This is a genomic window from Alcaligenes sp. DN25 (genome assembly GCF_023674485.1).
GTDB classification, from domain to species: Bacteria; Pseudomonadota; Gammaproteobacteria; order Burkholderiales; family Burkholderiaceae_B; genus Alcaligenes; species Alcaligenes phenolicus.
On record NZ_CP098408.1, the window covers coordinates 2615369 to 2673039 of the forward strand.

Consider the following 57671-nt stretch of genomic DNA (forward strand, 5'->3'; position numbering starts at 1 on the left):
ATTCCTGCTGGAACATTTCTGGTGGGGATCAGTCTTTCTGATCAACGTGCCCATCGTGCTGATCGCGTTGCCTATGGGCTGGATTCTGGTGCCCCGCTCCACGCCAGATGCATCGCGCCCCTGGGATATCAAAGGCTCCTTGCTGATCATGGTGGGCCTGGTAGCCAGCACCCTGGCTATCAAGGAAATGGGCAAGCTGCATACGGATTGGGGTTTGACCGCTGCCGCCCTGCTGATCGGCATCTTGTTTCTGAGCTGGTTTGTCCGTCAACAGAACCGCAGCCCTTTCCCTTTGCTGGACTTTGCCCTGTTCAAGGACGCCACGCTAAGCACCGCCGTACTCTCTGCCTTGACGGCCTCAGCGGCCTTGATCGGTATGGAGCTGGTGTTCAGCCAACGCCTGCAATTGGTACTGGGTTTCTCACCATTGGAAGCGGGCCTGGCCATTATTCCCTTGCCGCTGGCAGCCTTTATAGCCGGCCCCTTGGCCGGGCGCCTGCTGGTCGTCATCGGCAGCAAGCGACTGCTGATTGGCGCCCTGAGCTTGGCAGGAGCAGGCATGGCCGCTTATCTGCTGTGGCATAACAGTGCACAGCCTCTACAAGTGATCAGCCTGGTCATGCTGGGCCTGGGCATCGGTGCGGCCATGACGGCGGCTTCCAGCACTATCATGCAAAGCGTGCCGCCTTCGCGCGCTGGTATGGTGGCCTCGGTCGAGGAAATGTCTTATGAACTGGGTGGTGCGCTAGGCGTGACCATTATGGGTAGCCTGCTGTCCTTCGTATATAGCGCCAGCCTGATCTTGCCACAGGAATTAAGTGACCGCGCCCTGGCCTACGACAGCCTGGATCAGGCCTTATTGATGGCAGAAACCATGCCACAGAATCTGGCTCTGACCTTAAGTGAACTGGCCCGTGACTCTTTTGATAAAGGCTATGTCGCCGTACTGGCCAGTTGTACGGCTTTGCTGGTGATGGCGGCCTTGGCGGTCTGGTACTTCCAACGCAACAACAGCCATCAGAAAGCCCATTAATCTTTCTTCAACAGCGCCAGCTTGTCGGTCTGAGTCGCCCAGTATTCATGATCCGGCAAGGGCGCTTTTTGCTGGCTGATACGCTTCCAGGCCGGGTCCTCGCTCAAGGTCCGGTTCAGCTCCACATAGACCTGCTGCTCGGGCGTCACATCCTGATCACTGACAATCGCCCCCACCGGACACTCGGCCACGCAGATGGAGCAGTCAATGCATTCGTCAGGATGAATGACCAGGAAATTCGGGCCTTCAAAAAAACAATCCATGGGACACACCGTCACACAATCGGTGTACTTGCACTGGATACAGGCTTCCGTCACTACATAGGTCATGAAACAGCTACTTCAACAAATAAAGACGGGGCATAGCATAACAGCTGAGCATGAACATCATGTGATCGCTGTCGGCTATGCCCCGGGTATTCAGCCTAGAGTGGCATATACCACTGCCCCATTAAACAGCGGGCGGTTCGGCGGGTTCGAACTTGAATGGCTGGGCTGGTTTGAAGTGGTCCAGCACTTCACCCATGTAGACCTTGCTTTGCTCCGGCCCCAGATCCAGCTTCATCACTTTGCCGGTTTCTGCCGAAAAATCCGCTTTTTTCATATCCACCCAGAATGCACCGGGTGACAGAACCGAATCAAAATAATACAAACTACGTTGATGGTCGAACACCGTGCGCCAGCGTGTCGAGGAGTTGTTGGGCTGACCGGGCACTGTCATGCCATATGGAGTAGAAGCGTTACGTATCACGCTCAACACACTGGCTACGGCCTTGTCATCACTCAGGTTGCGTGGCACTGCATCAATGTAAAAAGAGGCGCGAGCAAAACGATCTGCAGCACGGCTAGTGCCGGGTAACATGTTCATGCCCCCCACCTGTTGCCAGTAATCCTTGATGGCCAATTGCTGATCAAATGTGGGCGAATTGGTCAGAACCTGATATTTACGACTATGGTGGATGTGTTGCTTACCGTCGATATACTCGATAATCGCACTATCCCCTGTGGCATCCGACATGGACAGGTGCAAAGTTGCCAAGCGATCTTCACCTTTGACCTTGGCAGTAACGACTACAAAGGGATTTTTTTCTAATGCAGCAACCGCTTCGGCCACGGTTGCAAAATTATCCAAGACGTACTGTCCCCACAAAGACATGCTTAAGGTCTTATCGCCTTTTTGAGGCGTGGGATATTGGGACTCCACCAGCCACAGCAAGTTGACGTTCAAACCTTTTTCATTGGCCCCGTCGGTAGAAGCAATGTCATAACCCGACGCAATCACGCTGCCGTATTTCGAGGTCCACTCAATGGACGAGGGGCCAGCTTCGCCAGTACGTTTTTCACCGCGAGGAAAAATCCAGAGGTTGGTGCCGACATCCAGCTTCCAGTCCATGGAACGACCGGTAATCACCTGTCCGTTATCACCCAGAAAAACAGCTCGGGTACACGCCTGAGAGGCCGCAGGCACCAAAGCCAGCCCAACTGCGCATGCCAGCAAAGTACGACGACATTTTTTTAGCAACATCTTTCTCTCCAGAGACGGCTAGCCGCCCAATCAATAAAACAAAAAAACCGACTGCTTACACAGCCGATACATTGGACACGGGTGTAACAAAAACAAGATTAGGACATTGCGTCAAGCCAAGTTAAGTCTTGTGGTGCAAGACCGACAAAAACGGAGCATGAAATCCCTTGTTTTGAGAATAAAAACATTTGCTAACTCATGATCGACCGCAATATTATTTTTTCTTCCTGATCGCCTTGAAACTGCGTTTTTCACTCTGAAAACGTGGGTAGCTGCCTTATCAGCCCGCGTATAAATGAACCAAATACGATCTCCAAACTAAACAGGCCTTTTTCTTGTTTTAAAAAACTTAAAAATAGTCATTCAGATCTGAAAACACAGGCGATGTGTGCTCGAAATCTTTTACCCAGAACTGGAAGATCATTAATTACCAGGAATGGCCAAATCCTACCCGTAGGCACAAGGAACGGCATAATGCCTCGACACGGACTTCAATAACATGCAATAAAAAACAGCCCGTAACGGGCTGTTTTGCAAATTCATCTAAAACTCCAGGCAATCAAAAAACCCCGGCAATCCTGCATAGCTATCCATGAGCTGGTCAATGACATAAGCACTATCACGGGTTTCCAGAGCCAGCAGGTTTTCCCGGTAATCTTCTTCAGCTAAGCCAACGGCTATGCGACCCGGTTCGACACGGGCACCGGCCAGCAGCTCGGACAGCTTGGGGTCCTGCATCGCCTCCAGGGCAGCGCGCAAGGCCAGTTCTTCGTCCGTGAAACCAACTTGTCCGGTGCGATCAGCGTGTAACGCCGCTTGCACTAAGGGCAACAAATTATCAATATCTTGCTTGCTAAGGTAAAACACATGCATGACACGTTCTCCACGGGTTGGTGATCGGCTAGTCCAGCATACCGAAAGACACAAGACTGGCGCTAGTGCACCGTCATTTACAGAATTAAAAAGAGGGGCCATGACAATGATGCGTAAACTCACTTATTCCCGCTGGCTATTATTGGGAATCTTGCCACTGGCCAGTCTGGCTCATGCCCAAGTGAGTGCTCAAGGTCCAGACGCCATGTCCGACAGCACGACTTCGCCACACTATGCCGTGCAGATTACACCCTATGCCTGGATTACCGGCTTGTCGGGTGAGTCCTCCCCCTTCAAACGCGCGCCCTCCCTGGATATAGAAAAGTCCTTTTCAGATGTCCTGCACGATCTGCGTGCCGCGGCCTTTCTGAACGCCTGGGTACGTCGAGACCGCTATGTATTCAACAGTGACCTGCTCTACGTGAACACACGCGAAAGTGAAGTAATAGGTGGTTTGCCTTTGGTCGGTGCTGCAGAAGGGACCGTGGACACACGTCTGTTCATGGCCACATTGCAAGGTGGTTACCGCATCTACGACACTGAACAAGCCAGCCTGGACGCACTGGCCGGTTTTTCGTTTTGGGATATACGCACCCGTGCCCATCTGAGTACGGCTGGCCGAACCCGACATCATCAGGAGAGCTTCAATTGGGTGGACCCCATGATAGGACTGCGTGCGTTCTATCGTTTCACCCCGGAGTTTTCCACTCAAGCCCAGATCCACTTGGGCGGCTTTGGCGTGGGCTCGCGCCTGAGCTATCAAGCTACCTTGACCTTGAACTACGACCTGTCAGAGAACTTCTCCATCGCTGCCGGATACAAGATGCTGGATGTGGACTATCGTCGCTCCGGCCATGTCTTTGACACTCGCATGTCGGGCCCCGTGCTAGGGCTGAGCTGGCGCTACTGACGGCACGTGAAAGGGGGCAGCACCGCCCCCTTTTCACAAGACATCAGGCCATACCATCTACCTGATGCCGTCGCTCCCAGAACCGTGAAGACACTTTTTCAAGCAGATCATCACCGGTTTTAATGACGAACACACCCTTGTCTACTGATACGCCCGCCCTGTCCAGCAAGGGCTGGGCTGCGCCGTTATGACCAATTGCTTTCAAGTGTCCATAGGCGTCGGCTACAAAATCCACTGCCGCCTTGTTAGTGCACAGTTTTGAAGCCTCTTCCTGGGTAAGCAGCAAGGCCACCGCATCAAACAGAACCGAGGGCGCACCCGCAATCTTTTCGTCGGCAGCCAAGTGTGTGCCGTCTGACAGCGTCACCCCCCCTACTTGCGGAGCGATAAGCTTGACGGCCACCCCGGCTTCCTGAGCCCCTGTCAGCAGCATTTCCAGCAAGCCCTTGTCAGCTCCGTCCGTTACCAGAATACCCAGCATCCGACCGGCAATCGGCGACTTCTGGGCCAGTATGGACAAGGCTTTGGAAGGTGCCATGTCGATCGGCTCGCGGGCGGGCTTGGCAGGAGGCGGCAAATCCAGCCCCAATCCCTGAGCCGCTCGTTTGGCCAGATCCTCATCAATGACACGCATGTGCGAGAGCACACGCACACGAACATGATTGAGCTGGACCTTGGACAGTTCAAATACCAGCCCGGCAATCAGATGCTCCTGCTCAACTTCAGTCTGAGAGCGATAAAACAATCGGGCCTGGCTGTAATGATCCGAGAACGACTCAGCCCGTACACGCAGTTTTGCGCCATCGTCTACGGTACTGGGGAAGGTGCGAAAGCCATGCGGCTGCGCGCGCGGTCCGCCCGATTCACCCGCCTCCTCCAGGCTATTGGGCTCGTAGGTCGCACGGCCCTTGGGAACCTGCGTCTGCATCATGCCGTCGCGCTGCATATTACTGAATGGGCAGCGGGGTGCATTGATAGGAATCTGATGAAAGTTGACCGTTCCCAGTCGAGACTTTTGCGTATCCAGGTAGGAGAACAAGCGGCCTTGCAGCAAGGGATCATCCGTAAAGTCGATTCCCGGAATGATGTTGGACGGCAAGAAAGCAACTTGCTCGGTCTCTGCAAAGAAGTTGTCGGGATAACGATCCAGAACCATACGACCCACAATTTTGACGGGCAGACTTTCCTCGGGAATGAGTTTGGTCGCATCCAGCACATCGTAGTCCTGCTTGTCAGCCCACTCCTGATCGAAAACCTGCACACCCAGTTCCCACTCCGGGAAGGCTTCGTTTTGAATCGCCTCGTACAAATCGCGTCGTAGATAATCCGAGTCCGCCCCGGAAATCTTGACCGCCTCATCCCACAGGGTGGACTGCAAGCCCTGCTTGGGTTTCCAATGAAACTTCACAAAGTGCGACTTGCCCTTGGCATTCACAAAACGGAAAGTGTGCACACCAAAGCCCTGCATCATGCGAAAGGACCGTGGCAAGGCTCGATCAGACATCAGCCACATCACGGTATGCAAAGACTCGGGCATCAGGGAGACAAAATCCCAGAATGTGTCATGGGCTGACGCTGCCTGGGGAAAGCCCCGGTCCGCCTCGGGTTTGACGGCATGGATCAGATCCGGGAACTTGATGGCGTCCTGGATAAAAAAAACGGGCATATTGTTGCCCACCAGATCCCAGTTGCCTTGCTCGGTATAGAACTTGACCGCGAAACCACGCACGTCGCGTGGTGTGTCTTTGGAGCCTTTAGAGCCGGCTACCGTTGAGAAACGACAGAACACCGGCACCCGATGTCCTTCCTTTTGAAATACACAGGCCTGGGTCAACTCCGGGATTGCTTGCGTGCATTCAAAATAACCATGTGCTCCTGTGCCGCGAGCATGAACAATGCGCTCCGGTATACGTTCATGGTCGAAATGGAATATTTTCTCGCGCAGGACAAAATCTTCCAACAAGGTCGGGCCACGCGCCCCGAAACGCAAGGAATTCTGATTGTCCGATATCGGTACGCCATGATTGGTCGTCAACTCAGCATGGCCAAACTGATGTAACTCCCCGCCTTGCCCCACGGCATCCTGATTGGTTTTGGCTGCGGATTTTTTAGTCACCATATGTCCTCCAATCAAATCAAACGAAAACCCCGTTCCACTGGGGTGCCCTTGGGAAAAAGCCTAGAAGTTTTAATGACTTGATGTGCGAAGCAATCTCTCAAAACGTAATCAAGCATGTCCACCTTTTTTCGTGACGGAGCTGTAACTGTCTGATGAGCGCTGACATCATGCCCACTTCCTCGCTCTATACTGGGCACGCTTTATCGCCTGCTCAAGCGCGGGCTCCCCGTTTCTTTTTGGAATGATTTCGTGTTTCAAGTCGCTGCCCTCGTTTTTGCCCTTTATGTCGCCTGGCGACTGATCAAACCGCTGAAGATCAAACCCTGGATCAAATGGCTGCTCAGCATCTTGGCCGTCGCCGCCACCTTCCACCACTACACCGTAGCGCTGTTCTGGGGCTCACGGGCCTCACCGGAAATTCCCGCACCAGTCATCATGGTCCTGGGCTGGGCTTTTGGGGCCGTCCTGCTGGCCGCCTGCTTTACCTTGATCACCGATCTGGCAGGTTTACTGATGCGCGTTCTGTACAAGCCAGCCGGGCTGCTTCTGTTGCGCTCCTCTACCTTGCGGGGCATGCTGGGCATCGCAGCGGTCAGCCTGTCCGCACTGGGTGTCTGGCAGGCAGTGCAAGTCCCCGAGCTCAAGTCCATCGAAGTAAAGGTCAAGGGCCTGTCCCCCAAGCTGGATGGTTTCAAGCTGGTGCAACTGACTGATCTGCACGCCAGTCGTCTGCTGCAAGGCCCCTGGATACAAGCCATTGTTGATAAAACACAGGCTTTGAAACCGGACCTGATCGTCATTACTGGTGATCTGGTCGATGGCACGGTGAAAGCGCGCCGCGATGACGTCGCCCCCTTGCAAGCCCTGTCTGCCCCGCAAGGGGTGTGGGTGATTGCAGGCAACCACGAGTACTACACCCAGTACCAGCCCTGGATAGAGCACTTCAACAGCCTTGGGCTACGTATGCTTCTGAACGAGCACAGCATTATTGAACAAGACGATGCTGCTTTTGCTTTGGCTGGCATTACTGACAAGTCGGCAGCCGTGCATGGGCAACCCATGCCCGATGTAGCTGCAGCAGTCGCCGGGATCCCTGCTGGCATGCCCATCATCATGTTGGCCCACCGCCCTGACACCGCCAAGGAAAGCGCAGCGGCCGGCACGGCCTTGCAGTTGTCGGGCCATACCCATGGCGGCCATATTGTGGGCATGCACAAGATCGTGCAGATGGCCAATCATGGCTATGTGGGTGGACTGTATCAAGTAGGGGATATGCAGTTGTACGTCAGCTACGGTGCCGGACTGTGGGCGGGCTTCCCGCTGCGACTGGGGCGCGCCTCAGAAATCACCTTGATTACCTTGCGCGCCTCCTGATTCCCGGACTGGAACCGGAGCATCAAGACACGCTGCGCAGCGCCCGTCGACACAGGCGCTGCACAGCAGCATTATCCGGCGCTTGCATCTGCCATTGGGCACATAGATCACGCACCCACTGCGGCTGATCCTTGGCCGCATCATTCAAGAAATTGGCTACCGAGTCCTGCACATACACACTGCCATCCCGATACAAGAGCTCAAGAATCGGCAACATGCGTTCCGGTTCTTTTTTCAGGATGGCAATATGTGCGCACCACACTCCCCGAGGGCGCAAAGCCTCACACGCAAAGCGACGCAGATATTCCGAGTCTGAGCGCGCCCACTGCTGCAAGCTCTGAATCGACGCATCCAGCTCGGCCACCAAATGAGGACGTACCGCCATCCAGGACCATTCACGCACACCAAAATGCGCATCATCAGCCAAAGGGCGCAGTGCCTCCAGGCGCTGAGGCACACTTAAAGATGCACGGGCTCCCACCATAAAGCAGGCCCAGCCCCGCACCACATCAGCCGGGTGATCCGAACAGCGCGTCCAGGCCATCTCGCCATACGTGTCCAGCAAATATTCCCCAATGGCTTTCATGCGCTTGAGAATGCCCAATTGGGCCAGGGTGTCGATGTGCTGTGCACCCTGCTCATCCAAATCCGGAAATACGGTCGCCACCAGCACGCGCTGATCGATGGCCAAGGACTCGGTCAGAGTAAGACCCTGGATTTCCCCCTTGGACAGAGCCAGCAAAATATCAGCCGGTATATCCGCGACCTTGGCATAAGCCTTGCGGTTCTCGATACTCATGACGCGTCTTCTCCACCAGCGGCTTTGTTCAACAAGGCGCTAAGCTGGGTGCACTCCGCCTCGGACAAATGCCGGAACAATTCGCCTATCCACTGGGCGTGAGTTCCTACCAGCGTCCTGGCCAACTCCGCCCCCTGAGGGCTGAGTTTCACCATGACAGAACGCCGATCGGTCTGAGCCGCAAAGCGCTGCACCAAGCCCGCTTTCAGCAGCCCATCCACCAGAGTTGTGACAGTCGCCCGCGTCACGCCTGCCCGTTCAGCCAGGATGTGGGAAGGCATCCCGTCGGGTGCTTCCTCCAGCAGGAACAAAAGTACAAAACGGGCTTCACTCAAGCCATGGGGCGCCAACAAGGCGGCGCAGTCCCGATCAATACGGGCAGACAAGGACAGGAGCTGAAAACACAGGGACATGCCCTGAACGTTGACGCCCTTTTGCTGCTCTGCGTGCGAGAGCAAGGCCCGATATTTCGCTTCCAGTTTCATAGTTCGACATCAAATGATTTGATGTCGAATCTTAATATCAGAGCGCTTCAAAAACAAGAAAAATAAAGGAGGGCTGATTTCACATCATGCCAATCCAATCCATAAAGCGGAATATGTCCAGGTAGTAAGGAGCCTATCGACAAAGACAGCCGTTTTTTCGACAAAAGAGTGTCGCCAAAATTCGACAATGCCACATTTTAAGCTTGATGCTTACAAGACAGGCCCACGCATGCGGTAAGGTATAAGGCTGGTCAGGCATCAGCCCTGCCACCGTTCATCAGCAGCACACATGGAATCCGATTACCAGCATCATGAATAGCATCAAGAAATCGAGCAAATTGGCGAATGTTTTGTACGATATTCGCGGCCCCATCATGGACCGGGCCAAACAAATGGAAGACGAGGGCCAGCAACTGATCAAGCTCAATATCGGCAACTTGGCGGTATTCGGTTTTGACGCCCCGGAAGAAATCCAGCTCGACATGATCCGCAACCTGCCCAACTCTTCGGGCTACTCGGATAGCAAAGGTATTTTTGCCGCGCGCAAAGCCGTCATGCACTACACCCAGGAACAAGGGATCAAGGGCGTGACGCTGGAAGATATTTACCTGGGCAATGGCGCCTCTGAGCTGATTGCAATGGCCACCAACGCCCTGCTGGACGACGGTGACGAACTGCTCCTGCCCATGCCCGACTATCCGCTGTGGACGGCTGTCACCAGCCTGTCCGGCGGTACACCCGTGCACTACTTGTGTGACGAATCCAAAGGCTGGATTCCGGACCTGGACGATATCCGCTCCAAGATCACCCCACGCACCAAGGGCCTGGTTGTCATCAACCCGAACAACCCCACCGGCGTGCTCTACCCCGACTCGGTGCTACAAGCTCTGGTCGATATTGCTCGCGAATTCAATCTGGTGCTGCTAGCCGACGAGGTCTACGACAAGGTCCTGTTCGACGACATGAAGCACACCGCCATGGCCAGCCTGTCCAACGACGTACTGACCCTGACCTTCAACTCCCTGTCCAAGAGCTACCGCGCATGTGGTTACCGCGCAGGCTGGCTGGTGATTTCGGGCGACAAGAAAGCCGGTGCCGACTACATCGAAGGCCTGAGCATGCTGGCCAATATGAAGCTGTGCGCGAACGTGCCCGGCCAATGGGCCATTCAGACCGCCTTGGGTGGCTATCAAAGCATTAACGATCTGGTATGCGAAGGCGGACGCCTGCGCCGTCAGCGCGATCTGGCTTACGAGCTGATCACCGCGATTCCAGGGGTCAGCTGCGTCATGCCCCACGCTGCCCTGTACATGTTCCCGCGTCTGGATCCCGAGGTTTATCCCATCAAGGACGACCGCCAATTCTTCCTGCAACTGCTGGAAGCCACCCGCGTGATGCTGGTGCAAGGCACGGGCTTTAACTGGCCTCATCCGGATCACTTCCGCATGGTGTTCCTGCCCCACGAGCCGGACCTGCGCGAGGCCATCAACCGCATCGCCAAGTTCCTGAAAGACTACCGTATCAAGCACGGTACAGAACGGCCTGAGTTTGCCCAGGCGACCATTCCAGTCGTAGACAGCGCCGAAGCCGAATAAAAATCGGACTCAATGAAAAAAGCCAAGGACTCATTCTCCTTGGCTTTTTTTGGCACTCAAGATACTTGAGACAATTGCTCCGCAACCCAATCAATAAAGACACGCAGCCGAACATTCGTATGTTTGCTGCGATGAAAAGCCACATACAAGGGCATAGGGTCCATCGTCCAATCCGGGAATAACGCGATCAGGCGCCCTGCTTGCACCGCTTCCTTGGCCACATACGCCGGCAGGCAAACCAGCCCCAAACCCGCTTCACCCGCTGCCAGATAGGTATTGCCATCATTCACGGCCAAGCCATAACGGCCTGGCAAAGAAACCCGTTCTTTATCGCGACGCAAGGCATAAGGAAACGGTTTGTTCTGATGCTCCCACAGGTACCCCACCATTCGATGCGCAGACCCGTCCAGCTCTTCAGGATGCACAACGGTACCAAACCGCTCCAGATACAAGGGTGCAGCATAGATGGACAGATGCAGCGCCCCCACCCGCTTGGCGATCAAGGACTGGTCCTGAATCTGACCACCTCGAACCACACAGTCCATGCTTTCATCGAGCAGATCTACCGTCTTGTCGCCTACGCCCATATCCAGCTGAATATCCGGGTAGCGTGCGTAGAACGACGGCAAGGCAGGCACCAGCACACGGCTGGCTAAAGGGCTGGGCACATCTACCCGCAAGCGGCCACTGGGCGAAGCCAAGGCTTGGGCCAGATCCCGCTCACTGTCTTCCAGATCGGCCAGCAATTGCACCACACGCTCAAAATAAAGTGCCCCAGCGCTGGTCACACTGACCTTGCGCGTCGTGCGATGCAGCAAGCTCACCTGCAAGCGTGCCTCCAATTGCTGCACCAGATGCGTGGCCCGGGTTCGGCTCAGATGCAAAGCTTGGGCCGCCTTGGTAAAGCTGCCCGTTTCCACCACCTTGGCAAAGGTATGCATCGCTTCGAAACGGTCCACGTATTGTCTCCAATCGGTTGCAGTGATTGTTTTGATTATAGAAATAGTGTTGTCTGCCATCTAGCGTTTATCTGTCCACGCACAAGACCTACAGTGCATAACTCAATGAACTTCACCTGCCCAGCAGGCACTGGAAAGCATGATGACTACCTTACGCCAAGCCGTCTTCCCCACCGAACGCCAAGCCTTGTATGAGCGCGGTCACTACTCACCGGCGATTCGTTCCAATGGCTTTTTGTTTATTTCTGGCCAAGTCGGCAGCCGCGAAGACGGCTCACCCGAGCCGGACCTGGAACAGCAAATACGCCTGGCCTTTGAGAACCTCAATACCGTGCTGGCCGCAGCAGGTTGCAGCTTTGCTCATGTGCTGGATGTGACGCTGTTTTTGGTGAACCCGGAAGCCAATCTGGAAACCCTGTGGAAGGTTCTGCCGGACTACTGGGGGGATGCGCCTTACCCGGCACTGACAGGCGTAGGGGTGCCTTGGCTGTCGGGTTTTCAGTTTGAAATCAAGGTGGTGGCACAACTGCCCGAACAAGCCTGATACGCAAGCTCTTGTCGCCATTATCGATAGGCTAATCGTGCTAATCGGACTCACTGCCAGGCAATGCGGCCAATACCGCAGCCTGCATACTTTGCGTAAACGCGGTATCGCCCATGGCCCGACTGATCATCCCTGTCCCCAACATGGCGGCAAACAAGAGCATGACTTGCTCTTCGGTCTGCTCGGCACACGCTTGCAGGGCAACGCCGCGAAACTGCTCAAACAAGCTCTCTACGCCTTCGCTGTAAATTGCTGTGGTCTGCGCATCCGCAGGCAGGCCGCTGGCCAGGGAAGAAAAGGCCAGGATCGGGCAGCTTTGGGTTTGAGGACGGTGCTTGAAATATCGCCGCATCAGGGCTTGAAACCCCTGCACGGCGTCCTGTTCATAGCGCTGGTTGATACGCTCCCAGGATTCGGAAGACTGGGTAAAAGCAAATCGGGAGGCCTCGTCAATCAAAGCCTCCTTGGAGACAAACTGCTTGTAGAAAGCGCCTGCCGTCAAGCCCGCCTCTTTCATGATGTCCCCGATCGAGACCCCTTCCACTCCATGTTTGCGAAACAGTCGGCAAGCCGTCTCCAGCACACGCTCGCGGTTGCGTTCGGCCTGCTCACGCGAGACACGCCCCATTCAAACCTCCGGACGACGAAAGGCAATCAGCTTGGCAATCAGGCGCTGGCACACCTCATTGTTCTGATTCAGGGTGTGAGACTCCACCACTACCATGCCCCTGTCCGCTTTGGAGCGGGAGAGCTGAATGTCGATGATTTTACTGAGCACATGCAAGACATCGCCAGGGCGCGTAGGCCGTGGCCAATCGATTTGCCCGCCTGCACCAATAATCCCCTGACTGAATACCAGGCTGTCCACCAAAAGCTTCATGGTAATGGCGGCGGTATGCCATCCACTGGCGGCCAGCCCCTGAAAGAACGTGCCCTTGGCCGCCTCTGCATCCAGATGGAAAGGTTGTGGATCAAACTGGCGGGCAAAGCTGATAATTTGCGCTTCATCCAGAGCATGTTCTGCGCTGCGAAACTCCATTCCCAGGGCCAGATCCTCAAGATAGACAGGTGCTGTAAGGCTCATCCGAATACTCTCCAGAAAGTGTGTGAGTGCGCGTCGCTGCCCGCGTAAATAGATTATGGATGGCAGCTATCCTTGCACAGCTTTCCCGGGAAAGCAAGGATAGATTATGGCCATACTCTATTTTTAAAATGGTAATAGTTCTACTTTTTTTACTGCGGAACAAACCATCCAGAAGCTTGCAAGCAGGTGCCTGAATAACGAAAAACAGTCTAAAAATCAGTTCCTTGCGGCCAGTTGAAGGCACAGTATCCAGTGGCACACCCGTCAGGCCACACCCCTGCTACTACAGGGACAATGCATCTTGAATGCTACACATCCCTCCAAAAACCAACGCCTGAGTTTTCTACCGTTCTACATCCTGATTACAATCACACTCTTGCGGTTTTGTCGGAACGAACGGTGTTTCATGCCCGTCTTTCTTTCCCAGGCACAACCAGTCCTTACCCTGCCCTGAGGCCACAAGCTTGTTGATTCAACAAGTCTTTTGTACCCGCTTCAAGCATGGCTAACCCATTGATTAAGAGGAGATCCTACACCTATGTGCACATTCATTTATGCACTCTTCTTTGGTATAGAGAACGGCTCAAGTTTTCGATTTCGCAGCGCGATAATCTAGACTTGAGCGAAGCAATAACTTACTGAAGGACTTCACTCAGGCCTCAAGAATTATCGTCAGCTTCTATTGACGAGGATGCGCTGTACCCGCGCACCCAAGAAACTTGAGCATGTCATGAGTACTTTACTGTCAGTCCACTCACTCTCTTACGAAACCCTTTCCGGTCCTTTATTCAAAGAAATTGCCTTCACTATCAAGGCCGGAGATCGAGTTGGACTTATAGGCCACAACGGTTGTGGCAAAAGCACCTTAATCAGCCTGCTGTGCGGCGAACTGACGCCCAGGCAAGGCAGTATTTCACTAGCAAACCACTGCATTCTGGCGCGTGTTGAGCAATACCTGCCAGCGGATCTGCACGTCTTGAGTTTGCTGAACGCCGTACTGGCTGCCCTGCCCGCAGAGCAGCACGATACGGATGCCTGGCGCGCAGAAAGCTTGCTTGGCGAGATGGGCTTTCAGGAACAGGACTGGCATACCCGGGTCAGTGCCTTAAGTGGTGGGCAGTACACTCGCCTGCTGCTGGCACGGGCCTTGATTACCCAGCCTGATCTGCTCTTGCTGGACGAACCCAGCAACCACCTGGACCTGCCTTCCCTGCTTTGGCTGGAAAGCTTTCTAAGCAATTGGCGCGGCACATTTGTGCTGGTCTCTCACGACCAGCGCTTGCTGGATCGCGTGTGCAACAGCACCATTATTTTGCGCGATCGTACGCTGTCTTTTTTCTCTCTACCCTGCTCGGCTGCGCGTGAAGCGTTGCGCAATCGAGACGAGGCGGATTTGCGTCGTTATCAAGGCGAGCAAAAGGAAATTGATCGCATCGAACAAAGCGCAAAACGCTTGGCTATCTGGGGACAGGTCTACGACAACGAGACCTTTTCCCGCAAAGCCCAAAGCATGGAAAAGCGCCTGTCCAAACTGCGCGAAAACCAGACCGATCTGACGGATGGCACACCCTGGACCTTGCAGTTGCATGGCCTGGACATGAAGGCAGATCGCCTACTGGATATTGCAGATATGGTCGTCAGCCCGGCACAGAACCTGCCTGCTCTCTTTCAAGCCCATGGCCTGCAGGTGCGCAGCGGGGATCACATCGGATTGGTCGGTCGCAATGGTTGCGGTAAATCCTCTTTATTGCGTCAGCTATGGCAATACTGGCAGGACGAGGCGGACATGGACGGGCTGAAGTTTCACCCGCAATGCCGCATTGGTTATTACGACCAGGACCAACAGCAACTGGATGGTTCCAAGACCTTGCTGCATGCCTTGCAGGACTTTTCGCCCTTGCCGGACGATGTCAGGAAAATGGCGCTGATCAGTGCCGGTTTTCCTTATCTGCGGCATGCACAGAAAGTGAATAGCTTGAGTGGTGGCGAGCGTGCTCGGCTGATGTTTATTGCCCTGTCGCTGGCCAACTATCATCTGCTCTTTCTGGACGAGCCAACCAACCACCTGGACCTGGACGGCAAGGAAGAACTGGCAGAGGAACTGTGCGAATTCAAAGGCGGTTTTATCCTGGTCACCCATGACCGGGAGCTGCTGGAGAAAAGCTGCAATCGCTTCTGGCTGGTGGACGAGGGTTCCTTGACGGAAATGCAGGACTTGACGCAGTTGTATGCTGCTCTGGTCCAGACAGGTCAGCCAGAGGAATCCTCACCCATCCTCAGCCCGGGCACAGGAAGCACAACAAGGGCTCAATCAGCCCCCTCCAGCGACGACACATTGCTGGAACAACTGATTGAACTGGAAAGCAAACTGGAGGCTGATCTGGCACGCAAGCCCAAGCATCAAAAGCCTGGCTTGCAAGAGGTCTGGCAAGCGGAAATCCACAAGCTGCGCCAAGCCTTGAACCTGGAGTAATCCAGACCTTATGCCTTGTCTGCTCAACAGATCCGGCAAGGCATAAAAACAGCCCCTTGTTATCAGATTCAACAAGGGGCTGTCTGTATCTGCTGGGCTTCAGTCTGCTAAATCCAGCACCAAGGTCTGCGACATCAAGGACGAACCCTCACGCAAAGGCTCGGGCTCTCCGCTGGGCACAAAGCCGTAACTCTCATACAGCCGGACGGCTGCTTCATTCGTCAGGGTCACGCCTAAGCGAACACAGGCTGCTTGCCTGCTTTTTGCCCATTGCACTGCGGTATCCAGCAGAGCAAAACCCGCTCGCAAACCTCGCGCCGACGGCGCCACCCACATCTGATAAATATCGGCCAGAACGGGCTCTGAGGCAGACAACTTGCACCAGACCAGGCCGCAAGCCTGCCCCTCTTTTTCAGCGAACAAGACGCGGTCCGTCTCGGACGCACAAGCAGCTTGAATCCGCTCCTGCCAGAAATGCTCAGGATGTGTGGACTCCACGGCATAGGTACTCCCAAATGCATCGGGACAATCACGCAAGGCGCCAAGACGCAATGCTTGATACAGACGCCATTCCTGCGCCTGAACCGGACGAATAGAGATCACAACACATCCTTTTCAAGAAAAATCTGGCGGCGATCAAGGTCGCACGGCCGTCACCTCCAGCTCGACCAGCCAGCCTGGGTTCACCAGAGCCTGGACCGCCATGGCTGATCGCACAGGCAGATTTGGCTGCTCCTTGGTTCCAAAGTACTTGGAATAGCCTGCCATGAAGCCGTCAAAATCCAACTTGCCACCCTCCGGAGCAACCAGGAAGGCCTGCATCTTGATAATGTCCCCTACCGACATGCCCATCCCTTCCAACTGAGCCTTGATCTGCTCCATGATGGATTCGGTTTGCTGCTGCATATTGCCGTAGGCTGCCGTGCTGGCCGCATCAGCCGACTTGTCGCGCACAGCGGGAACGGTACCGCTCAAGTACACCGTGGTTTTACCGGCAGGCACTTCCACTGCCGTCAGAATCGGGAAATCCGAATTGGGAATAGGATGGCGCTTCACATCCTGCGCCAACGCCGGCGCAGCCAGGCTACTGATCAAGGCAGCAGAGGCAAGCATCTTCACGACATTCATAGTTTTCTCCTGATTGAAGGTTCAAAAACCAAGACTTCATTAGGTACGAGCTCTTCCCTAAAGCCTATTTAATTTCAGAAAACCGCTCTAAAGTTCAGACAGTTATCTTTTGATTCAAAAAAACTGTCTTTCTGTAGTCTGTGCAGCGGGCTGTTATCCAGGCAGCAATCGCATCCACAGAAAATCTCTAAGGAGTCCAAGGCTTAATGCAAAGGCCTCAACAGCAATAAAGCACACAAAGCCAGCATGAAAACAGCGATGCTGCCATCCAGTACACGCCAGGCCAACGGCTGACGAAACACAGGTTGCAGCAACCGCGCCCCATAGCCCAAGGCCAGAAACCAGCTGGCACTGGCCGCACAGGCCCCCAAAGCAAATGCCCACTGCAAGTTACCGGGATAAGGCGTGGACAGACTGCCCAACAGCACCATCGTATCCAGATAGACGTGGGGGTTCAAAAAGGTGAACGCCAGACAGGTCAGCAAGATACGGCGTCGATTGCGCTCGCTCCCCTGCCCGGCCATCAGGCTTCCTTTACCCGTCCAGGCCCGCTGCGCGGCCAGCAGCCCATACCAGGCCAGAAAAGCCGCGCCACCAAAGCGCAGAACTTGCAGCAAACCAGGCCATTCCTGTACCAACGTACCAATGCCAGCCACGCCCCCCAGAATCAGGACAATGTCGGCCAACGCGCAGATTGCCACCACCAGCCCCACATGACTGCGCTCCAAGCCCTGTCGCAACACAAAGGCATTTTGAGTGCCGATAGCCATGATCAGGCCCGCCCCCGTCAGAAAGCCAGTTGCAACAACAGAGAAGAACATGCCAGCCATCCACAGAATTGAAAAACTGCGTTATGGTGCTGTCATTTACGGTTTAAGAAAAGCTAATTATTCTTCACTTAATTAAGAATAATTAATCAAACAAGCCAATTATGGATCTGCTGCACCCACAACTACGAGCATTTACGGCCGTCCTGGAAGAAGGCAGTTTTGAAGCAGCCGGGCGCAAGCTGTACATCACCACCTCAGCCATCTCGCAGCGTATCAAAGCGCTGGAGGACAGACTGGGGCAAGTGCTGGTCCTGCGCCAGCCGCCTTGTCGTCCAACACCGGCGGGAGAGTTGCTGCTGCGTCGTGTACGGCCCATGCAGGTTCTGGAAGCCGAGGCCGTCGCAGACTTCCTGCCAGAGCAAAATGGCCCACGACGGCCTATCGCCATTGCGGTCAATAGTGACTCGCTGGACACCTGGTTTCTGGAAGCCTTGTCCCGGCTAAGTCAGGAATATGGCTATCTGTTTGATGTGCGCGTGGATGATCAGGACCACACACTGGAATTGATACGCAATGGCTCCGTGCTGGGCGCGGTCACTGCCGAACCTGCCCCCCTTCAAGGCTGCGAGGTGCAGGCCTTGGGCATCATGCGCTATCAGGCCATTGCTTCTCCCGAGTTTGTGGCCCGCCATTTTGGATTGGGAATAGACGCAGCATCCCTGGCTCAAGCCCCCATGATCGTCTTTAACCGCAAGGACGAATTACAGTGGCGCTTTATACGCCAAATCACGAATGACTCCGTAGCCCCTCCCATCCACTACCTGCCCACCTCCACCGGCTTTGTGAAAGCAGCGGCTTTGGGCCTGGGGTGGTGTCTGGCACCCGACTCCATGGTCAGCGATGCCCTGGCCGCCGAAGAGCTGGCTTTAGTCGCCCCCGGCCTGTGGCTGGATGTGCCTTTGTATTGGCAACATGCGGCTATCCGCTCCGACACCTTGCGCAATATGGGTAGGGCCCTTCAAGAAGCGACCCGCAGCTCATTGCTGCCGGCGCCTTCTTGAACAGCTCTTTGAGGCCCGTACGGGGAAACAATGGGTGAAGTTTTCCACTTCAGGAAGATGGCAGAAGTCTGATTCACGCCGACTCTTGCCACAGACTTGTCGAGAACAACACTCAGGACTTTCGTTTGGTTCTGGAAGGTCGGGCAAGCTCAGAAATAATGCGCGCCAGCTTCTGCGCCGCTTCCCTCATTTGCTCGGGACTGAATGCGCTCAAACCCAGAATCAGTCCCGAAGGTCCCTGCCCAGCGTGATACATGGGTGAGACGGGACGCACTGCCACGCCTTCCTTCATGGCTCGCTGCGCCACCACCACATCATCAACCGGCGAGGTCAGCCACAAGACGGAATGCATGCCTTGATCGCTTGGCTGCAAGCTGGCCAAATCACTGGGCAAAACCTCGCGCACAATCTCAAAAAGGTGGTTACGACATTGGGTGTAGATCCCGCGCATACGCCGAATATGGCGCTCCAGATGCCCCTCTGAAATAAAGCTGGCCAAGACATGCTGGTCTGCACTGGGCGGGTGCCGATCCAGCAGAACGCGCGCTCCGCAAAAAGCCTGGACCAACTGCGGCGGCACAATCGCATAACCCAGACGCAGCGAGGGAAACAACACCTTGCTGAAGGTTCCCAGATAGATCACCCGCTCCGGGTCCAGACCCTGCAGGGAAGGAAAGGGATGGCCACTGTAGCGGAACTCGCTATCGTAATCATCTTCGACAATCCAGGCGGACCTATCGCGTGCCCAGGCCAACAAGGCATTGCGCCGCGCCATGCTCATGGGCATGCCCAAAGGATATTGATGCGAGGGAGTGACAAAGGCAAGCCGCGCATCTGCTTGCAAACGTATGCCCGCAGCCACATCCAGCCCCTCTTCATCCACAGGTACACGAACCATTCGTTCCGGCGAACCTATCGTATTCAAGATCGCGGTAATGCCGGGATAGGCGGGGTTCTCTATCCAGGCAAAATCCTGCCTGCCCATCAACACCAGACAAGCCAGAAACAAGCCTTGCTGAGTACCCGTCGTCACAATGACCTGCTCCGCCTCACAACGCACCGAGCGTGACCGACGCACGTACTCTGCAATAGCCTCTCGTAAAGGCAAGGCGCCTTGAGGGTCCCCATAACCACCCGGCGCGCCCTGACCATGGGCTCGCAAGCGATTCCCCAAACGTCGCCAGATGGGGCCTGGCGCAGCGGCACCCAAGGGGATCGACACGGCAAACGGGGCAGAGGGTAAAGGCTGAAATTGAGCCGCAACCGTATTGAATGGCTGGGCGGCAAGTGGTGCAGGCTGGGCAGGCAGCGATGCCGTCCTGCGCTTCTTCGGCCTTGTTTTGGGATTGGCCAGCGAGTGAGCGATGTAAGTGCCCACGCCCGGCGAGGACTCCAGAAAGCCTTCGGCAATCAGTTGCTCGAAAGCCTCTACGACCGTGCCACGGGCGACACCCAAAGACGCTGCCAAGGCTCGTGTGGAGGGCAAGGACTCACCCGGCTTGAGCGCACCGTTTTTTACTGCTTCGCGCAACTTCTGCGCCAACTGACGGCCCAGGCCCCCTGCACTTCGGTCCAGTTCGCCAAGGGAAGGAATCTTTGGATTATGAGCAGTACGAGACATGAATTGTGGTCCATAAAAATAGCGCCAAACTGGTACAGATCAATGATCCAGAATAGACCAATAATAGACACATCGTCCCTGAACCCCAAGCCAAGAAAGACAACGATGTATATCCCCGCTCACTTCAATGAATCCCGGCCTGAACCACTGCACGAGCTGATCGCCCAGCATCCCCTGGGCATTCTGGTCGCCCATGGCAAAAGCGGACTAAGCGCGAATCACCTGCCCTTCATGCTGCATCCCCAGGAAGGTGCACAAGGAGTACTGCACTGCCACGTCGCCAGAAACAATCCCGTCTGGCAAGACCTGGAAAACGGTGACGAAGTGATGGTGATATTCCGTGCAGGAGACGCCTACATCTCCCCACAGTGGTTCCCAAGCAAATTGGAAACACACAAGCAAGTTCCGTCCTGGAACTACATCGTGGCACACGCCTATGGGCGAGCAAGAATACGCGATGAAGAACGCTATGTGCGCGGGGCCGTGGCACGTTTGACCCGCATCCACGAAGCCAGCCAGCCCGTACCCTGGAAGATGACAGATGGCCCTAAGGACTATATCGACGCCATGCTGAAAGCCATTGTCGGAATTGAAATTGAGATCACTCGGCTGATCGGCAAAGCCAAGCTGAGCCAGAATAAGGAGGCTCGGGATGTGGAGGCGGCATCAGCAGCATTAATCAGCCAGGGAGATCATTTCATTGGCTGTGCGATGCAGGCGGTGGCAGTAGACAAACGGGAGCAGGAGAACAAAGCGTAGATCACCTGTTCCCCAGCAATAAATATCTTTGCGTCTATTTTTTATGTGCTGAGTGAAGCCAATGCCCGCAAGGGTGACGGCTTCACTCAAGCAGCCGCCTCGGCAGCAGCCTTGCGCACAGCTTCACGCGCCCCTACCCGCTCCAGATAAGCACTTAGTTTGGGAAATTGGCTCATATCGACTGCATCCCCGTCCAGCCAACCACCTACTGTGTACAGATAAGCATCAGCTACGCTGAACTGCTCGCCCAACACCCAGGGACCCACAATCAAGGATTCCAGATAAGCCGCACAAACCGTCATGTTTTGCGGCACCTTGGCGCGCATGGCTTCTTCGGCCGCTGGATCATCTGCCCAACGGGAACCACGGCGCTTATGTGCGTGGGCCACATGCACCGTGGACGCCAGATAGCTATGCAGCTCCTGCATACGGGCGAATGCAAAAGGATCATTCACAGGCGCCAGCTTGGCATCCGGAAAGCTCTGTGCCACAAAAGCCAGCAAGGCCGGGGTTTCCGTCAAAGCCCCCTGCTCTGTCACCAGTGCCGGCACACGCCCTTTGGGATTGACGCGCAGAAACTCCGGGCTTTGCTGTTGATTCGCACCAAAATCAAGCTTGACCACATCAAAGTCAGCCCCTGCTTCATGCAGCGCAATATGAGTTGCAAGCGCGCAGGTACCTGGCGCGGAATAGAACACCCAACGAGACATGTCGATCTCCTTTTGTCCATAAAACGAAGGGATCATTATGACGCTGAAGCCTTGTTGAGCAAGCAGAAAACAAAAAACCCAACAGCCGTTAAGCTGTTGGGTTCCTTGGGATATCTTGGTGGAGTCGGGGGGAATTGAACCCCCGTCCGCAAGCCGTCCACAGACAGTTCTACATGTGTAGTCAATTAATTTTAAGTTTTAACCTTGGACTGTGCCAATTGACAGGCCTTTCCTTGGCGATCCACTAAGTTTTAGAACCGGACTTCGTGGCGCAGGCCGATTCGATTCTTTGTAAATAACACTGCTGTAGGTTGCCCTACCTAACCCAAAGACAAATTAGTGCAGTGGCCCAGCCTTAAGCGGCTAGAGCGAAACGCTCGTCGTTGGCGTTTGTAGTTTTCCAGTGGATTTACGAGCGTACTGGTGCTCGACACGCCCTGATCTGCTTCTTGACCCACGTCGAAGCCATGTCGACCCCATGTGGATTAGCAACCATATCACATCGGCTACAAAATGTATAGCTCCTGGTGCTAGAATAACCCTCTTCCGCGCTCTGGCCGAGTCCTCGCCAGAGCGTTTTTCACGTACTTCACGCCTACCCATTTGTTTGGAGTCGCTTTTCATGGCCCATCCCGCCAACCAAGCCAGAGGCCCATTAGGCTTTATCCTGCACGGCAGTCTTGTTACTCAAATTGTGATCGGTTTGATCGCCGGTATTTTGCTGGGACGCTTTGCTCCCGATGCCGCGCACTCGATCGCCCTGCTGGGCCAATTATTTGTCTCTGCCTTGAAGTCGGTTGCGCCGATTCTGGTGTTTGTTCTGGTGATGTCTTCCATTGCCAACCAAAAAGCCCAGTCCTCCACCCGCATGGGTCCTATTTTGCTCTTGTACGTGCTGGGCACCTTCCTGGCTGCACTGATTGCCGTGATCGCCAGCTTCGCCTTCCCCGTCAAGCTCAAGCTGGATCTGGCCGATGCCACCTTGAACCCTCCTGGCAATATCGTTGAGGTATTGCTGGATCTGCTGACCAGCATTGTGGTGAACCCGGTTGATGCCTTGCTCAATGCCAACTACATGGGCATTTTGGCCTGGGCTATTGCTCTGGGTCTGGCGCTGAAACACGGCTCGCAAGGTTCTCGCGACCTGCTGACCGATATGGCCAATGCCGTGTCGTCCTTGGTGCGCCTGGTCATTCGCTTTGCGCCGCTGGGTATTTTTGGTCTGGTGGCAGTCACTATTGCTGAATCGGGCTTTGATGCGCTGCGCCAATACGGGCTGCTGCTGATTGTGCTGGTAGGCTGCATGCTGGTGGTGGCTCTGGTCGTCAACCCCTTGATCGTGTTTGCCAAGCTTCGTCGCAACCCCTACCCGCTGGTATTCACCTGCCTGCGTGAAAGCGGTATCACAGCCTTTTTCACCCGCAGTTCTGCGGCCAACATCCCTGTGAACATGGCTTTGTGCGAGCGCCTGGGCCTGCATAAGGACACCTACTCGGTTTCAATTCCACTGGGTGCCACCATCAATATGGCCGGTGCTGCCGTTACGATTACCGTCCTGACGCTGGCTGCGGTGCACACACTGGAAATCCCGGCTGACCTGCCTACCGCCCTGCTGCTGAGCCTGGTGGCTACCATTGCCGCTTGCGGTGCATCGGGCGTTGCTGGTGGCTCTTTGCTGCTGATTCCACTAGCATGCAATATGTTCGGTATTTCCAACGATGTCGCCATGCAAGTGGTTGGCGTTGGCTTTGTGATTGGAGTGGTACAAGACTCGGTAGAAACGGCCTTGAACTCCTCGACCGACGTGCTGTTTACCGCTGCGGCAACACTCGAACCAGGCCGTGCCTGATTTGATATCTTGACGCACAAGGGGCCAGCCATTCAGGCTGGCCTTTTTTGTAGGCCGATCAAGCAACGCCTGATTGCCTCAGCCCAAGTACCCGCCGCCATGCTTGAGTGTGCAGGCACTCAATGCTTCTGCAATCAGACTCTTACCAAGGAATCTTCGTGGATTTAGCCAGCCTTTCTCTGTATATCGTTGCAGTATCGGCCGTCACTATCATGCCGGGCCCCACCATGCTGCTTGCCTTGAACAATGGTGCACATGGCGGCAAACGGATCGCAGCATGCGGTATTGCGGGTGCGGCGCTCTCGGACCTGATTCTGATTGCTGCCGTCGGCTGTGGACTGGGCGCGCTGCTGCTTGCCTCCGAGCAGCTTTTCACAGTGGTGAAATGGATAGGTGCGGCGTATCTGCTCTATCTGGCCTATGGTCTCTGGCACGCTCCGGTCAGCTCTATCCAGACAGGCACCCCCACAGAAAAAGTTCGGACGGGTCGCGCGGCTTTTCTGCGATCTTTGCTGGTTGCCCTGTCCAACCCTAAAGCGCTGCTGTTCTTCTCTGCATTTTTGCCGCAATTCATTCGTCCGGAAGAAGCGATTGCCGTTCAGTACATCACGCTGGCCTTGGTCACAGCCCTGATTGATATGGCTTTAATGACTGTCTACGCCGTGGGTGGCCATCACGCCATGCGGCTGCTTTCCGGCAAGGCTATGCGTTGGTTGAACCGGGCTTGTGCTGGCATGCTGGCAGGTCTGGGTATTGCGCTAAGTCTGTATCGACGCGGTAATTCCAACTGAAGATCGCAACCGCCAAGGAAAACAAGGGACCTGAATCGGTCCCTTTTTCTTATGTGCTGCAAGCCAGTCTTGTCTACGACAAGACTGCACCTCACCATCCGTGACGCTAGAGCAACACGCCAAACGACAAACCGCAAACCCGTGCCAGGTCCTTTCACCCAGCGCCATGTTCAGGCTGATGGGATCGTATATCATCATTCAGATGGCCACCACGAATAGCCTGCTACGGGTTCAGAACAGCCATGTCTCACAAACTCCGGTTTGCCCCAGCGGCCAGCAGCCCAGCCTGAACCGGCACGATTTCCCTTCACCCCGAATCAACAAGGAGCCAAGATGAAGCGTATCTATTTAGCGGGTCCTGATGTGTTTTTCAGCGATGCCACCGAGCGTGCCAAGCTGCACAAGCAATTGGTACGAGACTTTGGCTTCAAGCCCTTGCATCCCGTTGATCAGGAAGAGATCGAGGCCTCGGCTATCTACCACCACAATATTCGTCTGCTTGACCAAGCCGATGCGGTTCTGGCCAATATCACGCCCTTTCGAGGCGCAGAGATTGATACCGGCACTGCTTTTGAAATCGGTTACGCCGTAGCCCAGGGCCTGCCTGTTTTTACCTACCGCTCTACCGCCGATACCGTTCTGGACACCGTCCGCGAGCACTACAGCCCAGTTGTGCTGGACCCGGCCAGCCAGATCTGGCGTGATCGCAATGGTGCGCTGATCGAAGACTTTGGCCTGCCCTCGAACTTGATGGTGGCGATCAGCACGGAGTTTGTACACGGTTCCTTTACAGATGCCCTGATCGCCGCACAGGATTATTTCAAAGCTATTGGCTAATTCATTTTCGGAAAAAATACTGCTGATTAATCAATCACAAGCAGTCAAACAGAGTCAAAATTAAACGGTTTTCAGGGAAATTAAACGCATCTTGTACTCAGGTATGATGTGGACTAGAAATTCCCTGCCCGAACACAGGAACCACAATTGGTTCCCCGCCGCACCCGCTTTTCCTGAATCAAAAAAACAGGGCTATGCCCCGCACCATGCCAGACACCAGCAACATCTCTTTTCTTGATCGTGTACGCGCCATTCTTAGTGATCTCCCCGCTTCCGAACGACGTCTGGCCCAATTCACACTGGATTTCTCGGGTGATTTATCCAGCTACAACGCCTCGGAACTCGCCAGTCTGGCCCAAGTTTCCAATGCCACTGTCACACGTCTGATCCGTCGTCTGGAATACGCCAACTACGAAGCGGCACGCAAGCAGATTCGCACGGAAAGAACGGATGACTCCTTCACCTCGGTCCACCAGCCGCTATCTCCGGGCGAGGCCGCCTTGCACTCACACTTGCAGGAAAGCTATAGCAAACTGGGCAATACCTATCGGCATCTGTCCCATTCTGTTCTGCAGGAAGCCAGTCAAGCCATCAGCCGTGCGCGGCAGGTTTGGCTGGTGGGTTTGCGGGCAAACTACTTTCTGGCCGGGCATTTTTACTGGCATTTGTCCAAACTCATGCCGGGCGTACGGCTTATCCCCGGAGCGGGGCAAACCGTCTCAGACTACTTGGCCGACCTCCAGCACCAGGATGTCGTGATTGTTTTTGATTTGCATCCACGCCCCAGCCAAATGCCGGAGCTGATCGGACGCCTGGAAACACGCTGTGCGGACATCGTGCTGATCACCGACCAGGATTACAAAGAGCGGCCCAAGACCCGCTGGTCCCTTCCCTGCCAGCCTGGGCCTGAAGCGCTGCCTGATAATTCGGTGGCCGTTGCCAGCCTGTCTCATCTGCTGCTGTCCGAAATACTGAAAGTACGTGGCGCTGATCGCCGTGATGAATCAGAACAAGAACTGGCCACCGCTGACGCGCTGTTTTGAACTAACAAAAAACTCCCTTCTCAAGCTCTGCAAGCTACTCAGAGCAGAAGAGACCAGCTCTTGTGCCTGTGCGTCTCCTGCATCATTTGCCCCGCCCAGCTAAACCAAGGCTCCAAAATCAGAGCCTTCTCCTCCCTCATCTACGACCAAAGTCGCCTGTTGGGAAAAGTTGATTCGTTCTATACATGCTGTACACAGAGCGCCCTCAAGCGCCAACTCTCTGTACACGCCGTGTTTAGAGAGCCTCGATGCCAAGAATCATCAAACCCCATAAGGAGACATAAGAATGAGCTCAGCCAATACTGTCGTGACGGCAGTAACTCAGCACCCTGCCTATCAAGAACTGCTTAGAAGACGCAACCGCATGAGCCTGATTTTTTTCGGCTTGACCGTGATTGTGTACGCCGGTTTTATCTTGACCCTGGCCTTTGACCCCGAACTTTTCAGCCGTTCTGTCGGCTCCATGACCATGACCATTGGCGTACTTAGCGCCGCCATTGTGCTCATTAGTGCCGTCGTCCTGGTGTCCACCTTCGTCTACATTTCCAACAAGGTGTATGACCCCTTGCTGGCTCAAATCATGAAGGACGTGACATGAAGAAACTACTTCTGAGCCTGGGCCTGTTTGGCATGGCCAGTGGCAATGCCATGGCAGCCTCTTCCGGCCAGGCCAATACCTCTGCCATTGTGATGTTCCTGATCTTTATTGCCGGGACCATGGTCATTACCTGGTGGGCGGCCCGCCGTACACGCACCACGTCCGACTTTTACACCGCCGGTGGCGGTTTGACCGGCTTTCAAAACGGCCTGGCAATTGCCGGGGACTATCTGTCCGCCGCTTCTTTCCTGGGGATTGCGGGCATGGTCTACGTCAGCGGTTTCGACGGCATGATTTACGCCATCGGCTTCATGTTCGGCTGGCCGGTTGTGATGTTCCTGATTGCAGAGCGCCTGCGCAATCTGGGCCGCTACAACTTTGCCGACGTCACCTCGTTTCGCCTGTCGCAAAACCCCATGCGGATTCTGGCGGCCAGTGCCTCCCTATTGATCATCGCCCTGTACCTGATCGCGCAAATGGTCGGTGCTGGCAAGCTGATCGTGCTGTTGTTTGGTCTGGACTACAACGTGGCCGTGGTGATTGTGGGTTCGCTGATGATGATTTACGTCACCTTTGGCGGCATGACGGCCACCACTTGGGTACAAATCATCAAAGCCGTGCTGATGCTGGTCGGTGCTACCTTGATGACTGTTCTGGTTTTGGCCGCGTTCTATTGGGATGTCGATGCCATGCTGGCCGCCGCCGTGGAAACACACCCCACCGGACACGCCATTCTTGAGCCCGGCGCTGCCGTCAGCAGCAACCCGCTGAACGTGCTGTCCCTGGGTATTGCGCTGGCCTTCGGTACCGCAGGTCTGCCCCATATCCTGATGCGTTTCTTCACTGTGGCGGACGCCAAGGAAGCCCGCAAATCCGTGATCTACGCCAGCAGCTTTATTGGCTACTTCTACCTGCTGACCTTCATCATCGGTTTCGGTGCGATTGCCTTGCTGGTCCAGCATCCCGAGTACTTCCAGACGGGTCCGGACGGCTCTTTCAATATGCTGACCAACCTGATTGGCGGCACCAATATGGTGGCGGTGCACCTGGCCAATGCGGTAGGCGGCAACCTGTTGCTGGGCTTCCTGGCAGCAGTTACCTTCGCCACGATTGTGGCCGTGGTTGCAGGCTTGGCCTTGGCCGGTGCCGCCGCCATTTCTCATGACCTGTACGCCAACGTCATTGCCAAAGGCCGCGCCACCGAGAAAGACCAGATGCGCATTTCGCGTATCTCCACAGTGGTGTTGGGCGTGCTGGCGATTTTGCTGGGCATTATCTTTGAAAACCAGAACGTCGCCTTCATGGTGGGCCTTGCCTTTGCCATTGCAGCCAGTGCCAACTTCCCGGTCCTGGTGCTGTCGATTGCCTGGCGTGGCTGCACCACGCGTGGTGCCACCATTGGCGGTTTTCTGGGCCTGGTCACCGCCACGGTGTGGGTGGTCTTGAGTAGCACCGTGTGGGTGGATGTCTTCGGTTTTGCCGAGCCCATCACCCCCTTCCCTAACCCTGGCATCCTGTCCATTCCGCTGGCTTTCTTCTCGATCTGGCTGTTCTCAACCCTGGACAACAGTGCCCGCGCTGCCAAGGAACGCGAAGCCTTCGAGGCTCTGACCGTACGCAGTCAAACCGGCATTGGTGCTGCCAGCGCCAGCGCTCACTAAACACACTTTTCATGCTGATGTAATCAGCACGCAGGAACAAGAACAGGGCATTTCGGTGCCCTGTTTTTACTGATAGGCAGCTCATCCTGGCAGGCACCATTACAGATACTTGAACATGGCATAATCCCCACATGAATGAACTGCTCATTGCTGACGATCACCCCCTGTTTCGTGAGGCGTTACGAGGCGTCGTCGCCAGCCTGTTTCCCGGCACGGCCATCTACGAAGCGGATCGTATCTCCAATTTGTATCCCCTGGTCGACGACCATCCTGACGCCGATCTGCTCTTGCTGGATCTGGATATTCCAGGGGCAATCGGTTTCAGCGCTTTAGTCCATTTACGCGCGACCTACCCATCCCTGCCCATCATTCTGGTCACCGCCCATGAAGAGGCCCGCTTCATGCGCCGCGCCATGGATCACGGAGCCATGGGCTTCATCCCAAAATCCATTGATGCACAGACGCTGGGCGTAGCCCTGCAGGTGGTTCTGGATGGTGGCACCTGGTTGCCGGAAATCGGCTCTTCCTCTCCGGGCATCAGCCTGGACGAACGGGAGGTCGCGGCGAAATTGCGCGAGCTGACACCGCAGCAATTTCGCGTGCTGCAAATGCTCAGCACCGGGCAACTGAACAAACAGATTGCCTACGAACTGAATGTCTCGGAAGCCACCATCAAGGCACACATGACGGCCATCCTGCGCAAGCTGGGTGCTTCCAATCGTACTCAGGCCGTCTTGATGGCCAGTCATCTTGGCCTGAACCAGGACGAATCCCAGGACGCTAATACGTTTTAATTTGCGCGGTCAGAAAAGCTCGCAGCGAAGCGGGCTTTACCGGCTTGGTCAGCACCAGATAACCATATTGTCGAGCCGCTGCTTTCAGCTCGTCGCTACCATCCGCCGTCAACAAAGCGCCTTGCGCATGAGGCAGATGCAAACGCAATAGTTGCAGTGCCTGCAAGCCGTCCAGCCTATCATGCAAGTGATAATCCACCAGCAAGACATCGGGACTCAAGGCAATTTTCTCCAAAGCGCTATCTACCGTATTGGCGGTGATAATTTGTGCTCCCCAACGCCCCAGCAGCACTTCCATACCCGCAATAATATCCAGATCGTTATCCAGACACAGCACACGCAAGCCTGTTAAAGGCAAGCCATCGGCAGGCTTGCTGGACTCGTTATTTTGCTGACTGCTGGCCTGCGTAGCATGACTCAAAGGAACGCGAATGGAGAACATGCTGCCACGCCCCACTTCGGATCGCACATCCAGCGTATGCCCCAACAAGACCGCAATACGTTGGCAAATGGACAGGCCCAAGCCCAGGCCACGGCCATCCCAATCGAAGGCTTGTTCATAGCGATGAAACTCCGCATAAATCTGCTGAATATGATGTGGCGGGATACCCTGGCCTGAGTCCCAGACCTGAAACTCCAGCTCCTCGTCCCGGACCCGCACGCCAAACACCACTCGTCCTTCCTGGGTGTAGCGCAAGGCATTGGCCAGGAAATTCTGCAACACGCGCCGCAACAGACGATGGTCGCTATACACCTGCAAAGGTCGAGCATGAATCCGCAACTGGATACCACGTCGTGCAGCCATAGGAGCGTATTGGTCTGCCAAATGCTGCAGCAAATGCTGCACATTGATCACGCCCAGATCCGGCTTCAAGGCTCCGGCATCCAGACGGGAAATATCCAGCAGGCCTTCCAGCAATTCCTCCGCCGTACGCAAAGAGGTATCGACTCGTTCGGCCAGATTGGGCATCTCCGCCAGGTCATGCGTATCGCGCAAGGCCGACGCAAACAGACGTGCCGCGTTAATCGGTTGCAGCACATCGTGGCTGACAGCCGTCAGGAATCGGGTACGAGACTCCTGGGCTTTTTCCGCCTCCTGCGTACGCACCGCGACACGCTGCTCCAGGCTGTCGTTCATCTCCCGCAGCTCGCGCTCCACGCGCTTGTAGTGCGTGATATCGCTATAGCTGGTGACATAACCGCCGCCCGGCAAAGGCCGCCCCCGCAGCTCGATCACCTGCTTGTCATTCAACATACGCTGAGTCACATAGGAAGAGCCTTCGCGCATGAACTGAATACGACGTTCTATGGCTTGTTCCACCCCTATGCTTTCCACGCCATCGACCTTGCCCCGCTCGGCATTAAAGCGAATCAGGTCCGCCACGGATCTTCCCACGTACAACATGCTGGGCGGGTAATCGAATAACTGCTGATAGCGCTGGTTCCAGGCGACCAGCCGCATGTCCGCATCCACCACACTGACACCCTGATCAATGTTCTCCAAGGTGGCCAGCAAAATATCCCGATTGAAACGCAGTTCCTGCCCCGCCTCATCCAGCACGGCCATGATGGCAGCCACCTCCATGCCCGAACCACGCAAGGCGCTGGTCAGCACCAGGCGCGCGGACGCGGCCCCCACCGCAGCTGCCAGCAATAGCTCCGTGAAATGCACCCAGGAACTATCCGCCCGCAAACCAGGCTCCAGCGATTGCTTGGCCTGTCTGGCCTGCGTTTCAAAAGCCCGCTTCGCCATTTTTTTACCAACGATACGCTCTGCCAAAAGCAGCAAATCCTGTACCGACAAATCCCCATAAGAATGACGGGCCGCCAAGGTCTGCCGCTCCGCATAAGGATTAAGAAACGGTTCGGCCCGCAAGCGCTCTCCCAAGCCCGGACGCCGGCGCCAGGACACCCACAAAAAGGCGCTGATATTGCACAGCAGGGACCAGAAAGTGCCATGTGTCAGCGGGTCCCAGCCCTCTACGCCAAAAAGTTGATAAGGGCGCAGCCAGGACAGGCCAAATGGCCCGTGATACAACCAATCATCCGCCAGCCAGCCCACCTCGGTCAGCGTCGGCAAGAGCAAGGTATAGACCCAGATGGCAAAGCCCAATAGCAGTCCGGCCTCTACGCCCTGTCGACTGGCACCGCGCCAATACAAACCACCAATCAAGCCCGGCCCAAACTGCGCAACCGCCACAAAAGCCATCAGCCCATACGCGGCCAGGGTCGTATCGCTGCCGCTGAGCATGTAATAGCCGTAAGCCACACCCGCCAGCGCCATGATGGCGACACGGCGTATCCATAGCACTGTGGAAGCCACCGTACTTTGCTGATACTGCGCCCAGCCACGACGCAGCAACAAAGGCATCACCAAGTCATTACTGACCATGGTTGAGAGCGCCACGCTGGTCACAATGACCATGCCAGTTGCCGCTGAAAAACCGCCTATGTAAACCATCAAGGCCAAGCCAACCTGGTTTTGCGACAGGGGCAAGGCCAGCACAAAACTGTCCGGTGCCACGCCCTCGCCCCCGACGCCAAACAGGCTGACTCCTGCCGCGGCAATAGGCAAGACCATGACGCTGACCACCAGCAGATACGCCCCAAACAACCAGCGCGCCCGCCGTATATCCACCACGTCCCCACATTCCACAATGGCCACATGGAACTGACGGGGCAAACAAATAATCGCGGCAAAGGCCAGCAAGGTTTGACCGACAAAACCCACCGGCGGACTGTTCTCGAACAGTGTGCTGACGGCCCCCACCATATTCAGTTCAGTCTTGCCAAACCAGCGAAAGGCGAACAGGCCAACCGCCACCAAGGCCACCAGTTTCACCACGGACTCAAAGGCCACGGCCAGCATCAAACCCGGTCTATGCTCGGTCGCGTCCACCTGGCGTGTTCCAAACAGAATAGAAAACAAGGCCATCAAAATCGCGACATACAAGGCCGGATCACCAAACAGCCCGGCGTGAAACTCGGTCCCGGCCAGCACACTCAAACTCAAGGCCACCGCCTTGTATTGCAGGGCCAGATACGGCACGGCCGCCACCACGGCAATCCCCGCCACCATGGCCGCCAAGCGCTGCGAGCGCCCATAACGACTGGCCATGAAGTCCGCAATGGAAACCGTGTTCTGGGATTGAGCCACCAGCGCCAGGCGTTCAATAATCCGCCAGCCAAACAGCAGCATCAGCATGGGGCCAAGATAAATAGGCAGAAAGCCAATGCCATAGCGCACCGCCGACCCGACCGCGCCGTAAAACGTCCACGACGAACAGTACACAGCCAAGGCAAGGCTGTAGACCGTAGGTCGCAACCAGGGGCGCTGGGTATACAAAGGATTCCTGTCCCCGAACCAGGCAATGGCGAACAAAATTGCGGCGTAAATCAACGAGGCCAACACCACCCAAGCTGGCGTCATCTGCACTGTCTCCTACTTTGGTATAACGCGATGATTTTTCTCGCGATTGTGAGTAATACTAAGACAGTTCCAGCAGGATCTGGCCTAGGAAAACTAGGGCTTATCACCTATACCCAATTTAAGTTTCAGGGCAGAGCGCTTGGAGCAAGCAGCACCTGCAGCATCATGGGCCACGGTAAAGATCACCTCACCCGCCGACACACCCGACACACTGCCTGCATCCCTGTCGTCAAGCCGTATCAAACGACCGCAGCAAAACGATGCGCTGGCGGTATGCAAGCCAGCGCTGCATCACCTGTTTGGACGAAGAGCTTTCGTCTGGCATCACAAGAAGAAATAGAGCGTTTGAAACCGGGGAGTCACTGCCCCAGTCCAGAACTCATCTATCACTCACAAACGAAAAACGCCCCGACAAAAAAACTATCTTTCATCGTCACGCGGGGCAAATTAAAGGAGGCAATATGAACCACTCAACATTGAACTTTGATCGCTATCCACAGCAACCGCACGGTGGAACGCTGGTCAACCAGGTTGTCCCGGAGGATCGCGTCAAGGACGAGATCGAACGTGCGCGCACCCTGCCCAGCATCCGCGTGGATCTGGAAGCCGTCATCACCATCGAGATGATTGCTACGGGCGTGCTCTCCCCCAACAAAGGCTTCATGAACGAGGCCGACTACAACTCCGTGCTCAAAGAGGGTCGTTTGAGTAATGGTGTGGTGTGGCCTGTGCCGCTGAGCTTCGCCCCGATTGGCGATCGCAACCGCGACATTATTAAAGGACTTTCGGTCGGCTCTGAAGTGGCGCTGACCAATAGCGACAACGAGCCGGTAGCCATCCTGAGCATCGAGGACATCTTTTCCTACGACAAGGAGCAGCGCGCTCAGCAACTGTTTGGCACCACGGACAGAAATCACCCCGGTGTGGACTCCATTTACCGCCGCATGGGCGATGTGTCCCTAGGCGGGACCTTGCACCTGCTGCAGCGTGTGGACTGGGGCCCGTTCGAAAAGCTGCGCCGCGAACCCAAAGACACCTGGCGCCTGTTCTACGAAGAAAAGAAATTCAATTCCGTGGCAGGCTTTATCACCGGTGCGAATCCGCTGCACCGAGGCCACGAGTACATTCACCGCAATGCGCTGGAAGGGATTGATGGCCTGTTCCTGCAGCCACTGGTAGAGATGGCCAAGCGTGAATACGTGCGCCACGAGTTCCGCATGATGGCCTACCGAAACGTACTGGATACCTACTACCCCAAGGACCGTGCCATCCTCTCGCCGCTGCGGGTCACCTATATTTTTGCGGGTCCGCGCGAAACCATTTTGCATGCCCTGATCATGAAGAACTATGGGTGCACCCACGCCTTGATTGGTCGGGATCACGCCGGGATTGGCAGTTACTACGACAAGTACGCCAGCCACAGCATTTTCGATCAGTTCAGCCCCAAGGAAATGGGCATTGATGTGCGCCTGTTCCATGAAGTGTTTTATTGCACACGCTGCGCCTGCCATGCCACTTCCGAGACCTGCCCGCACGATGATCGCTTCAGGCTGACCATCTCCGGCACCGGCATTCGCGAGATGCTGCGTCACGGCATCATGCCGCCCAAGGAGATTTGCCGCCCTGAATCCATTCTGCCGGCCATGCAAGGCGTGCAGCCCAAAGGACTGTGCGAGGAAGGCGAAGCCATCCAGCCTGTCAGCAAGGTTATCCAAAGCATGTTCCCCTACTACACCCAGTACACCCGTCTGGGCGGGGCCAAGCGTAGTGAACCGCTGGATCCATCTCAGCTGACGGTGCGCGATCTGGAAATCGCCAGCCACGACGTGCGGCACCATGCGGGAGATATCTACAACGGGGTGTACACCGAGTACAGCGCCGTGGTGGATCACAACCGCAGCATGCAAGCCGCCTGGATTGAGGATGCGCGTGCTGCCCTGCGCTTCCAGCAAGAGCGTCTGATCAGCGATCTGGAAGAAAAGCAGCAGCAAGCACCGGAAGAAGCCTCGGACGAGTTCATGTATCAGGACAAGCAGGAAGTCGTGCGCGAGCTGCATTCGGCCCGCAGCTTGCTGGATGATATTCCGACCGTGATTTCTGCCAAGCAGTTGACCAAAAGGACCTGGAACGTCCTGCCTTACCAGCGCTATCGTGGGGCGGATAAGGAATAAGGCTCTATCCAGCTTCCCCCTGAACAGAAAAAGCCCCTGACCTTAACAAGATCAGGGGCTTTTTCATCACGAAATCTGCCCGAAGGCAGACTCAAACTGTCCAGAACCTGCTTAACAGACCTCTTCCAGATTGACCTCATTCACAGGCATCAGGCGGCGGTAGAAAGTAGGCAAAGCAAACAAGGCACCATGAATATCAGCGTTGTAGAACTGCAGGGAATCCTGGTTCTCGCTGCTCATACGCTGCTCCAGTCGTTCCTGGATTTGCTCGGCGGAGAAAGCACGCGGGTTCAGCTCGTCGGAGGCAATTGCCAGCCCCCAGTAAGAGCCGTACAGCGGAATATGCAGACCGTAGCCATGCACTTGTGCAAACACACTGGCCAGGGATTCGCTCAGGTTCTTGACTTGCTGACTTTCGTGGAAAGGCGAACCCAGGTGCAATACCAAAGCACCACCACTTGCCAGCGCACGTTTGCAGGACTCAAAAAAGGCAGTCGTGTACAAGGGACCGGCCGGAGTTTCGGGGTCGGTCAGGTCCAGATAGATCAAGTCAAAGCGTTCCTGTGTATTGGCCAGGAACTTCGCGCCGTCTTCGATCTGAATTTGTACACGCGGGTTATCAAACGCCCCCTTGTGAATGGACTGCAAGTGCTCGCGGGCCACCTCGATCACCTCCCCATCCAGCTCAACCAGAGAGACTCGCTCCAGGCTGGGGTACTTCAGCAGTTCTTCCAGGGCTCCACCATCCCCACCGCCCACAATCAGGGCACGACGTGGATTCGGGTGAGACATAGCGGCCGGGTGAATCAGACCTTCGTGGTAGAAAAATTCTTCGGCCTCGGAAGTCATCATGCAACCGTCCAGGCGCAAGGTCTTACCCAAGGTTTCGGAACGCAGCAACTCCAGACGCTGAAAAGCAGTCTGGCGCTCCAGCAAGCGCTCGGTGAAGCGAAAGCCGTACAGCGCATCCTGATTCAGGTTTTCCGTCAGCAGTTCACCAGCATGGGCCGGTCCATCAGCCTCGCCACGCCACAAGCGATTACGCTGGGCTTGGCCGGGCTTGAAAGCCTGCTCAATACCGTCAATCAGGCGGGTCGCCTTGCCGGAATTGTCCTGCATGAAATTGCAGACATAAACGTCCAGCGTCACGCCACCACGCTCTGGCCAGGTATGGATGGCCAAGTGAGACTCGGCCAATAACAGTACCCCGGTAACACCACCAGGCTGCCCTTCAAATTCGGGAAATGCCTGCCACTCCTCACCAACAATCGTCAGCCCTGCATCAATAGTCTGCTGACGGCAAAAATCCGCCAGTTTCTGGGCATCGATCAGCAGCTCCGGGCTGCATGCACATTGGTAAAGGTCTGCGGTCAAGTGCAAGCCTTGCATAATCGTGTGCTCCTTTAACAGATTTTGCGCTCCCTACCAACGAGACGACCGCAACGTAAAAACTTCAAAGCGAGGTGCACCTGGAATGGCGATCACCTCGCTTCATCGAAAAGAGCGCAAATTGTACCTTATATCAAACTTAAATATATGAAAATAACCCTATTTAAGGGAAGATTAAGGTATATACGACGCGGAAGGCAGCAGAACCAATTCCATGACCAAATGCGCTCCTGGACCCGGACGGTCCTTGAAATAGACTCTGCCCCCGTGGTGGTGAACAATCGAGCGCAAAATGGACAAGCCCAGACCGCTTCCTTGCACCTGTTGGCCGGGCAGGCGATAGAACTTGTCAAAGACCTTCTCTTTATAGAGCGGATCAATTCCCGGCCCTTGGTCCAGGACCTCTATCCGAGCCCAACCGGTTTCGCCCGGCTGCAAGCGCAGGGTCACCATGGTGTCCGGCGCGGAGTACTTCAGGGCATTTTCCAGCGCATTGCGCAAAGCCACCAATAAAGGAACGATATCCACCTTGGCCCACAAGCCATACTCGGGCACATCCAGGTAAATGCGGTGGCGCTGTTCGTGAAAGGGGCGCAGACTCAGGCGCAGCACGGCACGCAAATCGGACTCGCGCCATTCCTGCATGCTCGTGCCCTCATACTCCATGCGATTCAAGCGCGTCAAATCGTCCAGCAGCACATCAACGCCACGAACCTTTTCATGTAATTGAGAGTAGATCTTGCTAGCCCAGGCTGACGGGGTTGTCTCCAGTTGCAGCAATTGGATATAGCCGCTGATGGCGGCCAGCGGGGAGCGTATTTCATGGGCAGCCATGGCAAAACAGTCAGCACGATCGCGCTCCTGTTGCATTTTTGTGCTGACATCGCGAATCATCAACAAAGTTGCGCTGTCTGAATCGGAGGCCGCATAGGCATGAAACTCCAGGGCGCGGGCCTGTTCCCCTTCCCCATCCCGGTGCACATAGTAAAAAGGATTTTTTTCGCGGTTAATAACCCGACTAATCCCAGGGAGCAAATACGCTAAATCTGCCCGTATTCCCTTTTCCAGATTCTGGAAAAAATCGATTAAATCATCGTTGTCATTGGCCAATTCCGGCGTATCCAGCAAACGCCGCATGGCCCGATTACAACCCTCAATTCGCCCACAGGAATCGAACATGACAATGGCATCGGGCAAGGCATCCAGCATTTGCTCAAAGCGATGTGCTTTTTCATAAGCCTGTCCCGGCCATTTAAGCACGCTCGCTCGGTCAAACAAACGTTGCCCGATCAAAAAACTGGTAAATAGTGTGAGCAACAAGCCAATCCCCTATTTTCGTCCCAAAACAAGCACCAAGCCTGCCTCAGTGTGGTTTCAATCTCCATGCGACAAAAATCCAGTCCAGCGGATAAACCAAGCATTTTTCTAGATGGGATTACTGATCTGCCAATGCCTTTGCATCAGCCTGGGTGAAAAAACGGTTAATCGCCTAATAAAGAAATTTCATAACAATCAGGCGGAACAATAAGAAAGGGATTAGTACTTTTTAAAAGTTTTACTCCAAAACCACCGCCCATACTGCTTAACGGCAGAAACGGCCTTATCATAAGGCGCATAAATTTTCTTTGAGGAAACAAGGGGGCTTGTACAAAATGGATTCCTATTTATTTCATAAAGACTGACCAGGATCAAGACTAACGATAAAAACAAGTGCTAGGGTGCTAACACCGTTTTTCTTGGCCCGACAAGCCGAGCACCGCCCGGACCCGCCCGTAACATCAACACTTATAAGTGTGTTCAGCTCCCCACACTGGGCCCGTCCGGTAACACGACAGCGCAAGGGATACGCGTAAAATCAGCAAGGCGAGTCCAGGTTCACAGGCCCGCCCGATTGAAGTGAGTCCCTGATGAAGCATGAACATCTGAAAATCGGAGATATTAGAAGCATGTGTGTCGAATACTCTGCCTATCACTTGGCGTGAACAGGCCACTTCCCATTGCCATTAGTAGTATTTCTGTACTTACTAATACCGTCTCTACACTCTGCACTGCTACATCGGGGCCCATAGCCTTTCTTTCCCCGGTCTGGCCTGCTTTCATTTTGTTGACTCCATGAACGACGCCGTTTACTCCACTCGGCAGGCTGCTGATTTACTAGGTGTGTCTGTACGCACCGTACAACTTTGGGTAGAAGCCGGGACCCTGAAAGCCTGGAAAACCCAAGGCGGGCACCGTCGCATCGACCGCGATTCCGTACAAGCCATCTTGCAAGAGCGCCGTGGGCAAACCAGCCCCCCGACGCCTGATGTTCCGATCACTCCCAGCCTACCTGTTTGCAGCGGTGAACCCTGCCTGCGCGTACTGGTCGTTGAAGACGACCTGGATTTGCTGGCGATTTACCGCATGGCCATGGAACATCTGCCCTTCCCGGTCGAATTGCGCTGCGAGCAAGATGGCCTGAAAGGTCTGATTGCTGCCGGCAATTTCTACCCCGATGTGCTGATCGTGGACCTGAACCTGCCCAAACTGGATGGTTTTGCCATGCTCAAGGCGCTGGCCGATGCCCCTGAAACCGAACATACCCAGATTTATGTGATTTCTGCATTGAGCGCCGCCGATATTCACGCGCGTGGCGGTCTGCCCGGCAAAGCAACAGCCCTGACCAAGCCCATTCCCATTGCCCTGCTCCTGCAACTGCTCAGCGAAGCCTTCCACGCCCAGTACCTGCCCTCCTGAGCACGTCCTCTGCCCTTTATCAGCCAGGATCAATTTTTTCAATTTCGATCTTTTTGTGACAAAAATTTTCATTTGATTATCATTTTTTTATTTTTAGACATAAAAAACGAATCAAATGATACTATTCACGAAAATTCACAACAAGAAATTGATCCGTTTATCTCGAGTCTTTTGCTGATACAAAAATACAAAGGGAAAGGCTATGCGCAAGAACCTACCAATTACCGGCATCGAAACCGAGCTGCTGGACGAGCAATATCTCATTTCCAAAACTGACCTGGCCGGCCGCATCATTTATGCGAACCCGGCCTTTGTCGAGGTGAGCGGGTTTAGTCGGGAAGAATTGATTGGCGAGCCGCACAATATCGTGCGTCACCCCGATATGCCATCCGAAGTTTTTGCAGATTTGTGGCATACCTTAAAACAGGGGCGTTCGTGGGTGGGGGTGGTAAAGAATCGCCGTAAGGACGGCGGTTTTTATTGGGTCCTGGCCCATGCCAGTCCCATTATTGAACAAGGGGAATTAACCGGCTTTGCGTCGGTTCGTGTGCGCGCAAAACCTCAGGATATTCAAGCAGCTGAACAGTTTTATCAGGAATTGCGCGAAGGCCGAAATCGTTCCCGAACGATACGCGCTGGCCAAATTACGGCTCGCAGCTGGCGTCGCCCTTTTGCCGGCCTTCGTTTCCTGGCTGGTCCCAGTTTATTGGCCGCCTTTTTACGAAAAGGCCTGTTGAATCTGGGTATTACCGGCGGGATTATTGCCATGATCCTGAATACGGAAATGCCACAGCAAAGCATGATCCTCCTGGCCAGTTCTCTGGGGGTGGGGACACTGATGATTTTGGGCTATCAGGCCGTGCTGATGCGACGGGTTTTGGGATCGTTTAAAACGGCCACGCACATCGCCCAACAAATTGCCGCAGGCAACCTGACAGTCAACACACGCGGGCCCGCTGTAAAGAAGCTGGAAACGCTGGGCCAGAATCTGGATCTGATGCGTAAGAGCCTGATGAGCATTAGTACCGACGTGGACCATAGCTGCAGCAACAATCAAATGGTGTCACGCAAACTCTCGGATAACAGCGCCCTGCTGGAAGCACGCACTCAAGAGCAAGCGGCGTCCATGCAGCAGACCACTGCCAGTATGAGCTCCTTTGGGCAAGCCGTTCTACAGACCGCGGAAAACGCCAAGGCCAGCCACGAACTGGCTAGCCGCAGCGCGGATATCGCGGGTCGCGGGAACGATGCGGTTCAGAAAGTCAGCTCATCCATGCAGCAGATTCTGGAAAGCTCGCAGCATATCGGCAATATCGTGTCGATGATCAATAACATCGCCTTTCAGACCAATATCCTGTCGATCAACGCCTCAATTGAATCGGCCCGCGCCGGAGAGGCCGGTAAAGGCTTTGCGGTGGTTGCCTCTGCCGTGCGTTCGCTGGCTCAGCAAGCGGCTCAAGCGGCCGATGAAATCAAGCAACTGGTCACCGAAACCCAAACCCTCAGTGCTGAAGGTGCCACCCACGCCGCCCATGCGGGGCAGACCATGCAGGAAATCCTGACATCCGTGTCTGAGGTTGCGGGTTTGATGGGTGAGATTTCTGCTGCCACCAGCGAGCAGAGCATCGGTTTGGGCCAGTTGACCCAGGCCTTGAAACAGGTGGACCAAATCACCAGCGACAATGCCGCTCTGGTCCATGACTTGAGTGAAACAGCGCAGGAACTGAACCAGAATGGGGCCGAACTGCAAGAGGCTATCAGTGTCCTGAATCATGGAGAAAGTGCACATACCCACCCACCCACTCGCTCTGCTGCCCCCTTGATCCTGGCCCCGGTTGTGAAAATGGACGCCGCTCGTCGCAAACCGGCCCACCCAGGCCGACTACGACAATTGGCATCCAGTACCTGAGTTCGCTAAAAGCCCAGGCTTTCAGCCCCTCCCAACAAGGCCAGCACACCCAGCACGGCAAAGATACAGGCAGCAATCCGGTGTACCAACTGAGTCGGCAAACGGCGGGCAATGCGCTCGCCAAACAAAACGGCAGGTGCGTTGGCCAACATCATGCCCAAGGTCGTGCCCAGCACCACCAAACCGAACTCTTGATATTTAGCAGCCAAAGCGACCGTCGCAATCTGTGTCTTGTCGCCCATCTCGGCCAGGAAGAATGTCACCAGCGTGGTGCCAAAAACACCAAAACGCGTACGGGTGGCTTCGGCATCATCGATCTTGTCAGGAATCAGAATCCAGATGGCCATGGCCAGAAAGGAAATACCCAGCACCCAACGCAGCACTTCCGGATCCAGCAAAGCGGGAACCCAAGCACCAATGGCGCCAGCCAGACCGTGATTAACTAAGGTTGCTATGAAAATAGCGAGAATGATGGGCCAAGGGCGTTTATAGCGGGCTGCAAGAATAAAGGCCAACAACTGGGTTTTGTCCCCAATTTCTGCCAAGGCAACCACACCCGTGGAGATAAACAACGCTTCCATAACAACTCCTGGCCGGATAAGAGACAGATGACCACAAACCCTCCCGGCCAAACGCGAAGGTCCATGGTCAAAAGTCTTGCCAGGCTAAGTTGCTATCAGCGCCATGACCCTGTGTAGGTCAAGTATGTTGACGCTGATCTTCGGTAAACCGAAGCGGCTACTCCCTAATGACGAAGCGCATCGTAGCCCAGATTAAGACGCCTGTCCAATCGGGGCTTTTCAACGCACAAGAAGTACACTTGCTTATTTTCACGCTTTCACCAGACGCATGACCGCCCAAAATCCAGCATCGGCTCAGCCCAACACCTACCAGCGCTATGTGCTGCTGTATCTGTTATTCATGATTTTGCTGTGGACCGTTTTGATGGCGATTAGCCATAAAGCCCCCGATCTGGACGGCATGGAAGAACTGGTCTGGTCGGCCAGTTTCGAGCTGGGCTATTTGAAGCATCCCCCCTTTCCAGCGTGGGTGATGGCCGCCTTGACCAGCGTAGTCGGACGCCCGGCATGGCTGACCTTTGCCGCGGGCATGACAGCTTCGGTGCTGGGGCTATGGTTTATCTGGAAACTGGCCTGCGAATTCCTGAACCCCGAACGCGCCTTCATGGTCTTGCTGATCAGTTCTGTCAGTATTTACTTTTCCTTGCGCGGCACCATTTTTAATCACAACACGGCACAACTGTGGTCCGTAACCGCCGCGACCTGGTTTTTCTATCGCGCCAGCCGCGACCAGAAACCCGCAGACTGGTTATGGCTGGGCGCCGTCGCTGCGCTGTCTACGGTCACCAAATACAGTGCCGTGATTCTGTTCACCGCCTTCTTTTTGTATTTCCTGCGCAGCGGTATGTGGCGTCAGCGGCAGACCTGGATAGGGCTGGGCTTGGCCCTGCTTGCCTATGTGCTGGTCTTGTCGCCCCATCTGTACTGGCTGGTGAAGCACGACTTCGCCCCCTTCCGCTATATGGACGGCTCGCTGGAAACACATACCCGCTGGGAGGCCTACAAGGAACTGCTGGCGTTTAGCCTGGACCAGCTGGGGCGACTAAGCCCCATGGTTGTGGCCATGATTGCGCTGGGCATCTGGAATCGTCGCGCCAGGAAAAAGCTGGCCCCATCCGACACGGCCTTGCAAAACAAGCAACACTATGCCGATGATATTTCCCGCAGCGACAAGCAATTCCTGCTGTGGGTGGGCCTGACTCCCATCATCAGCACGGTCTTGATTTCAGCCATCATGGGCACCCGTCTGGTCGCTTCCTGGGCCACCACTTTTTTTGTTTTGTATGGCTTTTTTGCTCTTTGGCTCATGCACGGCAAGGACAAGATCCAGCTGCGGCGCGTGGCTATTATTGTGATCGTGTTGCAGATATTGCTGGCATCGGGCTACGCCTTGGCTCGTGGCCCATTGGCCTGGCATAAAGGTCGGGACTCTCGCTCCACCTTCCCCGGCCCGGAAGTATCTGCCCAAATGCAAGCCATCTGGAACGAACACATGCCCGGCATCCCACTTAAAGTCGTCGTAGCCGATACCTGGCTAGGCGGCAATATTGCCGTTCATGCCGGCCAGGATGTGATGGTCTTTATTGATGCTGACCCGGCTGCTTCACCTTGGCTGACACTACCGCAGGATATGGAATGCGGCGCTCTGATTGTTTACAGCATCCAGACCCGTGGGAAACCTCCTGCATCCTTGTTCCAGCTGTACGAGCAAGCTCCTATCAAGGGGCAGGCCGAGCAGCGCTGGTCTTCCGAGCGCAGTCCCATGATTGATCTGAACTGGGCCATTCTGCCCGCACAAAGCAGTTGCCCCTTTGCAGCCACCGCCCGCTGAATCACTTAAATTTTGGGGTGATGCACCGGCAGTTGCTCACCCAGATAATCCAGAAAATGTCGGACCGCCGGGGCCATGCCTCGGCGGGAAGCAAACACAGCGTGAATAATCCCCGGCAAGGGCGCCCACTGTGGCAATACTTGCACCAGGCGTCCAGCTTTCAAGGCCTCGCAACACATATAGTCGGGCAAGATACCCACGCCTATGCCCTGCTCCACCCCTTCACGCAACGTCAGCAAATCCGAGGCCATATAGCGCGGCCTGTGCGTTACCGTCAGGCTGGCGCCCTCGGGACCATACAGCTCCCATTCGTTTTGACCTTGTCGGGCCGACATGGCCACCGTGGGCAATTTCACCAAATCAGCCGGGCCGCGCACCGGATCAAAACGCGCCAGCAGTTCAGGCTGAGCAACCAGAATCGCCCCTGTTTCACCCAGGCGCTTGACGATATAGCTCGCACTATCACTTAAGGTGCTGCGCACTCGCAAAGCCACATCAATCCCGTCCGCCACCGGATCAACCACCCGGTTGCTGACTTCCACCTCCAGCTCAACCTGAGGGTAGCGAATCAGAAACTGTGCAAACACGGTCGACAAGACCGTATGGGCCAAGGTGACCGGGCAACTGATACGCAAGAGACCACGCGGTTCTTGCTGCACTTGAGCCACCGCAGAATACGCAGCTTCGGCCTCGTCACGCATGGCTTGGCAATGGCGCAGGAACACCTCTCCAGCAGGGGTCAGAGACAGGCTGCGCGTGGTGCGTTGCAGCAGGCGCACACCGACTTCAGCCTCAAGACGGCTAAGACGTCGCGACACTCGCGATGGCGGCATGCCCAAGTGTCGGGCAGCAGCACTAAAGCCGCCACGCTGTACCACTTCGGTAAACAGCACCATGTCATTTAAGTCATACATACAGGGAAGTTTTCCAGGATTACAGACAAAAGTAGAATAATCTTTCTCAGAAAAACCGGCTTATCAAAGGTATGGGCATCAAACATAATGACACCATTCCTTCATCGCTTTGGACACCAAACATCATGAAACTGCTACACGTAGACTCCAGTATCACCGGCGCCAACTCCGTTTCCCGCGAACTTTCGCAATTTGTGGTTGATCAGCTGCGCCAGCAAAATGAGCAAGTCCAAGTGGAGCATGTAGATCTGGCCCTGAACCCGCCACCTCACTTTTCGGCTGACTCCCTGGGCATGCGCCTGGGTCTGGACCCAGCCACCCTGAGCGAGCGCCAGCGTGCCGAGAACGCCATCACCGAACAATACCTGAGCCAGTTCCTGGCTTCCGATGTGGTGGTGATTGGCGCCCCCTTCTACAACTTCACCATTCCTAGCCAACTGAAAGCCTGGATGGACCGTCTGGCTCAAGCTGGCCGCACTTTCCGCTACACCAGCAATGGCCCAGAAGGTCTGGCTGGCGACAAAACGGTTTACCTGGTTCTGAGCCGTGGTGGCATCTACTCCGAATCGGAGCAAGGCCAGGCCATGGAACATCAGGAAAGCTACCTGCGTGTGATGTTCGGCTTCATGGGTGTAACGGACCTGCGTATTGTGTACGCCGAAGGTCTGGGCAAAACCCCAGAGCTGCGTGATCAGATTGTAGAGAACGCCAAGGCCAGTGTCAGCGCCTTGCTGGAAAAGAGCCCTGCCTAAGACCGGGAAGGCCTGGTTCGACCAGGCCTTGGCTGTTTAGTTCTGCACAAGCAGCCACCCGCCCCTTCAGCTCTCAAGCCTGAGCAAGCAAAGATAAAGCCGGATCCCAATCCCTGTGTGGACATCGGATCCGGCTTTCTCTTTTGCGTTGCCTGCCAGCAGGCAGCACATTCTGATCGCGCTTAATCTCCACCAGAGAAAAACACAAAGGGCCATCAATTGGCCCTTTGTGTTGATACCGCGATAAGCAGGAACGAAATCGGAGCAGAATCAATTTCTGCCCGCGCGCCCCTTTTTATTCGTCTGTTTCCAGCCAGTGGCCCAAGCGCAGACGCTTGGTGTTCAGGTAAGCCTCGTTGAAGGGATTACCTTCAATTTGATGCGGCACACGCTCCACCACATCAATGCCAATTTCTTGCAGGGTTTTTACCTTGCGCGGATTATTGGTCATCAGACGCAGCTTCTGGATACCGACGTGCTCGAGCATATCCTTGCAAATATCATAGCGACGCATATCCGCAGGAAACCCCAGCTTCTCGTTGGCTTCCACCGTATCCGCACCCTGATCTTGCAGGTTGTAGGCACGGATCTTGTTCACCAGACCAATACCCCGCCCTTCCTGGCGTAAATACATCAAGGCACCACGGCCTGCCGTAGCAATACGTTCCAGCGCCAATTGCAGTTGAGGGCCGCAATCGCAGCGCAGGCTGAACAAGGCATCGCCCGTCAGACACTCGGAGTGGACACGGGCCAGGACAGGCTCGCCGTCGGCCACATCCCCCAGGGTCAACAAGACGTGTTCTTTTTGATTGCTGCGCTCTACAAATACATGGATTTGGAATACGGCCCAGGGGGTAGGCAAACGGCTGGAGCTGACGTAGTCCAATAAAGCGCCGGGTTTGGCCTGCTGGGCAGCCAGCGGGGAGTCCGATTCTGATGCCAGTGCGGCATCCGGGATGGATTGCATAATGAGTCTCTGCTGCAACGAAGAAATGCGGCTTGGCCCCATCCGGGGCAACCTAGCAATGATAGCCCAATTCAGTCCATTTCTTTAAGCCTGAGGCAAGATGCTTTTCAGGACTAATTTCGCTTGTCCCCCCTATGACACAGACATGAAACATTCACCTTATGTGCCTATCCTTATAGCGAAAAGTTCTGCGATCCGGTATTCTACGCAACAAGAAAATACATAAAATGTTATGAAACTTACAAATACAGATGATCTATGGCGCTTTGTGTTTTTCACTGAGCCTTGATCATCCTCTTACTCGATTGATCATGCCCGCCACTAAGGTCTTTATTCGTTATGTTGTGATTGGGCTCGGCTTGGCCCTGCAACCGTTTGTCGCCCATAGTGCGGCAAGCCAGACCTGGCCCCAGCCTCCTTCTCAATTAAGTCTGGACAGCCCCTACGGCACCTTGCAAGTGAGCCAGAGCGATTATGTCTATGAAGCACAACTGCAACTGGACTCGCAAATCATCGCGCCCGAACTCAAGGGCTTGATCAATATTCCCTACGCCTTCAGACAATCCAACAACCAGACTGCGTTGATTTCGGTGGACAACGGCCTGGGGGGTTGCTCGATTTATTATCACTGGGTCACAGTGTCCTCCAAGGGCTATACCGTCTCGCCAGCGTTTGGGTCTTGCAGCGCACAAATTCGAGTACGCCACCAGGGTCAAACCCTGATCATGGAAACCCCCAGCCTGGATAATCCCACCCTGATCGACGAGTACCGTTACGACGGTCGCAAGATCAGTTTGCGCAAGCGCAAACCCCGCGCTCAATAAAAGAAGGAACCCGCGGCGGAAAACGGACTCCAAGACAACACTGACTATAATCAGATGTCTTAGTCTCTCCGGATTTTCCCCATGCAAGCCTCCTCGACTCGCCCTTTACTCATCTGGGATCTACCCACCCGCCTGTTCCACTGGCTGCTCGTGATCAGCATCGTGGGCTGTTTTGTGACGATCAAGGTTGGCGGTTTGTGGATGGACTGGCACGTACGCTTTGGCTTGCTGGCCCTGGGGCTGCTGGCATTTCGCCTGGTCTGGGGCCTGATTGGTGGTTACTACTCCCGCTTTAGCCACTTCCTGCCCAATCCTGTACGCAGCCTGCGCTACTTGCGTGACAAGCCCGCGGTTTACCCAGGCCACAACCCCATCGGTGCCTGGTCCGTCTGGATCATGTTGATTGTGTTCGGCTTTCAAGCCGTCTCGGGCCTGTTTGCCAATGACGACATCTTCACGACTGGCCCTTTGGCCTATCTGAGCAGCGACTGGTCCAAAACCCTGACGGGCCTGCACAAAGCCAATGAATGGATCATGCTGGCCATTATTGCCTTGCATATCCTGGCTATTTTCCTGTATCGCGTGTTGCGTGGTCAGAAATTAACCAGCGTCATGGTCAAGGGCAGCATGCCGGTTCCCGCCGATGCCAGCCTGCCTGCCAGCAAAGACAGCTGGAAAACCCGTTTTCTCGCTCTGATCATTGTGGCTCTGATTGCCTGGGGCGTGTACTGGATGACAGGTCTGGCACCCGTAGGCGGTGGCATGGACGACTTTATGTAAGGCCGACTTATCCCCAGAAGCTGTGAATAAACCTGGGGATAATGCGGGGACTGTTTGGGCTGAGCCGCATTTTTACTAGCCGTCTTTTAAACTGGACGGTGACTAGCCGCTTGAGCACTTCCTGCGCAGAAAGCGACGGCCTCAAGATACTTCTTAGCGCCGTCGCCAAAATCCCCACAAAACCAGAACCAGGCCCAGCACGGCGGCTAATAAACCCGCCCAGCTGAAAATAGTCAGGCCCAGCCATGCGGGACCGCGCGTAACCAGCACCGGACCCAAAATCAATACAAAAGCCGCCGTCACAATCGCAATGGCCAGACGGGTGGCTGCCTTTTCCAGCGACGAGGCCAGACGCGGCATGCCCTCGATTTGAATACGCGCCGAGATCTTTCCTTGCCGCACCCTATGCATCAACAGACGCAGCAATTGGGGCGCATCCATGGCCAACTGCCGCGACTCCAGCAAACTGCGTTGCAGGTCCGCATAAACACGACGTGGCGAGTACTGCTTGCGCATCAAGCCCATGATCACGGGCTGCGCGACTTCGACCACATCAAACTGCGGGTCCAGACGCTTCAGCACACCGTCCGCCGTGATAAAAGCCTTGAACAGCAAGGCCAGATCCGGCGGCAGAATTAAATGGTTCTCGCGCGCCAGAGCCATGAAGTCCAGCAAGGCAGCCGAGATGGACAACAGCCCACTGCTTTGTCGGGCTACATAACGCTGGGCACTTTCTTCCAGACGGCTCCAATCAAAGTCCTCTGCCCCGGACCAGTCCAGCAAGGTCGTTGCCACCCCATCTGCCTGTCCATCCACAATCGCCCGTAGCAACACCAGCAATTGCTGGCGGCGACGTTCCGTCAAATGGCCCACCAAGCCGAAATCAATAAAGGCAACCTTATTGCCCGGCAAGGCCATCATATTGCCGGGGTGCGGATCAGCATGAAACAGCCCGTCCTCCAGCACCATATGCAGGAACGCCAAGGCACCTCGGCGGGCCAATAAAGGACGATCCGCCTCAATAGCTTGCAACTGTGCCTCTTGAATGGGCGAGACCCCGGGGACAAACTCCTGCACCATGACCGTCGCGCTGGTCCACTCCATATAGACACGCGGAACCACGATGTCCTTGAAGGGCTGCATGTTCTCGCGCACCGCCAAGGTATTGGCCGCTTCGCGGGTGAAGTCCAGCTCATCGGCAATGGCTTCAGCCAGGGCACGCACGATATCGTAAGGGCGATACTCGGGCAGCAGGCCTTGTTGCTGGACCAGGCGGGCAATCTGTTTCAACAAACGCAAGTCAGCCTGAATCAGTGGCTCCAGACCAGGGCGCTGCACCTTCACCACGACTTCGGTGCCATCCCGCAAACAGGCGCGATACACCTGTGCCATGGAGGCCGAGGCCAGCACCTGGGTGTCAAAGCGCGCAAAGGCTTGCTCAACCGTTTGACCCAAAGCCTGCTCCAGCTCGGGTCTGATCGTTTCCCAAGGCACCGGCGCGGCGTGACCTTGGAGCTTCTCCAGCTCCTGCGTCCACTCCAACGACAGCAAATCATTACGTGTAGCCAGAATCTGACCCAGCTTGATAAAGGTCGGACCCAGCTCTTCCAGCGCACGTCGCAAACGTTCAGGTGCCGAGCGCTCGGGCATTTCGGCCGCCACCGAGGTCTTGTTACCGGGCAGGAGGTCCGACAAGCCCAGGCGATGCATCACATCCCCAATCCCGTATCGAGCTATAACCGCTCCAATGGCACGGACTCGTGCATGGTCGCGCAAGGCCAACAAGGTTCCTCCCAACATACTCGCTCTCCAGTAGGGTACGCTCTGAGAAAAGTAGCATACCGCAGTGTCCCGGTGACTTACTTATCCACTTATCCACATTTTCAGTGGGCAAGCTCGGGGATAGCCTTTGGACAAGTCACATTAAGCCAAGCAATTCAATGACTTGTCATGGTGGGGTAATTAACGCCCCCTACCCGTTTTCCGATGACAAGAATCGAAAATGCCCCTGCTCTATCCACGGAAATCAGAGTACATTGACGTTTTCCAATTCAAGGAGAGCGTGATGCGTCTGGATAAGTCTCGCTCCAGCCGTAATGTCGAGGACCGCCGTGCCAATGGGCCACGATTGAGCGGCGGCAAGATCGGCTTGGGGACAATCGTGCTGGCCCTGGTGGCCATGTACTTTGGGGTGGATCCCAGTGTGGTGCTGAACCTGGCCGACGACCCTACCAGCGCCCCGCAGTCTCAACCCGTTGCAGCCTCGGATGCACAGGGCCAAACCATTGCCAAGATCCTGGGCGAAACCGAGGATGTCTGGCGTGATGTTTTTGCCAAGCAAACCAATGGCAGCTACCGCGATCCCGTGCTGGTGCTGTACCGGGGCGCTACCCCGACCGCCTGCGGGGCGGGTCAATCTGCCATGGGGCCGTTTTACTGTCCTGCCGATCAAAAGCTTTATATAGACTTGGGCTTTTTCACCGAGATGGAGCAAAAGATGGGCGTCAAGGGCGACTTTGCCCCTGCCTATGTGATTGCGCATGAAGTCGGCCACCATGTTCAGAACCAGTTGGGCATGATGCGTCGTGTCGATGAAGCCCGTCGCAGCGGCTCCGCCTCCCAGGCTCGTCAAGCCTCCGTACGCCTGGAGCTTCAGGCTGATTGCTATGCCGGTATTTGGGCAAACCACGCTGACGCGCAACGCCAGATTCTGGAACCAGGCGATATTCGCTCGGCCCTGGATGCCGCTCAAGCCGTAGGCGATGACACCTTGCAAAAGCAATCGCAAGGCTATGTGGTCCCCGATTCCTTTACCCACGGCAGCTCGCAACAACGCATGGCCTGGTTCATGGAAGGCTATAAAACCGGACAGCTGAAAATGTGCGACACCTTCACCCGTCCTGACCCGGTCTCCTGATAAACGTAAAATTATGTAACCGCATCTTGCGCTAGATAATTTCCGTTCTATAATCTTTTTCTTCGCAGGAAACGGGGGTCGTTAGCTCAGTTGGTAGAGCACTGGACTCTTAATCCATTGGTCGACAGTTCGAGTCTGTCACGACCCACCAAATGTCCTGCTGCTTACGGTACACCATGCCGTAACACCGTAAATCAGCCCGCTGCTGCAGCGGGCTTTTTTGCGTCTGAACACTATCCCTGAGAAGCTCAAGGGCCCTGCCAATTTTTGAGTGGCAGGGCTTGGGTGACAATACTACACACGGTCAATAGTCGTGGCACCCCTTCTGTAATTCGGTCATGAAGCGGCCCGCATGAAACCCGTCACACTTGCCATCATCTTTTCCTGAATCTCCATACTGTCCATCCAGGCAAGTGTATAGAAAAACGCGGTAAGCAGTGCCACTCTGCGTTCTTCAACACCCTGCCTTAAACAGAAGCCGAACCACTCACAGAACTTCCTGCCTTTGCCTGAATCTGCGACAGCGTGCGGGAGGGATCCACCAAGACAAAACCCAGCACGGCTCCCAGCAGCAAAAGTACGGCCGTCAAGGCAAAACCCTGGTGAAAACCGGCAAGACCTGGCTCGGCCTGAATCAGTCTTCCCATCACAATCGGTGCAACCAGACCCGCTGTTGTGGACAAGGAATTGGTGATGGCCAATGTAGAACCTCGCTTTTCGATTGGGCTGATTTGCGCTGAGATTGCCGAACAAAGCACAAAACCGACCTGGGGGAAACTCAAGCCCAAGGCGATCAGCACAATCCCCGCTGTTGGACCCGGCTTCAAGTAAGCGGCCGCCAGCAGGCACAAGGCCCCTGCCAACAAGAAACCTACCGTGACCAGACTGCGTGCCACTCGGGACGAATACCCCTGACGCAAGAAGCGGTTGGACAGGTAAGAGCCGCCCGACACAATCGGGATTGCCACGAAAATGCACAAGGAGAACAGCCATCCCGCCGTGTCCGACGAGAAGTTCAGACCGCGTTGCAAATAAGCGGGCAACCAGGTAAAGACCAGCGCAGCACACCAGTACGCTACCCAGTACATCAGCAGGTTGCCGATGAAACTACGATTCAAAAGCACATCACGGTAAGAGCAACGAGACTGCGGCATGTGCTTGCCTGCAGCGGGCGCCGCAGCTGCACTGAGGGGGCCGTCCTTCCCCAACAAGGCCCATACCACCAGCCACATCAGCCCTGCTGCCGCTGTCACCCAAAACACCGAGCGCCAGCCATGACTGATGGTCAAATACCCCACCAGGGGACCGGCCAGCAGCATACCAACCTGCCCACCCTGCATCACAATGGCCGTAGGCCAGGTACGCTCCTGATCCGGAAACCACTTGTAGCACGCGTGCAAGGCCAGGGGGTAGGCAGGGCCTTCCCCCACGCCCAGCAAAATGCGACAAGCCATCAAGGCAATAATCGTGCTGGCTCCCATAGCGATCGGAACCTGGGCTACAGACCAGATAATGACCAGCCCCACCAGCAGCAAACGCGAGGACACCGTATTGGACACAAAACCCACCACAATGCCCGAGATCGCAAACAGGAAGAAAAAGCTGCCTGCAATGGTGCCAAACTGCTGTGGCCCAATGGCCAGCTCCTCCATCAACGGCACGGCGACCAAACCAAATATCGCCTTATCGGCAAAGTTGATCACCATGAACAAAAACAACAAGAACACCACGACGTAGCGCTGTCCTGGGAAATACTTTTTCTGGTTTTCCATGTCTCCCCCCAACTTGTCAAAAGTGCAGCGATACGATTAATAAGGACGGTCACCAATAATGGTGGCTCGGGCCATTTTGCGGGGCAAAGGAAAGTAGTCCTGAACGGCGTAATGCTGGGTGGCCCGGTTGTCCCAAAACGCAATGGTGTGAGGCTGCCATTTCAAGCGCACCTGATACTCCGGGTGACGGGCCTGATCCACCAAATACTGCAGCAGGAAATGAGCGCCGCTTTGCAGCTCGGGCATGCCACGGAAAAAGCCGGTTTCGATGTAATTGGCCAGATGGGTAGTCCAGCTGCTGACATACAAAATCCGCTGGCCAGTTTCTGGATGAGTGCGCACCACAGGGTGAGTCTGCGCTGGAAAACGATCTCGCAACGCAGCTCTGTCTTCCTCGGGGATACGGTCTATGAAACCGGGCAATAAATCGTGTACGGCTTCCAGCTCGTGCAAAATATCTTTGATGTGAGGCGGCAAGTTCTCATAGGCCAGTGCCATATTGCACCAGATCGTATCGCCCCCGGCGGGTGGACATTCAATGCAACGCAGAATGGAACCCATGGAAGGTTCGGCCCGCCAGCTGACATCGCTATGGTAGATATTCTCACGCCCCGGCTGCGTGTTATTGCCCCCCAGCAGCACCAGCTCGGGATAGTCCGGATCGTGTGGAAAAACCGGATGCACTTCCAGCTCACCAAAGCAACGGGCAAATGCAACATGCTGTGCCGCATTCAAAGGCTGGTCGCGAAACACCAGCAATTGATGCTTCAACAACAAGGCGCGCAGCTCCTGTACCTGCGTATCCTCCAGGGCCTGAGTCAAATCGACACCCGCTACCTCGACACCGATAGCGGGCGACATGATTGTGGTTTCCAAGCGGCTGGCTGCGATTGGGCTGTCTACGACCTGCGTCATGATCCTCTCCTGAATATTGTTTCGTTTCAAACGAAACAATATTAGCGTGAGAAATATCCAGTACAACTCGGTGATTACCCTTGAGACTTCAAATATGTGCGTCGCCGCTGAAATCGCTGCCAAAGCGCTGGACCATACGGTTCTCCAGGCGCGTCATCATCTCTTTAAAGGAGCTGAGCTCTTCCTGGCTAAGCACGGACGTCAGCTCCTGCTCCAGACCCAGAGCGATAGGCACAATGCGATCGTGCACTTGCTGGCCCTGCTCGGTCAGACACAGCAGATTGCTGCGCATATCGTTTTCATTATCGCGACGAGCAATTAACTGAGCGGCTGTCAGGCGAGAAACGGCACGGCTGACCTTGGCCTTGTCCATGCTGGTGCGCTCGGTCAAACTGCCCGAGGTCAGGGTGCCATAGCGTCCCAGGGTCGCAATGATGCGCCACTCTGGAATGGACAAACCAAATTGCTGTGCATGCTGACGCGCAAAGGTCACCGCAATATGCGAGGCCAGTATCGTGACTTGATAAGGGAGAAAATTCTCCAGGTCCAGGGTGGTTTTTTCCAACTCGCTTCCCAAGGCGCTAGTCCGCTTTCTGTAAGGAGTTTGATCATAGCATCGCCAGGCAATGGCTTCGCCGATTGGCTGCCCAGCTTCTTTTCGATGCAACAAGAAAAAACAAGAGCGGCCTGCCCTGCAGTCATAGTTGTTTACTTTAGCTGCGCTCTAAATCCGATACGCTGGAAGATCACTTCAGTCAGGAGATGCTCATGCCAATTGCCATTGATCCCACCAAAGCGCCCGACACCACTCCTCCCGGCAAAACGCCCAACCCCGAGCCGGACCCTAAAAAGATTCCTGGCAATGAGCCGCCATCCAAAAAATAGTCAAAGGCCAGAGCTTTTGACGCTGGTATTTGCAGGAATTTGAACACTTGCTCGCCATACGCAGATCGCATGTCATTACATTGAGATGCGGCCTGAAACGGCTGTCACATTTTCTGCAGTACAGTGAATCGTGGTGATATTTATTACAAACCATCACCCTACGCTAATTGGCAAGCCAGTTTGCAAACGCTATTACATCAACCACAAAATTATTTGAGGAGCATTGTATGGCCCAGCTAGACCGAGGCACCATGTGCATCATGTGCCAAACCCTTCCACTATCGCAACCCAACGCTCAACGACATCCTTACCTCAAACCCATCAGACGAGTAGATGACACTGACGAACCAAGCACCGAAAGTCTGTATCACTGCACTGTTTGTCACACCCATTGGCTATACCAACGCGACAAATGGGACGCCTGCCTGGGATTCAAATTATGGCAAGGGGGCCTGCAGGCATTTAACCGGCGGCATGTACCGCTTACCTTCTCCACTCAGAGTACAGACAGCAAAAAAACCAGAAAGCACAAAGGTCCTGAGCTGCTCTCTTGATCCTTGCTAGTCGCAGAACTAGCTCTATCGATACACGGGCAGCGCTGACATGCGGGCTGCCCTGTGGATCCTCCTGGCGCCCTGCCTGCCATTCAGCCACGGCAATTCCAGCACGAACAGGTCTGTTCTGCCTGCTCTGCAGCCGGTCATTTTTCTGAACCGAATGTTGCAAAGTTAAGACTATTAAAAAAAAATGCGCACTTGTTGCGCCGCAACATATATTATTTTTCCATAGTCGTTGTTCCTGCGGTGGTGAGATGAGCGGAGACAGGCGTCACAGAGCGCTGCTGTTATCTCGCTGCCCACCGACTAGGCAAGACCGGGGTCACGTGCCTAGCTAGCTTACTCGCCTTGCCGGAATTGTGTTGCTCTTCAACCTACAACACAGGTCCGCTTGCCTACCACTTGCGTTCGCGCTGTCGCACACCCTGCTGACAGCCGGAGAGTCGCTCAAACCGGCGTTGCCCGGTTGCACACAAGCCATCCACCAGGATTACCCATCCCGGTCGGCCCCCTCTCAACCGTCTCCTACCCCTCTCGGTGTTCCATTGCATCCGCAAGGCCAGCTTGCCTGTGTTTACTTCAGGAACACCTATGAAATTGATTACCGCCATCGTCAAACCCTTCAAGGTTGACGAGATACGCGAGGCCCTTTCCGATCTGGGCATACAGGGGATGACGCTTACCGAGGTCAAGGGATTTGGTCGTCAGAAAGGCCACACCGAGCTTTACCGCGGTGCGGAGTATGCAGTCGACTTCCTGCCCAAGATCCGCATTGAACTGGCTATTCCCGACGAGCAGTTGCAAAGCGTTCTGGAGGCCATTCAAAGCAGTGCCCGCACCGGACGTATTGGTGACGGCAAGATCTTTGTCCAGCCGCTGGACCATGTCATCCGCATCCGCACCGGCGAATGCGATGAGCAAGCCCTGTAATCGGAGACTCCATCATGAACAACGCTGATCTATCGTGGATGCTGGTCTCCACGCTTCTGGTACTGATGATGGCCGCGCCGGGCCTGGCCCTGTTTTACTCGGGGATGGTGCGTCAAAAAAATGCCTTGTCCATGTTGTCCCAGACCTTGCTGGTGTTCAGTCTGGGGGTGGTGCTGTGGTTTATCTATGGCTACTCACTGGCCTTTACCGCTGGCAATCCCTTGATTGGCAGTTTCGACAAGGTCTTGTTCAACGGCATGTTCACCGCTGCTGACCAACAGTTCTCCATGTCGGGCACCTTGCCTGAACTGCTGTTTGCGTCTTTTCAGGCCACCTTTGCCGGCCTGACTTGCGCTCTGGTTGTCGGTAGTCTGGCAGAACGTACCCGCCTGTCCGCCATCCTGGTCTTTACCGTGATCTGGTTCACTTTGGCCTATCTGCCCATTTGCCATATGGTCTGGTTTGCCGATGAACAGAACGGCGGCTTGCTCAACTCCCGTGGCGCGCTGGACTTTGCCGGTGGCACGGTGGTGCATATCAACGCCGGTATTGCCGGTCTGGTCGGTGCCTGGATGATTGGCCCCAGACTGAACTACCGTCGTGAAGCCATGCCACCTCATAACCTGCCCCTGACCTTTATTGGTGCTGCTCTGTTGTGGGTAGGCTGGTTCGGTTTCAACGCAGGCTCGGCTTTGTCGGCCAATGAAAATGCCACGCTGGCATTCTTCAACACCATGCTGGCAGCCGCCATCGGCGTTGTGGCCTGGACTTTGGGTGAATGGATCAGCAAAGGTCATCCTTCCTTGCTGGGTGCCTGCTCGGGTGCGATCGCAGGTTTGGTCGGCATTACCCCGGCGGCCGGTTTTGTGGCTCCTTCCGGCGCACTGGCCATTGGCCTGATTACCTCCCTGGCGTGCTTGTGGGGTGTGAATGTTCTGAAGCGCTGGTTACGCGCCGACGATACGCTGGACGTTTTTGGCATTCACGGTTTGGGCGGGATTGTGGGCGCTTTGCTCACAGGTCTGTTCAACGCACCTGTTCTGGGGGGGCCTGGTACTGCAGCTGGCAACAGTATCTGGATGCAGTTGTGGATTCAGCTCGAAGGCGTGCTGGTTACGCTGGTCTGGTCCGGTGTGGCTGCCTGGATTGCCTTCACCGTTGCCAAACTAGTCTGCGGCGGCTTACGTGTCGATGCTGACCACGAGCGCGAAGGTCTGGATATCCGTACCCACGGTGAAACGGGTTATCAACACTGAGATCCCATCATGATTCGTGCCAATCTTGCCTGCAGGCAAACTGCTCCCTTTACACACAGGCACAGGCCTAAAAGAAAAAGCCCTCTTTCGAGGGCTTTTTTTTATAGGCAAACCAGTTGCTTATTTTTCTTTGCGGTAAGCGTCGTGACAAGTCTTACAGGACTTGCCCACATTACCGAAAGCCACGCGGAAAGCATCAAAGTCGCCCGAATCGGAAGCCACTTTCAGCTTATCGATTGCAGCGGTGAAATCATCGGTAGCTTGCTTGAAACCCTGAGCATCGCTCCAGGCCTCAGCTTTGGTCTCGCCGCCTTCGGTACCAGCGCCAAATGCGCCCCAAGGCAAAGCCGCCAAAACCGTCAGCACTTCTACGTTTTTAGCGATTGCAGCCGCATCATACGGTGCTTCTTTTTTGGCCACGGGAGCCATACGACCAAAGTGCGAGCCAATCAGTGACATGCTGGCTTGACGGTAGTCCACGGCCTGTTCTGGCTTGGCAAACTGGGCGGTAGCAGGCGTGACAAACGCAGCACACAAGGCGGCAGCGGCAGTCAGAAACGCGAATTTTTTCATGTGAACTCCTGTGTGATGAAACATAAAACACTTCATAAAGCACTGGCTCAAGATACCCGGCTGGCTGTGCCCTTGTGCAAGAACACAGCCGTTTGGATTTAGATCGCCTGGGCCAACTTTACTGCCACACCCAGATAGCTGCGTGGAGTTAGCTCAAGCAAATAGGTTTTAGCGTCTGCGGGCAGTTC

At 55.2% G+C, this 57671-nt stretch carries 51 protein-coding genes, 1 tRNA gene, 1 other RNA gene and 1 riboswitch (2 of these 54 running past the window's edge); of the genes, 26 read left to right on the top strand and 27 right to left on the bottom strand.

Annotated elements, in window-relative coordinates:
* Positions 1-1033, top strand: the 3' portion of a protein-coding gene (locus tag NBV64_RS12210) for an MFS transporter (RefSeq protein ID WP_083053338.1). It extends 503 nt beyond the left edge of the window; the window shows 1033 of its 1536 coding nt (coding positions 504-1536); its start codon lies beyond the left edge, outside the window; it ends in the stop codon at positions 1031-1033.
* On the opposite strand, the gene fdxA is transcribed toward NBV64_RS12210, so the two are convergent.
* The 3 genes from fdxA to NBV64_RS12225 form a co-directional block, all read right to left on the bottom strand.
* The gene (fdxA, locus tag NBV64_RS12215) at positions 1030-1362 is read right to left on the bottom strand and encodes a ferredoxin FdxA (protein WP_009464181.1); all 333 of its coding nucleotides are present in this window, start codon (positions 1360-1362) and stop codon (positions 1030-1032) included. The genes NBV64_RS12210 and fdxA overlap by 4 nt on opposite strands.
* Positions 1363-1483: 121 nt before the next feature.
* Entirely contained in the window at positions 1484-2557 is a 1074-nt protein-coding gene (locus NBV64_RS12220; RefSeq protein WP_022983286.1) for a linear amide C-N hydrolase, read from the bottom strand.
* A gap of 543 nt (positions 2558-3100) precedes the next feature.
* Positions 3101-3430: a hypothetical protein gene (locus NBV64_RS12225; RefSeq protein WP_009456315.1), complete on the bottom strand. Its 330-nt coding sequence runs from the start codon at positions 3428-3430 to the stop codon at positions 3101-3103.
* A gap of 106 nt (positions 3431-3536) precedes the next feature.
* On the opposite strand from NBV64_RS12225, the gene NBV64_RS12230 reads away from it, so the two are divergent.
* Positions 3537-4340 carry a hypothetical protein gene (locus NBV64_RS12230; RefSeq protein ID WP_009456314.1) on the top strand — a complete coding sequence of 268 codons (804 nt, stop codon included), beginning with the start codon at positions 3537-3539 and terminating at the stop codon, positions 4338-4340.
* A 43-nt stretch (positions 4341-4383) separates the two neighbouring features.
* On the opposite strand, the gene NBV64_RS12235 is transcribed toward NBV64_RS12230, so the two are convergent.
* Entirely contained in the window at positions 4384-6459 is a 2076-nt protein-coding gene (locus tag NBV64_RS12235; protein ID WP_022983288.1) for a catalase, read from the bottom strand.
* Between the two features lie 249 nt (positions 6460-6708).
* Between NBV64_RS12235 and NBV64_RS12240 the strand changes: the two genes are divergently transcribed.
* A complete protein-coding gene (locus tag NBV64_RS12240; protein WP_250755872.1) occupies positions 6709-7833 on the top strand; it encodes a metallophosphoesterase in 1125 nt (374 codons plus the stop codon).
* A 22-nt stretch (positions 7834-7855) separates the two neighbouring features.
* Here NBV64_RS12240 and NBV64_RS12245 read toward each other — a convergent pair whose 3' ends face one another.
* Both NBV64_RS12245 and NBV64_RS12250 read right to left on the bottom strand, forming a co-directional pair.
* Positions 7856-8632: a DNA alkylation repair protein gene (locus NBV64_RS12245; protein WP_250755873.1), complete on the bottom strand. Its 777-nt coding sequence runs from the start codon at positions 8630-8632 to the stop codon at positions 7856-7858.
* Positions 8629-9117 (bottom strand): MarR family winged helix-turn-helix transcriptional regulator, encoded by a 489-nt coding sequence (locus tag NBV64_RS12250; RefSeq protein ID WP_022983289.1) that lies wholly within the window; start codon positions 9115-9117, stop codon positions 8629-8631. The genes NBV64_RS12245 and NBV64_RS12250 overlap by 4 nt, the downstream gene beginning before the upstream one ends.
* A 311-nt stretch (positions 9118-9428) precedes the next feature.
* Between NBV64_RS12250 and NBV64_RS12255 the strand changes: the two genes are divergently transcribed.
* Positions 9429-10712, top strand: a complete 1284-nt coding sequence (locus tag NBV64_RS12255; RefSeq protein WP_009456304.1) for a pyridoxal phosphate-dependent aminotransferase — start codon at positions 9429-9431, stop codon at positions 10710-10712.
* 56 nt (positions 10713-10768) lie between these two features.
* Here the strand turns inward: NBV64_RS12255 and NBV64_RS12260 are convergent, their stop codons facing one another.
* Entirely contained in the window at positions 10769-11671 is a 903-nt protein-coding gene (locus NBV64_RS12260) for a LysR family transcriptional regulator (RefSeq protein ID WP_250755874.1), read from the bottom strand.
* A gap of 142 nt (positions 11672-11813) precedes the next feature.
* On the opposite strand from NBV64_RS12260, the gene NBV64_RS12265 reads away from it, so the two are divergent.
* Positions 11814-12215, top strand: a complete 402-nt coding sequence (locus NBV64_RS12265) for a RidA family protein (protein ID WP_022983255.1) — start codon at positions 11814-11816, stop codon at positions 12213-12215.
* A gap of 40 nt (positions 12216-12255) precedes the next feature.
* Here NBV64_RS12265 and NBV64_RS12270 read toward each other — a convergent pair whose 3' ends face one another.
* On the bottom strand, positions 12256-12843 hold the full coding sequence (locus tag NBV64_RS12270; protein WP_022983256.1) for a TetR/AcrR family transcriptional regulator: 588 nt from the start codon (positions 12841-12843) through the stop codon (positions 12256-12258).
* On the bottom strand, positions 12844-13299 hold the full coding sequence (locus NBV64_RS12275) for a MaoC family dehydratase (RefSeq protein WP_250755875.1): 456 nt from the start codon (positions 13297-13299) through the stop codon (positions 12844-12846). It abuts the gene before it with no gap.
* A gap of 730 nt (positions 13300-14029) precedes the next feature.
* On the opposite strand from NBV64_RS12275, the gene NBV64_RS12280 reads away from it, so the two are divergent.
* On the top strand, positions 14030-15772 hold the full coding sequence (locus tag NBV64_RS12280; RefSeq protein WP_250755876.1) for an ABC-F family ATP-binding cassette domain-containing protein: 1743 nt from the start codon (positions 14030-14032) through the stop codon (positions 15770-15772).
* 99 nt (positions 15773-15871) lie between these two features.
* Here the strand turns inward: NBV64_RS12280 and NBV64_RS12285 are convergent, their stop codons facing one another.
* The 3 genes from NBV64_RS12285 to NBV64_RS12295 all read right to left on the bottom strand — a co-directional run bounded on the left by NBV64_RS12285 (position 15872) and on the right by NBV64_RS12295 (position 17721).
* Positions 15872-16375, bottom strand: a complete 504-nt coding sequence (locus tag NBV64_RS12285; protein ID WP_009456292.1) for a GNAT family N-acetyltransferase — start codon at positions 16373-16375, stop codon at positions 15872-15874.
* A 33-nt stretch (positions 16376-16408) separates the two neighbouring features.
* Complete coding sequence (locus NBV64_RS12290; protein ID WP_009456291.1) at positions 16409-16900, bottom strand: RidA family protein; 492 nt, start codon at positions 16898-16900, stop codon at positions 16409-16411.
* A gap of 203 nt (positions 16901-17103) precedes the next feature.
* Positions 17104-17721, bottom strand: coding sequence for a LysE/ArgO family amino acid transporter (locus NBV64_RS12295; RefSeq protein WP_009456290.1), 618 nt, complete (start codon positions 17719-17721; stop codon positions 17104-17106).
* A 110-nt stretch (positions 17722-17831) separates the two neighbouring features.
* On the opposite strand from NBV64_RS12295, the gene NBV64_RS12300 reads away from it, so the two are divergent.
* Complete coding sequence (locus NBV64_RS12300; protein WP_250755877.1) at positions 17832-18731, top strand: LysR family transcriptional regulator ArgP; 900 nt, start codon at positions 17832-17834, stop codon at positions 18729-18731.
* A 112-nt stretch (positions 18732-18843) separates the two neighbouring features.
* Here NBV64_RS12300 and pdxR read toward each other — a convergent pair whose 3' ends face one another.
* Complete coding sequence (gene pdxR / locus NBV64_RS12305; protein ID WP_250755878.1) at positions 18844-20352, bottom strand: MocR-like pyridoxine biosynthesis transcription factor PdxR; 1509 nt, start codon at positions 20350-20352, stop codon at positions 18844-18846.
* Between the two features lie 105 nt (positions 20353-20457).
* Between pdxR and NBV64_RS12310 the strand changes: the two genes are divergently transcribed.
* Entirely contained in the window at positions 20458-21111 is a 654-nt protein-coding gene (locus NBV64_RS12310; RefSeq protein ID WP_250755879.1) for an FMN-binding negative transcriptional regulator, read from the top strand.
* Between the two features lie 86 nt (positions 21112-21197).
* Here NBV64_RS12310 and NBV64_RS12315 read toward each other — a convergent pair whose 3' ends face one another.
* Positions 21198-21821 (bottom strand): glutathione S-transferase family protein, encoded by a 624-nt coding sequence (locus NBV64_RS12315; protein WP_250755880.1) that lies wholly within the window; start codon positions 21819-21821, stop codon positions 21198-21200.
* Positions 21822-21937: 116 nt separating this feature from the next.
* Positions 21938-22299, bottom strand: a transfer-messenger RNA (tmRNA) gene (gene ssrA, locus NBV64_RS12320).
* 144 nt (positions 22300-22443) lie between these two features.
* On the opposite strand from ssrA, the gene sstT reads away from it, so the two are divergent.
* From sstT to NBV64_RS12355, 7 genes are all read left to right on the top strand, one after another.
* On the top strand, positions 22444-23670 hold the full coding sequence (sstT, locus tag NBV64_RS12325) for a serine/threonine transporter SstT (RefSeq protein WP_009456287.1): 1227 nt from the start codon (positions 22444-22446) through the stop codon (positions 23668-23670).
* Positions 23671-23828: 158 nt separating this feature from the next.
* A complete protein-coding gene (locus tag NBV64_RS12330) occupies positions 23829-24461 on the top strand; it encodes a LysE family translocator (protein WP_031232457.1) in 633 nt (210 codons plus the stop codon).
* A 333-nt stretch (positions 24462-24794) separates the two neighbouring features.
* Positions 24795-25298: a nucleoside 2-deoxyribosyltransferase gene (locus NBV64_RS12335; RefSeq protein ID WP_009456284.1), complete on the top strand. Its 504-nt coding sequence runs from the start codon at positions 24795-24797 to the stop codon at positions 25296-25298.
* Between the two features lie 194 nt (positions 25299-25492).
* Entirely contained in the window at positions 25493-26341 is an 849-nt protein-coding gene (locus tag NBV64_RS12340) for a MurR/RpiR family transcriptional regulator (RefSeq protein WP_250755881.1), read from the top strand.
* A gap of 286 nt (positions 26342-26627) precedes the next feature.
* Entirely contained in the window at positions 26628-26939 is a 312-nt protein-coding gene (locus NBV64_RS12345) for a DUF485 domain-containing protein (RefSeq protein WP_009456280.1), read from the top strand.
* Positions 26936-28600, top strand: coding sequence for a cation acetate symporter (locus NBV64_RS12350; protein ID WP_250755882.1), 1665 nt, complete (start codon positions 26936-26938; stop codon positions 28598-28600). The genes NBV64_RS12345 and NBV64_RS12350 overlap by 4 nt, the downstream gene beginning before the upstream one ends.
* A 131-nt stretch (positions 28601-28731) precedes the next feature.
* Positions 28732-29394, top strand: coding sequence for a response regulator transcription factor (locus tag NBV64_RS12355; protein ID WP_009456278.1), 663 nt, complete (start codon positions 28732-28734; stop codon positions 29392-29394).
* Here the strand turns inward: NBV64_RS12355 and NBV64_RS12360 are convergent.
* Entirely contained in the window at positions 29381-32824 is a 3444-nt protein-coding gene (locus NBV64_RS12360; protein WP_250755883.1) for a hybrid sensor histidine kinase/response regulator, read from the bottom strand. The two genes, NBV64_RS12355 and NBV64_RS12360, sit on opposite strands and share 14 nt — an antisense overlap.
* A gap of 461 nt (positions 32825-33285) precedes the next feature.
* On the opposite strand from NBV64_RS12360, the gene NBV64_RS12365 reads away from it, so the two are divergent.
* Positions 33286-34995, top strand: coding sequence for a sulfate adenylyltransferase (locus NBV64_RS12365; RefSeq protein WP_035272635.1), 1710 nt, complete (start codon positions 33286-33288; stop codon positions 34993-34995).
* A 111-nt stretch (positions 34996-35106) separates the two neighbouring features.
* Here NBV64_RS12365 and speE read toward each other — a convergent pair whose 3' ends face one another.
* A complete protein-coding gene (gene speE / locus NBV64_RS12370) occupies positions 35107-36384 on the bottom strand; it encodes a polyamine aminopropyltransferase (RefSeq protein ID WP_250755884.1) in 1278 nt (425 codons plus the stop codon).
* A gap of 174 nt (positions 36385-36558) precedes the next feature.
* Positions 36559-37701, bottom strand: coding sequence for a sensor histidine kinase (locus NBV64_RS12375; RefSeq protein WP_250755885.1), 1143 nt, complete (start codon positions 37699-37701; stop codon positions 36559-36561).
* A gap of 795 nt (positions 37702-38496) precedes the next feature.
* Here NBV64_RS12375 and NBV64_RS12380 point away from each other — a divergent pair.
* Both NBV64_RS12380 and NBV64_RS12385 read left to right on the top strand, forming a co-directional pair.
* Positions 38497-39120, top strand: a complete 624-nt coding sequence (locus NBV64_RS12380) for a helix-turn-helix domain-containing protein (RefSeq protein ID WP_009456265.1) — start codon at positions 38497-38499, stop codon at positions 39118-39120.
* Between the two features lie 202 nt (positions 39121-39322).
* The gene (locus tag NBV64_RS12385; RefSeq protein WP_009456262.1) at positions 39323-41029 is read left to right on the top strand and encodes a methyl-accepting chemotaxis protein; all 1707 of its coding nucleotides are present in this window, start codon (positions 39323-39325) and stop codon (positions 41027-41029) included.
* A 5-nt stretch (positions 41030-41034) separates the two neighbouring features.
* Here the strand turns inward: NBV64_RS12385 and NBV64_RS12390 are convergent, their stop codons facing one another.
* Positions 41035-41610 carry a TMEM165/GDT1 family protein gene (locus tag NBV64_RS12390; RefSeq protein WP_009456260.1) on the bottom strand — a complete coding sequence of 192 codons (576 nt, stop codon included), beginning with the start codon at positions 41608-41610 and terminating at the stop codon, positions 41035-41037.
* Positions 41611-41788: riboswitch (yybP-ykoY riboswitch) on the bottom strand.
* A gap of 90 nt (positions 41789-41878) precedes the next feature.
* Between NBV64_RS12390 and NBV64_RS12395 the strand changes: the two genes are divergently transcribed.
* Complete coding sequence (locus NBV64_RS12395; protein WP_250755886.1) at positions 41879-43441, top strand: glycosyltransferase family 39 protein; 1563 nt, start codon at positions 41879-41881, stop codon at positions 43439-43441.
* Positions 43442-43446: 5 nt separating this feature from the next.
* Here NBV64_RS12395 and NBV64_RS12400 read toward each other — a convergent pair whose 3' ends face one another.
* Positions 43447-44355: a LysR substrate-binding domain-containing protein gene (locus NBV64_RS12400; protein ID WP_009456252.1), complete on the bottom strand. Its 909-nt coding sequence runs from the start codon at positions 44353-44355 to the stop codon at positions 43447-43449.
* Between the two features lie 125 nt (positions 44356-44480).
* Here NBV64_RS12400 and NBV64_RS12405 point away from each other — a divergent pair, with 125 nt between their 5' ends.
* Complete coding sequence (locus NBV64_RS12405) at positions 44481-45107, top strand: FMN-dependent NADH-azoreductase (protein WP_026483011.1); 627 nt, start codon at positions 44481-44483, stop codon at positions 45105-45107.
* Between the two features lie 295 nt (positions 45108-45402).
* On the opposite strand, the gene ribA is transcribed toward NBV64_RS12405, so the two are convergent.
* A complete protein-coding gene (gene ribA, locus NBV64_RS12410) occupies positions 45403-46074 on the bottom strand; it encodes a GTP cyclohydrolase II (protein WP_009456248.1) in 672 nt (223 codons plus the stop codon).
* 311 nt (positions 46075-46385) lie between these two features.
* Between ribA and NBV64_RS12415 the strand changes: the two genes are divergently transcribed.
* Positions 46386-46898 (top strand): hypothetical protein, encoded by a 513-nt coding sequence (locus tag NBV64_RS12415; protein ID WP_039941590.1) that lies wholly within the window; start codon positions 46386-46388, stop codon positions 46896-46898.
* Positions 46899-46979: 81 nt separating this feature from the next.
* Positions 46980-47678 (top strand): cytochrome b/b6 domain-containing protein, encoded by a 699-nt coding sequence (locus tag NBV64_RS12420; RefSeq protein WP_009456245.1) that lies wholly within the window; start codon positions 46980-46982, stop codon positions 47676-47678.
* A gap of 153 nt (positions 47679-47831) precedes the next feature.
* Here NBV64_RS12420 and NBV64_RS12425 read toward each other — a convergent pair whose 3' ends face one another.
* Complete coding sequence (locus tag NBV64_RS12425) at positions 47832-49478, bottom strand: ABC1 kinase family protein (protein ID WP_250755887.1); 1647 nt, start codon at positions 49476-49478, stop codon at positions 47832-47834.
* Between the two features lie 265 nt (positions 49479-49743).
* On the opposite strand from NBV64_RS12425, the gene ypfJ reads away from it, so the two are divergent.
* Together ypfJ and NBV64_RS12435 are read left to right on the top strand one after the other, a co-directional pair.
* Positions 49744-50595 carry a KPN_02809 family neutral zinc metallopeptidase gene (gene ypfJ, locus NBV64_RS12430; RefSeq protein ID WP_009456235.1) on the top strand — a complete coding sequence of 284 codons (852 nt, stop codon included), beginning with the start codon at positions 49744-49746 and terminating at the stop codon, positions 50593-50595.
* 75 nt (positions 50596-50670) lie between these two features.
* A tRNA-Lys gene (locus NBV64_RS12435) sits at positions 50671-50746 on the top strand.
* Between the two features lie 316 nt (positions 50747-51062).
* Here the strand turns inward: NBV64_RS12435 and NBV64_RS12440 are convergent.
* The 3 genes from NBV64_RS12440 to NBV64_RS12450 all read right to left on the bottom strand — a co-directional run bounded on the left by NBV64_RS12440 (position 51063) and on the right by NBV64_RS12450 (position 53847).
* On the bottom strand, positions 51063-52367 hold the full coding sequence (locus tag NBV64_RS12440) for an MFS transporter (protein WP_250755888.1): 1305 nt from the start codon (positions 52365-52367) through the stop codon (positions 51063-51065).
* A 36-nt stretch (positions 52368-52403) separates the two neighbouring features.
* Positions 52404-53282 (bottom strand): TauD/TfdA dioxygenase family protein, encoded by an 879-nt coding sequence (locus NBV64_RS12445; protein ID WP_035272619.1) that lies wholly within the window; start codon positions 53280-53282, stop codon positions 52404-52406.
* 88 nt (positions 53283-53370) lie between these two features.
* Positions 53371-53847 (bottom strand): MarR family winged helix-turn-helix transcriptional regulator, encoded by a 477-nt coding sequence (locus NBV64_RS12450; protein WP_009456231.1) that lies wholly within the window; start codon positions 53845-53847, stop codon positions 53371-53373.
* Positions 53848-55315: 1468 nt separating this feature from the next.
* Between NBV64_RS12450 and glnK the strand changes: the two genes are divergently transcribed.
* Together glnK and NBV64_RS12460 are read left to right on the top strand one after the other, a co-directional pair.
* The gene (glnK, locus tag NBV64_RS12455; protein ID WP_009456229.1) at positions 55316-55654 is read left to right on the top strand and encodes a P-II family nitrogen regulator; all 339 of its coding nucleotides are present in this window, start codon (positions 55316-55318) and stop codon (positions 55652-55654) included.
* A gap of 14 nt (positions 55655-55668) precedes the next feature.
* On the top strand, positions 55669-56910 hold the full coding sequence (locus NBV64_RS12460; RefSeq protein ID WP_035272617.1) for an ammonium transporter: 1242 nt from the start codon (positions 55669-55671) through the stop codon (positions 56908-56910).
* Between the two features lie 120 nt (positions 56911-57030).
* Here NBV64_RS12460 and NBV64_RS12465 read toward each other — a convergent pair whose 3' ends face one another.
* Positions 57031-57483 (bottom strand): c-type cytochrome, encoded by a 453-nt coding sequence (locus NBV64_RS12465; protein WP_009456228.1) that lies wholly within the window; start codon positions 57481-57483, stop codon positions 57031-57033.
* Between the two features lie 98 nt (positions 57484-57581).
* Positions 57582-57671 carry the 3' portion of an adenylosuccinate lyase gene (purB, locus tag NBV64_RS12470; RefSeq protein WP_250755889.1) on the bottom strand. 1287 nt of this gene lie beyond the right edge of the window, so the window shows 90 of its 1377 coding nt (coding positions 1288-1377); the start codon falls outside the window, past its right edge — the gene reads right to left on this strand; the stop codon is at positions 57582-57584.

What these genes read in the sequence shown, in the direction of transcription:
- fdxA (WP_009464181.1), bottom strand. Translation starts at nt 1,362, where the DNA reads ATGACCTATGTAGTGACGGAAGCCTGTATCCAGTGCAAGTACACCGAT.
- NBV64_RS12220 (WP_022983286.1), bottom strand. Translation starts at nt 2,557, where the DNA reads ATGTTGCTAAAAAAATGTCGTCGTACTTTGCTGGCATGCGCAGTTGGG.
- NBV64_RS12225 (WP_009456315.1), bottom strand. Translation starts at nt 3,430, where the DNA reads ATGCATGTGTTTTACCTTAGCAAGCAAGATATTGATAATTTGTTGCCC.
- NBV64_RS12230 (WP_009456314.1), top strand. Translation starts at nt 3,537, where the DNA reads ATGATGCGTAAACTCACTTATTCCCGCTGGCTATTATTGGGAATCTTG.
- NBV64_RS12235 (WP_022983288.1), bottom strand. Translation starts at nt 6,459, where the DNA reads ATGGTGACTAAAAAATCCGCAGCCAAAACCAATCAGGATGCCGTGGGG.
- NBV64_RS12245 (WP_250755873.1), bottom strand. Translation starts at nt 8,632, where the DNA reads ATGAGTATCGAGAACCGCAAGGCTTATGCCAAGGTCGCGGATATACCG.
- NBV64_RS12250 (WP_022983289.1), bottom strand. Translation starts at nt 9,117, where the DNA reads ATGAAACTGGAAGCGAAATATCGGGCCTTGCTCTCGCACGCAGAGCAG.
- NBV64_RS12255 (WP_009456304.1), top strand. Translation starts at nt 9,429, where the DNA reads ATGAATAGCATCAAGAAATCGAGCAAATTGGCGAATGTTTTGTACGAT.
- NBV64_RS12265 (WP_022983255.1), top strand. Translation starts at nt 11,814, where the DNA reads ATGACTACCTTACGCCAAGCCGTCTTCCCCACCGAACGCCAAGCCTTG.
- NBV64_RS12270 (WP_022983256.1), bottom strand. Translation starts at nt 12,843, where the DNA reads ATGGGGCGTGTCTCGCGTGAGCAGGCCGAACGCAACCGCGAGCGTGTG.
- NBV64_RS12275 (WP_250755875.1), bottom strand. Translation starts at nt 13,299, where the DNA reads ATGAGCCTTACAGCACCTGTCTATCTTGAGGATCTGGCCCTGGGAATG.
- NBV64_RS12280 (WP_250755876.1), top strand. Translation starts at nt 14,030, where the DNA reads ATGAGTACTTTACTGTCAGTCCACTCACTCTCTTACGAAACCCTTTCC.
- NBV64_RS12290 (WP_009456291.1), bottom strand. Translation starts at nt 16,900, where the DNA reads ATGAATGTCGTGAAGATGCTTGCCTCTGCTGCCTTGATCAGTAGCCTG.
- NBV64_RS12295 (WP_009456290.1), bottom strand. Translation starts at nt 17,721, where the DNA reads ATGTTCTTCTCTGTTGTTGCAACTGGCTTTCTGACGGGGGCGGGCCTG.
- NBV64_RS12300 (WP_250755877.1), top strand. Translation starts at nt 17,832, where the DNA reads ATGGATCTGCTGCACCCACAACTACGAGCATTTACGGCCGTCCTGGAA.
- pdxR (WP_250755878.1), bottom strand. Translation starts at nt 20,352, where the DNA reads ATGTCTCGTACTGCTCATAATCCAAAGATTCCTTCCCTTGGCGAACTG.
- NBV64_RS12310 (WP_250755879.1), top strand. Translation starts at nt 20,458, where the DNA reads ATGTATATCCCCGCTCACTTCAATGAATCCCGGCCTGAACCACTGCAC.
- NBV64_RS12315 (WP_250755880.1), bottom strand. Translation starts at nt 21,821, where the DNA reads ATGTCTCGTTGGGTGTTCTATTCCGCGCCAGGTACCTGCGCGCTTGCA.
- sstT (WP_009456287.1), top strand. Translation starts at nt 22,444, where the DNA reads ATGGCCCATCCCGCCAACCAAGCCAGAGGCCCATTAGGCTTTATCCTG.
- NBV64_RS12335 (WP_009456284.1), top strand. Translation starts at nt 24,795, where the DNA reads ATGAAGCGTATCTATTTAGCGGGTCCTGATGTGTTTTTCAGCGATGCC.
- NBV64_RS12340 (WP_250755881.1), top strand. Translation starts at nt 25,493, where the DNA reads ATGCCCCGCACCATGCCAGACACCAGCAACATCTCTTTTCTTGATCGT.
- NBV64_RS12345 (WP_009456280.1), top strand. Translation starts at nt 26,628, where the DNA reads ATGAGCTCAGCCAATACTGTCGTGACGGCAGTAACTCAGCACCCTGCC.
- NBV64_RS12350 (WP_250755882.1), top strand. Translation starts at nt 26,936, where the DNA reads ATGAAGAAACTACTTCTGAGCCTGGGCCTGTTTGGCATGGCCAGTGGC.
- NBV64_RS12355 (WP_009456278.1), top strand. Translation starts at nt 28,732, where the DNA reads ATGAATGAACTGCTCATTGCTGACGATCACCCCCTGTTTCGTGAGGCG.
- NBV64_RS12360 (WP_250755883.1), bottom strand. Translation starts at nt 32,824, where the DNA reads ATGACGCCAGCTTGGGTGGTGTTGGCCTCGTTGATTTACGCCGCAATT.
- NBV64_RS12365 (WP_035272635.1), top strand. Translation starts at nt 33,286, where the DNA reads ATGAACCACTCAACATTGAACTTTGATCGCTATCCACAGCAACCGCAC.
- speE (WP_250755884.1), bottom strand. Translation starts at nt 36,384, where the DNA reads ATGCAAGGCTTGCACTTGACCGCAGACCTTTACCAATGTGCATGCAGC.
- NBV64_RS12380 (WP_009456265.1), top strand. Translation starts at nt 38,497, where the DNA reads ATGAACGACGCCGTTTACTCCACTCGGCAGGCTGCTGATTTACTAGGT.
- NBV64_RS12385 (WP_009456262.1), top strand. Translation starts at nt 39,323, where the DNA reads ATGCGCAAGAACCTACCAATTACCGGCATCGAAACCGAGCTGCTGGAC.
- NBV64_RS12390 (WP_009456260.1), bottom strand. Translation starts at nt 41,610, where the DNA reads ATGGAAGCGTTGTTTATCTCCACGGGTGTGGTTGCCTTGGCAGAAATT.
- NBV64_RS12395 (WP_250755886.1), top strand. Translation starts at nt 41,879, where the DNA reads ATGACCGCCCAAAATCCAGCATCGGCTCAGCCCAACACCTACCAGCGC.
- NBV64_RS12400 (WP_009456252.1), bottom strand. Translation starts at nt 44,355, where the DNA reads ATGTATGACTTAAATGACATGGTGCTGTTTACCGAAGTGGTACAGCGT.
- NBV64_RS12405 (WP_026483011.1), top strand. Translation starts at nt 44,481, where the DNA reads ATGAAACTGCTACACGTAGACTCCAGTATCACCGGCGCCAACTCCGTT.
- ribA (WP_009456248.1), bottom strand. Translation starts at nt 46,074, where the DNA reads ATGCAATCCATCCCGGATGCCGCACTGGCATCAGAATCGGACTCCCCG.
- NBV64_RS12415 (WP_039941590.1), top strand. Translation starts at nt 46,386, where the DNA reads ATGCCCGCCACTAAGGTCTTTATTCGTTATGTTGTGATTGGGCTCGGC.
- NBV64_RS12420 (WP_009456245.1), top strand. Translation starts at nt 46,980, where the DNA reads ATGCAAGCCTCCTCGACTCGCCCTTTACTCATCTGGGATCTACCCACC.
- NBV64_RS12425 (WP_250755887.1), bottom strand. Translation starts at nt 49,478, where the DNA reads ATGTTGGGAGGAACCTTGTTGGCCTTGCGCGACCATGCACGAGTCCGT.
- ypfJ (WP_009456235.1), top strand. Translation starts at nt 49,744, where the DNA reads ATGCGTCTGGATAAGTCTCGCTCCAGCCGTAATGTCGAGGACCGCCGT.
- NBV64_RS12440 (WP_250755888.1), bottom strand. Translation starts at nt 52,367, where the DNA reads ATGGAAAACCAGAAAAAGTATTTCCCAGGACAGCGCTACGTCGTGGTG.
- NBV64_RS12445 (WP_035272619.1), bottom strand. Translation starts at nt 53,282, where the DNA reads ATGACGCAGGTCGTAGACAGCCCAATCGCAGCCAGCCGCTTGGAAACC.
- glnK (WP_009456229.1), top strand. Translation starts at nt 55,316, where the DNA reads ATGAAATTGATTACCGCCATCGTCAAACCCTTCAAGGTTGACGAGATA.
- NBV64_RS12460 (WP_035272617.1), top strand. Translation starts at nt 55,669, where the DNA reads ATGAACAACGCTGATCTATCGTGGATGCTGGTCTCCACGCTTCTGGTA.
- NBV64_RS12465 (WP_009456228.1), bottom strand. Translation starts at nt 57,483, where the DNA reads ATGAAAAAATTCGCGTTTCTGACTGCCGCTGCCGCCTTGTGTGCTGCG.